Annotated in this window: 47 protein-coding genes and 1 pseudogene (1 of these 48 running past the window's edge); 38 read left to right on the top strand and 10 right to left on the bottom strand. The window is 70.7% G+C overall.

The window, feature by feature from the left end; translation table 11 throughout:
• On the top strand, positions 1–671 hold the 3' portion of the coding sequence (locus ABZ656_RS11365) for a hypothetical protein (protein WP_360266747.1). The gene continues 223 nt to the left of window position 1, outside the view; the window shows 671 of its 894 coding nt (coding positions 224–894); its start codon lies off the left edge, out of view; the stop codon is at positions 669–671.
• A 131-nt stretch (positions 672–802) separates the two neighbouring features.
• On the opposite strand, the gene ABZ656_RS11360 is transcribed toward ABZ656_RS11365, so the two are convergent.
• Both ABZ656_RS11360 and ABZ656_RS11355 read right to left on the bottom strand, forming a co-directional pair.
• Positions 803–3,352, bottom strand: coding sequence for a polynucleotide kinase-phosphatase (locus tag ABZ656_RS11360; RefSeq protein ID WP_101401224.1), 2,550 nt, complete (start codon positions 3,350–3,352; stop codon positions 803–805).
• Positions 3,349–4,827, bottom strand: coding sequence for a 3' terminal RNA ribose 2'-O-methyltransferase Hen1 (locus tag ABZ656_RS11355; RefSeq protein ID WP_101401223.1), 1,479 nt, complete (start codon positions 4,825–4,827; stop codon positions 3,349–3,351). The genes ABZ656_RS11360 and ABZ656_RS11355 overlap by 4 nt, the downstream gene beginning before the upstream one ends.
• A 231-nt stretch (positions 4,828–5,058) precedes the next feature.
• Between ABZ656_RS11355 and ABZ656_RS11350 the strand changes: the two genes are divergently transcribed.
• On the top strand, positions 5,059–5,982 hold the full coding sequence (locus ABZ656_RS11350) for an LLM class F420-dependent oxidoreductase (protein ID WP_360266742.1): 924 nt from the start codon (positions 5,059–5,061) through the stop codon (positions 5,980–5,982).
• Between the two features lie 187 nt (positions 5,983–6,169).
• On the opposite strand, the gene ABZ656_RS11345 is transcribed toward ABZ656_RS11350, so the two are convergent.
• The 4 genes from ABZ656_RS11345 to ABZ656_RS11330 all read right to left on the bottom strand — a co-directional run bounded on the left by ABZ656_RS11345 (position 6,170) and on the right by ABZ656_RS11330 (position 8,875).
• A complete protein-coding gene (locus tag ABZ656_RS11345) occupies positions 6,170–6,646 on the bottom strand; it encodes a DUF6099 family protein (RefSeq protein WP_101401221.1) in 477 nt (158 codons plus the stop codon).
• Positions 6,647–6,838: 192 nt separating this feature from the next.
• The gene (locus ABZ656_RS11340; RefSeq protein ID WP_075030563.1) at positions 6,839–7,177 is read right to left on the bottom strand and encodes a nucleotide pyrophosphohydrolase; all 339 of its coding nucleotides are present in this window, start codon (positions 7,175–7,177) and stop codon (positions 6,839–6,841) included.
• Positions 7,174–8,331 (bottom strand): ATP-binding protein, encoded by a 1,158-nt coding sequence (locus ABZ656_RS11335; protein ID WP_360266737.1) that lies wholly within the window; start codon positions 8,329–8,331, stop codon positions 7,174–7,176. The genes ABZ656_RS11340 and ABZ656_RS11335 overlap by 4 nt, the downstream gene beginning before the upstream one ends.
• A gap of 154 nt (positions 8,332–8,485) precedes the next feature.
• Positions 8,486–8,875, bottom strand: a complete 390-nt coding sequence (locus tag ABZ656_RS11330) for a cell division protein SepF (protein WP_101401219.1) — start codon at positions 8,873–8,875, stop codon at positions 8,486–8,488.
• A gap of 193 nt (positions 8,876–9,068) precedes the next feature.
• Between ABZ656_RS11330 and ABZ656_RS11325 the strand changes: the two genes are divergently transcribed.
• From ABZ656_RS11325 to ABZ656_RS11300, 6 genes are all read left to right on the top strand, one after another.
• Positions 9,069–13,157 (top strand): bifunctional nitrate reductase/sulfite reductase flavoprotein subunit alpha, encoded by a 4,089-nt coding sequence (locus ABZ656_RS11325; protein WP_360266734.1) that lies wholly within the window; start codon positions 9,069–9,071, stop codon positions 13,155–13,157.
• A gap of 126 nt (positions 13,158–13,283) precedes the next feature.
• Positions 13,284–13,703, top strand: coding sequence for a TOBE domain-containing protein (locus ABZ656_RS11320; protein ID WP_360266731.1), 420 nt, complete (start codon positions 13,284–13,286; stop codon positions 13,701–13,703).
• Positions 13,704–13,881: 178 nt separating this feature from the next.
• A complete protein-coding gene (locus ABZ656_RS11315; RefSeq protein ID WP_360266728.1) occupies positions 13,882–15,597 on the top strand; it encodes a hypothetical protein in 1,716 nt (571 codons plus the stop codon).
• Between the two features lie 186 nt (positions 15,598–15,783).
• Positions 15,784–17,994: an MMPL family transporter gene (locus ABZ656_RS11310; protein WP_180362109.1), complete on the top strand. Its 2,211-nt coding sequence runs from the start codon at positions 15,784–15,786 to the stop codon at positions 17,992–17,994.
• 109 nt (positions 17,995–18,103) lie between these two features.
• Positions 18,104–18,865, top strand: coding sequence for a histidine kinase (locus tag ABZ656_RS11305; protein ID WP_360266724.1), 762 nt, complete (start codon positions 18,104–18,106; stop codon positions 18,863–18,865).
• 358 nt (positions 18,866–19,223) lie between these two features.
• Complete coding sequence (locus tag ABZ656_RS11300) at positions 19,224–19,658, top strand: hypothetical protein (protein WP_360266721.1); 435 nt, start codon at positions 19,224–19,226, stop codon at positions 19,656–19,658.
• Positions 19,659–19,668: 10 nt separating this feature from the next.
• Here the strand turns inward: ABZ656_RS11300 and ABZ656_RS11295 are convergent, their stop codons facing one another.
• Positions 19,669–21,135 (bottom strand): WGR domain-containing protein, encoded by a 1,467-nt coding sequence (locus tag ABZ656_RS11295; protein WP_360266718.1) that lies wholly within the window; start codon positions 21,133–21,135, stop codon positions 19,669–19,671.
• Between the two features lie 264 nt (positions 21,136–21,399).
• Here ABZ656_RS11295 and ABZ656_RS11290 point away from each other — a divergent pair, with 264 nt between their 5' ends.
• The 4 genes from ABZ656_RS11290 to ABZ656_RS11275 all read left to right on the top strand — a co-directional run bounded on the left by ABZ656_RS11290 (position 21,400) and on the right by ABZ656_RS11275 (position 23,361).
• Entirely contained in the window at positions 21,400–21,582 is a 183-nt protein-coding gene (locus ABZ656_RS11290; protein ID WP_360266715.1) for a hypothetical protein, read from the top strand.
• Positions 21,583–21,774: 192 nt separating this feature from the next.
• Positions 21,775–22,137 carry a metalloregulator ArsR/SmtB family transcription factor gene (locus ABZ656_RS11285; protein ID WP_101401211.1) on the top strand — a complete coding sequence of 121 codons (363 nt, stop codon included), beginning with the start codon at positions 21,775–21,777 and terminating at the stop codon, positions 22,135–22,137.
• Entirely contained in the window at positions 22,121–22,696 is a 576-nt protein-coding gene (locus ABZ656_RS11280) for an SRPBCC family protein (RefSeq protein WP_360266711.1), read from the top strand. The genes ABZ656_RS11285 and ABZ656_RS11280 overlap by 17 nt, the downstream gene beginning before the upstream one ends.
• Positions 22,696–23,361 (top strand): dihydrofolate reductase family protein, encoded by a 666-nt coding sequence (locus ABZ656_RS11275; RefSeq protein ID WP_101401210.1) that lies wholly within the window; start codon positions 22,696–22,698, stop codon positions 23,359–23,361. The genes ABZ656_RS11280 and ABZ656_RS11275 overlap by 1 nt, the downstream gene beginning before the upstream one ends.
• A gap of 33 nt (positions 23,362–23,394) precedes the next feature.
• Here the strand turns inward: ABZ656_RS11275 and ABZ656_RS11270 are convergent, their stop codons facing one another.
• Positions 23,395–23,538 carry a hypothetical protein gene (locus ABZ656_RS11270; RefSeq protein WP_180362107.1) on the bottom strand — a complete coding sequence of 48 codons (144 nt, stop codon included), beginning with the start codon at positions 23,536–23,538 and terminating at the stop codon, positions 23,395–23,397.
• Between the two features lie 18 nt (positions 23,539–23,556).
• On the bottom strand, positions 23,557–23,712 hold the full coding sequence (locus tag ABZ656_RS11265; protein WP_180362106.1) for a hypothetical protein: 156 nt from the start codon (positions 23,710–23,712) through the stop codon (positions 23,557–23,559).
• A gap of 153 nt (positions 23,713–23,865) precedes the next feature.
• Here ABZ656_RS11265 and ABZ656_RS11260 point away from each other — a divergent pair, with 153 nt between their 5' ends.
• From ABZ656_RS11260 to ABZ656_RS11140, 25 genes and pseudogenes are all read left to right on the top strand, one after another.
• On the top strand, positions 23,866–25,056 hold the full coding sequence (locus tag ABZ656_RS11260) for a Gfo/Idh/MocA family oxidoreductase (protein WP_360266707.1): 1,191 nt from the start codon (positions 23,866–23,868) through the stop codon (positions 25,054–25,056).
• A gap of 299 nt (positions 25,057–25,355) precedes the next feature.
• A pseudogene (locus tag ABZ656_RS11255) lies at positions 25,356–25,803 on the top strand (nitroreductase family deazaflavin-dependent oxidoreductase).
• Between the two features lie 851 nt (positions 25,804–26,654).
• On the top strand, positions 26,655–26,882 hold the full coding sequence (locus ABZ656_RS11250) for a helix-turn-helix domain-containing protein (protein ID WP_360266704.1): 228 nt from the start codon (positions 26,655–26,657) through the stop codon (positions 26,880–26,882).
• Positions 26,883–27,027: 145 nt separating this feature from the next.
• Entirely contained in the window at positions 27,028–27,405 is a 378-nt protein-coding gene (locus tag ABZ656_RS11245) for a Scr1 family TA system antitoxin-like transcriptional regulator (protein ID WP_360266701.1), read from the top strand.
• A 1,207-nt stretch (positions 27,406–28,612) separates the two neighbouring features.
• Positions 28,613–30,091 carry a sugar transferase gene (locus tag ABZ656_RS11240; protein WP_101401206.1) on the top strand — a complete coding sequence of 493 codons (1,479 nt, stop codon included), beginning with the start codon at positions 28,613–28,615 and terminating at the stop codon, positions 30,089–30,091.
• 73 nt (positions 30,092–30,164) lie between these two features.
• Complete coding sequence (locus ABZ656_RS11235) at positions 30,165–31,481, top strand: nucleotide sugar dehydrogenase (RefSeq protein ID WP_360266697.1); 1,317 nt, start codon at positions 30,165–30,167, stop codon at positions 31,479–31,481.
• The gene (locus ABZ656_RS11230) at positions 31,471–32,736 is read left to right on the top strand and encodes a glycosyltransferase family 4 protein (RefSeq protein ID WP_360266694.1); all 1,266 of its coding nucleotides are present in this window, start codon (positions 31,471–31,473) and stop codon (positions 32,734–32,736) included. Before ABZ656_RS11235 ends, ABZ656_RS11230 begins: the two co-directional genes overlap by 11 nt.
• Positions 32,733–34,103, top strand: a complete 1,371-nt coding sequence (locus ABZ656_RS11225; RefSeq protein ID WP_360266691.1) for a Wzz/FepE/Etk N-terminal domain-containing protein — start codon at positions 32,733–32,735, stop codon at positions 34,101–34,103. The genes ABZ656_RS11230 and ABZ656_RS11225 overlap by 4 nt, the downstream gene beginning before the upstream one ends.
• Complete coding sequence (locus ABZ656_RS11220; protein WP_101401202.1) at positions 34,100–35,620, top strand: Wzz/FepE/Etk N-terminal domain-containing protein; 1,521 nt, start codon at positions 34,100–34,102, stop codon at positions 35,618–35,620. Before ABZ656_RS11225 ends, ABZ656_RS11220 begins: the two co-directional genes overlap by 4 nt.
• A gap of 3 nt (positions 35,621–35,623) precedes the next feature.
• Positions 35,624–37,558: an asparagine synthase (glutamine-hydrolyzing) gene (asnB, locus tag ABZ656_RS11215; RefSeq protein ID WP_101401201.1), complete on the top strand. Its 1,935-nt coding sequence runs from the start codon at positions 35,624–35,626 to the stop codon at positions 37,556–37,558.
• A 17-nt stretch (positions 37,559–37,575) separates the two neighbouring features.
• Entirely contained in the window at positions 37,576–39,768 is a 2,193-nt protein-coding gene (locus tag ABZ656_RS11210; RefSeq protein ID WP_360266687.1) for a bi-domain-containing oxidoreductase, read from the top strand.
• Entirely contained in the window at positions 39,765–41,723 is a 1,959-nt protein-coding gene (locus ABZ656_RS11205) for an alginate lyase family protein (RefSeq protein WP_360266684.1), read from the top strand. Before ABZ656_RS11210 ends, ABZ656_RS11205 begins: the two co-directional genes overlap by 4 nt.
• An 8-nt stretch (positions 41,724–41,731) precedes the next feature.
• On the top strand, positions 41,732–43,279 hold the full coding sequence (locus ABZ656_RS11200) for a right-handed parallel beta-helix repeat-containing protein (RefSeq protein ID WP_101401198.1): 1,548 nt from the start codon (positions 41,732–41,734) through the stop codon (positions 43,277–43,279).
• A 1-nt stretch (position 43,280) separates the two neighbouring features.
• Positions 43,281–44,585, top strand: a complete 1,305-nt coding sequence (locus ABZ656_RS11195; protein ID WP_360266681.1) for an O-antigen ligase domain-containing protein — start codon at positions 43,281–43,283, stop codon at positions 44,583–44,585.
• Between the two features lie 2 nt (positions 44,586–44,587).
• A complete protein-coding gene (locus ABZ656_RS11190) occupies positions 44,588–45,829 on the top strand; it encodes a glycosyltransferase (RefSeq protein ID WP_101401196.1) in 1,242 nt (413 codons plus the stop codon).
• Positions 45,826–47,100: a class I SAM-dependent methyltransferase gene (locus ABZ656_RS11185; RefSeq protein ID WP_360266676.1), complete on the top strand. Its 1,275-nt coding sequence runs from the start codon at positions 45,826–45,828 to the stop codon at positions 47,098–47,100. The genes ABZ656_RS11190 and ABZ656_RS11185 overlap by 4 nt, the downstream gene beginning before the upstream one ends.
• The gene (locus tag ABZ656_RS11180) at positions 47,097–47,891 is read left to right on the top strand and encodes a glucose-1-phosphate cytidylyltransferase (RefSeq protein WP_101401194.1); all 795 of its coding nucleotides are present in this window, start codon (positions 47,097–47,099) and stop codon (positions 47,889–47,891) included. The genes ABZ656_RS11185 and ABZ656_RS11180 overlap by 4 nt, the downstream gene beginning before the upstream one ends.
• Positions 47,888–48,535: a PIG-L deacetylase family protein gene (locus ABZ656_RS11175; RefSeq protein WP_101401193.1), complete on the top strand. Its 648-nt coding sequence runs from the start codon at positions 47,888–47,890 to the stop codon at positions 48,533–48,535. Before ABZ656_RS11180 ends, ABZ656_RS11175 begins: the two co-directional genes overlap by 4 nt.
• 3 nt (positions 48,536–48,538) lie before the next feature.
• Positions 48,539–49,564, top strand: a complete 1,026-nt coding sequence (locus tag ABZ656_RS11170; RefSeq protein ID WP_101401192.1) for an SDR family oxidoreductase — start codon at positions 48,539–48,541, stop codon at positions 49,562–49,564.
• Entirely contained in the window at positions 49,552–50,835 is a 1,284-nt protein-coding gene (locus tag ABZ656_RS11165; RefSeq protein WP_360266671.1) for a DUF4910 domain-containing protein, read from the top strand. The genes ABZ656_RS11170 and ABZ656_RS11165 overlap by 13 nt, the downstream gene beginning before the upstream one ends.
• Positions 50,832–52,127, top strand: coding sequence for a hypothetical protein (locus ABZ656_RS11160; protein ID WP_360266668.1), 1,296 nt, complete (start codon positions 50,832–50,834; stop codon positions 52,125–52,127). Before ABZ656_RS11165 ends, ABZ656_RS11160 begins: the two co-directional genes overlap by 4 nt.
• Entirely contained in the window at positions 52,124–53,071 is a 948-nt protein-coding gene (locus ABZ656_RS11155; RefSeq protein WP_101401190.1) for a glycosyltransferase family 2 protein, read from the top strand. The genes ABZ656_RS11160 and ABZ656_RS11155 overlap by 4 nt, the downstream gene beginning before the upstream one ends.
• Positions 53,068–54,315: a polysaccharide pyruvyl transferase family protein gene (locus ABZ656_RS11150; protein ID WP_360266664.1), complete on the top strand. Its 1,248-nt coding sequence runs from the start codon at positions 53,068–53,070 to the stop codon at positions 54,313–54,315. The genes ABZ656_RS11155 and ABZ656_RS11150 overlap by 4 nt, the downstream gene beginning before the upstream one ends.
• Entirely contained in the window at positions 54,312–54,863 is a 552-nt protein-coding gene (gene rfbC, locus ABZ656_RS11145) for a dTDP-4-dehydrorhamnose 3,5-epimerase (protein ID WP_360266661.1), read from the top strand. The genes ABZ656_RS11150 and rfbC overlap by 4 nt, the downstream gene beginning before the upstream one ends.
• Before the next feature lie 7 nt (positions 54,864–54,870).
• Positions 54,871–56,205, top strand: a complete 1,335-nt coding sequence (locus ABZ656_RS11140) for a glutamate-1-semialdehyde 2,1-aminomutase (RefSeq protein WP_360266658.1) — start codon at positions 54,871–54,873, stop codon at positions 56,203–56,205.
• 7 nt (positions 56,206–56,212) lie between these two features.
• Here the strand turns inward: ABZ656_RS11140 and ABZ656_RS11135 are convergent, their stop codons facing one another.
• Positions 56,213–56,893: a phosphatase PAP2 family protein gene (locus tag ABZ656_RS11135; RefSeq protein ID WP_101401187.1), complete on the bottom strand. Its 681-nt coding sequence runs from the start codon at positions 56,891–56,893 to the stop codon at positions 56,213–56,215.
• 38 nt (positions 56,894–56,931) lie between these two features.
• Between ABZ656_RS11135 and ABZ656_RS11130 the strand changes: the two genes are divergently transcribed.
• Positions 56,932–57,336, top strand: a complete 405-nt coding sequence (locus ABZ656_RS11130; protein ID WP_360266771.1) for a hypothetical protein — start codon at positions 56,932–56,934, stop codon at positions 57,334–57,336.
• Positions 57,337–57,671 lie beyond the last annotated feature (335 nt).

Raw genomic sequence — 57,671 nt, 5'->3', positions numbered from 1 at the left:
TGGACCGCTTCCTCTTCGCTCCAAAGGACGTGGTGGTCGTGGTCGGGCAGGACGGGTTGGTGGCAAACGTGGCCAAGTACCTGACCGGTCAGCCGGTGGTGGGGATCGACACCGACCCCGGACGAAACCCGGGGGTGCTCGTGCGGCACCGGCCGCGCGACGCGGGCGCGCTGCTCGCCTCGGCGCGCGGCGGCCGGGCCGACGAGCTGACCATGGTCGAGGCGGTCGCGGACGACACGCAGCGGCTCCTCGCACTCAACGAGATCTATCTCGGAACAGCGAGCCATCAGACGGCCCGCTATCGGCTGGGGCTCGACGAGTACGAGGGTGCCGTCGAGCCCCAGGCCTCCTCCGGGGTCCTGATCGGCACCGGGACCGGCGCCAGCGGCTGGCTCCGTTCGGTCTGGCAGGAGCGGGGCGGTGAGCTGCCGCTGCCCGGGCCCGCGGAGGAACGCCTGCTCTGGTTCGTCCGCGAGGCCTGGCCGTCGCCGGCCACCGGCACGTCCCTCGTCTCCGGCACCCTCACCGCCTCCGCCCGCCTCTCCCTCACCGTCGAGTCCGACCGCCTCATCGCGTTCGGGGACGGCATGGAGGGCGATGCGGTGGAATTGGTGTGGGGGCAGACGGTACGGGTGGGGGTGGCGGGGGTGAGGTTGCGTCTGGTGGGCTGAATCCTTCAGGGGCGCGGGGAACTGCGCGACCAGCCCCCACCCATCCGCAGCCGAAGAAGGCACCCGGGGGTGCGGGGGCGAAGCCCCCGGGTTCGGGATGGGACGGGTAGGGGCGGCGGGGGCGAAGAACGCTACAGACGTGGGTCCACCGGTTCGGACTCCAGCGCCAGCACCCCGAACACCGCCTCATGCACCCGCCACAAGGGCTCCCCCTCCGCCAGCCGGTCCAACGCCTCCAACCCGAGCGCGTACTCCCGAAGCGCAAGCGACCGCTTGTGGTTCAGGAACCGCCCCCGCAGCCGGGCGAGGTTCTCAGGACGCGTGTACTCCGGACCGTAGATGATCCGCAGATACTCGCGGCCCCGGCACTTGATGCCGGGCTGGACAAGACGTCCCTGCCCGCCCCGCACCACCGCACCGACCGGCTTGACGACCATGCCCTCACCCCCACGCCCGGTCATCTCCAGCCACCAGTCCACCCCGCCCCGTACGGACTCCGTGTCCCCGGTGTCCACGAACAACCGCCGAGTCGTCTGCAGCAGCCCGCTCCCGTCGTGCTCGACCAGCCGGTCGATGAGCGAGAGCTGCTCGTCGTGCGGCACCGCTGCGAGACTGCGGCCCTGGACGGCAAGGATCTGGAAGGGAGCCAGCCGCACCCCCTCCAGCCCGTCCGTCGGCCAGCAGTAGCGCCGGTACGCCTCGGTGAACGCGGCCGCGTCGGCGGCCCGCTCCCGCTGCCTGCCGAGCAGCTCCCGGACGTCGACCCCACGCTCCGCGGCCCCTTCGAGCGCGGCCAGCGCCCCCGGGAACGCGGCCCCGGCCGCGGCACCGACCGCCGCGTACTGGCTGCGCAGCAACCCGGACGCCTTGAGCGACCACGGCATCAACTCGGCGTCGAGCAGCAGCCAGTCCGTGCCCAGTTCCTCCCACAGACCGGCCGCCGTCACGGCTTCCCGCAGTCGCCCGAGGATCTCCTCGGTGACGGCGGAGTCGTCGAAGAAGGGCCGGCCGGTACGGGTGTACAGCGCCCCCGTGGGCCCCTCCGCGACGCCGAACCGCTCCCGCGCCACCCCCGCGTCCCGGCAGACCAGCGCCACCGCCCGCGACCCCATGTGCTTCTCCTCGCACACGACGCGGGCGACGCCGTCCTCCTTGTACTGGGCGAAGGCCTCGGTGGGGTGTTCGAGGTAGCCCTCCACCTGGGAGGTAGCCGTGGGCGCCATCGTCGGAGGGAGGTAGGGCAGCAGGCGCGGGTCGACCGCGAACCGGCTCATGACCTCGAGGGCCGCCGCCGCGTTCTCCTCGCGCACCGCCACCCGCCCGGCGTACCGCGTCTCGACGGCCCGCCGTCCGTGCACGTCGGCGAGGTCCAGCGGACGGCCCTCGTGGCCGCCGGGCGCCTCGGAGACCAGCGGCTTCGCCGGCTCGTACCAGACCCGTTCGGCCGGCACGTCGACGAGCTCGCGCTCCGGCCAGCGCAGCGCGGTGAGCTTGCCGCCGAACACCGCACCGGTGTCGAGGCAGATGGTGTTGTTCAGCCAGGTGGCCGTGGGGACCGGGGTGTGACCGTAGACGACGGCTGCCCGGCCCCGGTAGTCCTCCGCCCAGGGGTAGCGCACCGGCAGGCCGAACTCGTCCGTCTCCCCGGTCGTGTCGCCGTACAGCGCGTGCGAGCGCACCCGGCCCGACGTACGGCCGTGGTACTTCTCGGGCAGTCCGGCGTGGCAGACGACCAGCCGTCCGCCGTCCAGGACGTAGTGACTGACCAGCCCGTCGACGAACTCCCGCACCCGCGCGCTGAATTCCTCGCTCTCGCCGTCCAGCTGCTCGATGGTCTCGGCCAGCCCGTGGGAGTGCTGGACCTTGCGGCCCTTGAGGTAACGGCCGAGCTTGTTCTCGTGGTTGCCCGGCACGCACAGCGCGTCGCCTGCCGCGACCATGGACATCACGCGGCGCAGAACTCCGGGGGTGTCCGGGCCGCGGTCGACGAGGTCGCCGACGAAGACGGCCGTACGGCCCTCCGGGTGCGCGCCGTCGGCGTAACCGAGCTTGCCGAGCAGGGTCTCCAGTTCCGAGGCGCAGCCGTGGATGTCACCGATGATGTCGAAGGGGCCGGTGAGGTGGGTCAGGTCGTTGAACCGCTTCTCCGTCCGCACCTCGGCGCTCTCGATCTCCGCCACACCCCGCAGGACGTGCACCTTGCGGAATCCCTCGCGCTCCAAGTGCCGCAGGGACCGGCGGAGTTCGCGGATGTGGCGCTGGATGACACGGCGCGGCATGTCGGCACGGTCGGTGCGGGAGGCGTTGCGTTCGGCGCACACCTCCTCCGGCACGTCGAGCACGATCGCGATGGGCAGCACGTCGTGCTTCTTGGCGAGTTCGATCAGCTGGCGGCGGCTCTCCTGCTGGACGTTCGTGGCGTCCACGACGGTGCGCCGGCCCGCCGCGAGCCGCTTGCCCGCGATGTAGTGGAGGACGTCGAAGGCGTCGCCGCTGGCGCTCTGGTCGTTCTCGTCGTCGGCGACCAGGCCGCGGCAGAAGTCGCTGGAGATGACCTCGGTCGGTTTGAAGTGCCGGTGGGCGAAGGTGGACTTGCCGGAGCCGGACGCGCCGATCAGGACGACGAGGGAGAGGTCGGTGACGGGCAGGGTGCGCCCCTGGGTGGTGTCGTTGCCGGTCATGCGGCCTTCTCCTCCTTCGTGGTGGTCGGGGTGGCGGTGGCGAGGGTGAAGACGGCCATCTGGGTCGGCGGACCGACCTCCGGGTCGTCGGGGCCGACGGGCGTGAACTCCACCTCGTATCCGTGCCGCGCGGCCACCTGGTGGGCCCAGGTCCGGAACTCCTCCCGGGTCCACTCGAACCGGTGGTCGCCATGGCGGGAGTGTCCGGCCGGGAGGGTCTCCCAGCGGACGTTGTACTCGACGTTCGGCGTCGTCACCAGGACCGTACGCGGCCGGGCAGAGCCGAAGACGGCGTACTCCAGGGCGGGCAGCCGGGGCAGGTCGAGGTGCTCGACGACCTCGCTGAGCACGGCGGCGTCGTACCCCTTGAGACGCTTGTCGGTGTACGCGAGTGAGCCCTGCATGAGCCGCACTCGGGCGGCCTGCCGCTCGCCCATCCGGTCCAGCTTGAGCCGCCGCGAGGCGATGGTGAGCGCGCGCATCGACACATCGACACCGACGATCTCGGTGAACCGCACGTCCTTGAGCAGCGCCTGCACCAACTGACCCTGACCGCAGCCGAGGTCGAGCACGCGGGCCGCGCCGGACGTGTGCAGCGCGGCGAGGATCGCGTCCCGGCGCTGCACGGCGAGCGGGATCGGCTTCTCCTCCGTGTCCGCCCCTTCGTCGACCGCGTTGTCGATCTCCTCGACCTCGGCGTCGTCGGCCTCGGCGAGCCGTACGAGCTCCAGCCGCTCCATCGCCTCCCGCGTCAGCGACCAGCGGCGCGAGAGGTACCGGCCGGCGATCAGCTTCTGCTCGGGGTGGTCCGGCAGCCAGCCCTCGCCCGCCCGCAGCAGCTTGTCGACCTCGTCGGACGACACCCAGTAGTGCTTGGCGTCGTCGAGCACCGGAAGCAGCACGTAGAGGTGGCGCAGGGCTTCGGCGAGCGTCAGGCCCGATGCCTCCAGTTCCAGGCGTACATAGCGGGAGTCGCCCCACTCGGGGAACTTCGCGTCCAGCGCCACGGCCCCGACCGCCACCGTCCACCCGAGCGGCTCGAACAGCTTGCGTACGAGGTCGGCGCCGCCCCTGGCGGGAAGCGCGGGTACCTCGATCCGGAGTGGCAGCGGCCGGGCGGGCAGGTCCGGCTTCGCGGCGCACTGGCCCTTCATCGCGCTGGAGAAGACCGCGCTCAGCGCCACGGCGAGCAGGGACGAGGCGGCGTACGGGCGGTCGTTGACGTACTGCGCGAGCGCGGCGTCGGGTGCGCCGCCGCGGCCCTTGCCCTTGCCGCGCCGGACCAGCGCCACCGCGTCGACCTCCAGCAACAGCGCGGCCGTGCACCGCTCGGCGGACGCCTCGGGGTAGAGGACGTGCGCCGTGCCGTAGGAGGTCGAGAACACCTGCGCCTTGTCGGGATGCTTGTGCAGCAGGAAGCCGAGGTCGGTGGCGGGGCGCTCTGGGGTACCGGTGGTACTGATCGTCAGGAACACTGGAATCTGCCTCGAAACGTCTTCTGAGCTGTGAATACCTCACATGCGCCGAGCGCCGGTGAACCACAGCGGGGGGAGAGCGCGCCGGGGGATCACTGCTCCCGGCCTGTCGTCGGCGCGCCCGCCCCAACGTATAGCGAACGCCCCTGGGGGACCCGAGAATTTTCCCGCCGAGCTCCGTGGCAGCGGTTCCGGCTGGGTCGGCTGATGTGACCGGTGCATGATGGATGCATGGATCTTCGAGTCTTCACAGAACCGCAGCAGGGAGCGACCTACGAGACGCTGCTCCGCGTCGCCAAGGCCGCCGAAGACCTCAACTACGGAGCCTTCTTCCGTTCTGACCATTACCTGCACATGGGATCCGTCGACGGGCTCCCCGGGCCCACCGACGCCTGGATCACGCTGGCCGGCCTCGCCCGCGAGACGAACCGGATCCGCCTCGGCACGCTCATGACGGCCGGTACCTTCCGCCTCCCCGGCGTCCTCGCCATCCAGGTCGCGCAGGTCGACCAGATGTCGGGCGGGCGGGTGGAACTCGGTCTGGGCTCCGGCTGGTACGAGGCCGAGCACGAGGCGTACGGGATTCCGTTCCCCAAGGAGAAGTTCGGGCGGCTGGAGGAACAACTCGCCGTCATCACGGGCCTGTGGGAGACGCCCGTGGGTGAACGGTTCACCTATGAGGGGAAGTACTACCAGCTCAAGGACTCCCCCGCGCTTCCCAAGCCCGCGCAGCCCAAGGTGCCGGTCCTGATCGGCGGGCACGGTGCCAAGCGGACGCCCGAGCTGACGGCGCGGTACGCCGACGAGTTCAACATTCCTTTCGCCTCCCTCGGGGACACGGAGCAGCAGTTCCAGCGGGTGCGGGCGGCGGCCGAGCGGGCCGGGCGCAAGGGGGACGACCTTGTGTACTCGAACGCGCTCGTCGCCTGTGTCGGCAGGAACGACGCCGAGGTGAAGCGGCGTGCGGACGCCATCGGTCGGGACGTCGACGAGCTCAAGGCGAACGGGCTCGCGGGCTCCCCGACGGAGGTCGTCGAGAGGATCGCCCAGTATCAGGCCGTCGGGTCGCAGCGCATGTACATGCAGATGCTGGACCTCGATGACCTGGACCACCTGGAGTTGATCGCCGCGGAGGTCATGCCGCAGCTCGGCTGAGGTCGCGTTCCTCTGGCCCCGGCGGGCGAAATCCGTCGCCCCCTTGTGCGGCGCGGGTTCGTGGCAGTGACGCGGGTAGGTGGTGATCGTCGGGCTCGGGCGGAGCCGGGCGCCCGGCTCATGGCGGCGCCCCACCTGGGGGCTCCGCCCCGTCAGGGGCGCGGGGAACTGCGCGCCCGGCCCCCGCCTACCCCGTCGCCCACCCCCGCTCCACCACCCCCTGATCCCGCGCCGCCAGCCGTCTCAGCATCTCCAGGACCCGGTCCCGGGACTCGTCCGCCGCGTCGATCGCCTCCATGCACTGCCAGTACGTCCCCTGTTCGTCCGCCGCGCAGGCGATACCGACGAGAGCGATACCGACCTCGCCAAGAAGACCCCCGAGGCACAACAGGGACTCTCGCGCATCACCCAACTCGGTGAGCTGAGCGGCGCGTAAGTCGGCCATGTCGAGCGGCGGCGCGTTCAGCACACCGCAGCCGCGGCCCGCCAGCTCCGTCAGTCCAAGCGCCTCGCCCCGGAGTTCCGGCGGCCCCGAGACGGCGAAGCGACTCCCTATGGCCTGGGCCAGGGCCTGCGCCTGCCACGCCTCCGCGATCACTTCGACCGTGTCCCCGCTCCCCGCGAGGGCACGCCTGCTCGCCCCGATGAGCCGCACCGCGTCCATGCGCTGCCCCCCGTCTGTCCCGACGCGCTCATCGCACGTCCGCCCGAACTCCCCTGTCCACTACCCAGAGTGAGAGCCTGCGAGACGAAAAGCCAGAGGAAGACCGAAATCTGTGGACACGAAGTTGAAAGTGGACAACTCAACGACCCCGGAGAGTGACAATCGGACTCGCCACTTCCCCGGCCCCGCCCTCTACGCCCCCTCGCCCACCGGAAACCTCCGCTCATTCCGGTCGATCTTCGCGTCGAGCGCCGCCAGCGCGTCGATGCCGAGCACCTCGCACAGCTGGAGCAGATACGCCAGCACGTCCGCCACCTCGTCCGTGACGCGGTGCGCGGTGTCCGCGTCGTCCATGACCCGCGCCGACTCCTCGGGCGTCAGCCACTGGAAGATCTCGACCAGTTCGGACGCCTCCACGCTGAGCGCGGCGACCAGGTTCTTCGGCGTGTGGTACTGCTGCCAGTTCCGCGCGGCCGCGAACTCGGCCAGCCTGCGCTGCAACTTCGCCACGTCCAGTTCACTTTCACTCACGGCGTCAGGTCTACCACCGTGACCCCCGGCACCTCGCGCACCCGGACGACATCGCCCACCGCACCCACCAGCCGGATGTGCCCCCGCTCGCACATCCGCGCCGCCAGCCGCACCAACTCCCCGGCCTGGCGCACGTCCAGCCCCCGGTCGAGGCCGTCGGCCAGCACCGTCAGCGTCTGCAGCGCGGCCGGGACCTCCCCCGCCGGGTCGACCTCCAGCACGCCGGGCCCGGTGAGCAGTACCAGGGCCAGTGCCAGATACCTCAACTCGCCGTCCCCGAGCAGCCCCAGGTGCGTACGGACGCCGTCCCCGCGGTCGAGGAGCGCGCGCACCGTGCCGTCGCCGAGCGGCTCGGCCAGGACGTCCGTGACGGGGCCCGCGCAGCCGGCCCGTACCGCCGTGACCAGGTGCGCGTAGCGGTGGCCGCACTCCGATCGGGTACGCCACAGCACCTCGGCGAGGTTGTCGCAGCCCCGCAGCAGCCGTCCCGCGCCGAGCGGCGCGGCGGCGCGCATCCGTCGGGGGCTCGGGTCGCAGGCGTACACGGACCGCAGGGCGACCACCATCTGCTCGGCCGCGGCGAGGACCCGCCGTTCGCCGTCCGTCCGGCCGGCCACGCGCAGTGGCAGCAGCGCGGTGCCGAGGCGGTCGTCGGGAAGGGGGCCCCGGGTCACCGCCGACGAGCCCGCCGTGTGCCAGGCCGCCTGGACGACCCGGCGGCCCGGGTCTCGTAGCGCGGTCTCCAGGAGGGTCAGGCCGCCCGCGGTCAACCGCTCGCCGACGATGCGCAGTTCGGGCTCGGCCTGTACGGCGACATCGAGCCGTACGGGCCCTTCTGGGCCGTCGACCGTGCAGCCGATGCGGAAGCCGCGCCGTCGCTGGGCGTCGGGCCGGGCGCGTTCGGGGACGCAGGAGGCCGGGTCGGGGAACACTTCGCCCAGCGCGGCGCCGCCGCCGAGCCGCGCCAGTGCCTCGTACGCCCGCAGGGCACCGGTCTTACCGCTGCCGCTGGGCCCGGTGAAGAGAGTGAGGGGGCCGAGCGGGAACCGGGCGCGCCGGTGTGCCGCGAAGGCGGCGAGCCTGAGTTCGGTGGCGCCGGGCCGGTCGGGGTGCGCCTCGGCCTGGGCGGGGGCCACCAGAGATGACACGGTCATATGTGGACGGTAAGCGCCCCCTGCCGGGCGAACCGCAGGCGAACCGTTACGGCGTGATGACCTTCCTACGATCGGGGGACCGAAGCGCGCCCGCGCGCGGGGCCCGGTCCTGGCCGCCCCTGGTCAGATCCCGGGAACCCCCGCCCTCCCTTGATCAGATCCCAGGAACCCCCGCCCCTTCCATCAGCCCTCGCACCTCGGTCCCGCGCGGTGTCAGCAGGAACACGTTGCGGTCGACCCGGTGCATGCCGCTCGCCAGACCGAAGACCACCCCCGTGCTGAAGTCCAGCACCCGCTTGGCGACCTCGGTCTCCGCGCTGGTCAGGTCGAGCAGGACCGGGATGCCCGACATCAGCGTCTCGGCGACGTCGCGGGCGTCCGCGAACACATTGACCCGCAGGACCACGAAGCGGCGCCGCGCCTCGGTCACGGCCTCGGGTATCGACCGGTGATCCACCGCCGAGGGCCAGGCGTCCCGGCCCCGCAGCGGAACGACCTGGGCGAGCCCTTCCCACTGCTCGTCGGTGACGTCGTGGCTGTTCACTGGCCCACCCCGTCCTGGCTCGCACTCATTGTCTGCACCGGCCAATTCTTACGCATGGTCACCCGTTCGGCCCAACAGCGACACGGTCCGCGACACCCTCACATCGCCCGCCGGCCGGTTGTGCAGCGGGCGTAACCCTCCAAGATCAGACCATGTGACATCCGCGTAACGGGCAATTCGTACTGTCGTCGGCATGACCACGACCCCCCGCCCGGAGCAGGTCCGGACCGTCTGCTCGTACTGCGGTGTGGGCTGCGGCATGGTCCTCGACATCGGCCGGGGACCGGACGGACGGCGTACGGTCCTGAAGGCGTCCGGGGACAAGGAGCACCCCGCAAACTCCGGCCGGCTGTGCACCAAGGGCGCGACCACGGCCGACATGCTCGCCGCGCCCGGCCGGCTGACCACCGCGCTCGTGCGGGAGGACCGCGGCGAGGAGCCGCGGCCCGTCCCCGTCGACACGGCCCTCGCCGAGACCGCCCGGCGCCTGCGCGCGATCATCGACGAGCACGGCCCGGACGCCGTCGCCTTCTACGTCTCCGGGCAGATGACGCTCGAAGCGCAGTACCTCGCCAACAAGCTGGCCAAGGGCTTCGTACGGACGAACCAGATCGAGTCGAACTCACGGCTGTGCATGGCGAGCGCGGGCACCGGCTACAAGCTGTCGCTGGGCGCCGACGGACCGCCGGGGTCGTACGACGATCTCGACCGCGCGGACGTGTTCCTCGTCATCGGGTCCAACATGGCCGACTGCCATCCGATCCTCTTCCTGCGGCTCATGGAGCGTGTGAAGGCCGGGGCCAAGCTGATCGTCGTCGATCCGCGGCGTACCGCGACGGCGGCGAAGGCCGATCTGTTTCTGCAGATCAGGCCCGGGACCGACCTCGCGCTGCTCAACGGTCTGCTGCACCTGCTGCACGAAGGCGGCTACACGGACCCGGACTTCATCGCCCGGCACACCGAGGGCTGGGAGTCGATGCCCGCGTTCCTCGCCGACTATCCGCCCGCGGCCGTCGCCGAGATCACCGGCATCCCGGAGGACGACATCCGGGCGGCGGCGCGGCTGATCGGTGAGGCCGGGGAGTGGACGAGCTGCTGGACCATGGGGCTCAACCAGTCCACGCACGGCACCTGGAACACCAACGCGCTCGTCAATCTCCATCTCGCCACGGGCACCATCTGCAGGCCCGGCAGCGGGCCCTTCTCCCTCACCGGGCAGCCCAACGCCATGGGCGGGCGCGAGATGGGGTACATGGGTCCGGGGCTGCCCGGACAGCGCTCGGTGCTGGTGGACGAGGAGCGTGCCTTCGTCGAGGAGTTGTGGGGGCTGCCGGTCGGGAGCATCCGGAAGGACGGGGTGGGGCAGGGCACCGTCGAGATGTTCCGGAAGATGGCCGAGGGGGACATCAAGGCCTGCTGGATCATCTGCACCAACCCCGTCGCCTCGGTCGCCAACCGCCGGACCGTCATCGAAGGGCTCGAAGCCGCCGAGTTCGTCGTCACCCAGGACGTCTTCGCCGAGACCGAGACCAACGCGTACGCCGATGTCGTACTGCCCGGCGCGCTGTGGACGGAGGCCGAGGGCGTCCTGGTCAACAGCGAGCGGACGCTGACCCTGGCACGGTCCGTAGTCGACCCGCCCGGGGAGGCGCGGGCGGACTGGCGGATCATCGCGGCCGTCGCCCGCGCCATGGGGTACGAGAAGGAGTTCTCGTACGACAGTGCCGAGCAGATCTTCGAGGAGATCAAGGAGGCGTGGAACCCGAAGACGGGGTGGGATCTGCGGGGTGCCTCCTACGAGCGGCTGCGGGGCGGGCCCGTGCAGTGGCCCGTCGCGCGGGAGGACGGGCCCGCGCGGAATCCGATCCGGTACGTGGAGAAGGGGGGCGACGGTGACCTGTCGTTCCCCACCGCGAGCGGGCGGGCCGTCTTCTACGCGCGGCCCCATCTGGCGCCCGCCGAGATGCCCGACGACGACTTTCCGTTCGTGCTCAACACCGGGCGCCTGCAGCACCAGTGGCACACGCTGACCAAGACGGGGAAGGTGGCGAAGCTCAACAAGCTCAATCCGGGGCCGTTCGTGGAGCTGCATCCGCAGGACGCGGCCGCGCTCGGGGTCGTGGAGGGTGACTCGGTGGAGGTCGCCTCCCGGCGGGGGCGGGCGGTGTTGCCGGCGGTGGTGACGGACCGGGTGCGGGTGGGGTGCGTGTTCGCGCCCTTTCACTGGAACGACCTGTTCGGGGAGTACCTGAGCATCAACGCGGTGACCAGTGACGCGGTGGATCCGGTGTCGTTCCAGCCGGAGTTCAAGGTGTGTGCGGTGTCGCTGGCGCGCGTTGCCGCCCGAAGCGGTCTTCCGAAGACGCCGGACGGGCCGAGGGCGCCCGACCGAGTCGAAACGGCGCCCGGAGGCTTCGGCACGTCACCCGGAAGCGTCGGCGCGTCACCCGGAGGCTTCGGCCTGGAGCTCGCTCCCCCGCCCGTGCTCTCCTCCGTCGAGCGCCAGTATCTCAGCGGCTTTCTCGCCGGGCTCTCCTCCGGGCTCCCGGGCGTGCCCGTCCTCCCCCCGGACGCCCCCTTCGACCCCGAGCACGCCCTCTGGGTGAACGGCGTGCTCGCCGGGATGTACTCGCGCTCCGCGCCCCCGACGGCTCCGGCGCCGGAGTCCGCCGGCCGTGAGGTGGTGGTGCTGTGGGCCTCGCAGACCGGGAACGCGGAGGAGTTCGCGACGGCCACCGCCGAGCGGCTGGCCGCCACCGGGCACCGGGCGCGACTGGTCGGCATGGACGAGGCGGACGTCGGCGCGCTCGCCCGCAGCGCCGATCTGCTCTTCATCACCAGCACCTTCGGGGACGGTGACGCGCCCGACAACGGGTCCGGACTGTGGGACACCCTGTCCGGGCAGGAGGCCCCGCGGCTGGACGGCGTGCGTTATGCCGTGCTGGCCTTCGGCGACTCCTCGTACGACGACTTCTGCGGGCACGGGCGCCGGCTGGACGCGCGCCTGGACGAGTTGGGCGCCGTACGCCTGGCTCCCCGTACGGACTGCGAACCGGACTACGAGCCGAACGCGGGCGCCTGGCTGGAGCTGGTCCTCACCGCGCTCGGCGGGCGGTCCGAGACGCCTGAGGCGCCCCGGCCCGCCAAGCCCGCCAAGCCCGCGCCGGCCGCCGCCACCGCCCGCCTCACCGGCAACCGGCTGCTCAGCCTGCCCGGCGCCGGCAAGGAAGTGCGCCGGTTCACCTTCGACACCCGGGACAGCGAGAGGCCGCTGCCGTACGAGGCGGGGGACGCGCTCGGCGTACGGCCCGTCAACTCGCCCGGTCTGGTTGCCGAATGGCTGGAGACGATCGGGGTCGACGACTCGACGGCCGTCGAAGTGACAGGTTTTGGTGAGGTCTCCTTCGGCGAGGCCCTGCTTCGGCATTTCGACATCACGCGGATCACGCCGGACCTGCTGCGCTTCGTCGGCGAACGGACACGTGACGGCCGCGAGTTGAGGAAGCTGCTGCGTCCGGACAACAAGGGAGAGCTGGCACGCTGGTCCTGGGGACGGCAGGCCGTGGACGTGGTGGCCGAGCATCCGGTGCGCGCGTCGGCGGCGGAGTGGGCCGAGGTGTTCAAGCGGTTGCAGCCCCGCCTGTACTCGATCTCGTCGAGTCCGCTCGTCGACCCGTACCTCGTCTCACTGACCGTCTCGGTGGTGCGGTACGAGAATCCGGGCGGCCGGCCGAGGGGCGGGGTGTGTTCGCCCTTCCTCGCCGATGCCGAGCCGGACGCGGAGGTCCCGGTCTTCGTGCAGCGGTCGCCGCACTTCAGGCCCCCGGCGGACGCGACGACACCCATGGTGATGGTGGGGCCCGGTACCGGAGTCGCGCCGTTCGTCGGCTTCCTGGAGGAGCGCCGGGCGCTCGGCCATCGGGCGCCGAACTGGCTGTTCTTCGGCGAACAGCACCGCGCCACCGACTTCTACTACGAGGACGAGCTGACCGGACTGCTCGACGACGGCTCGCTCACCCGGCTCGACACGGCGTTCTCGCGCGACCAGCGCGCCAAGGTCTACGTCCAGGACCGGATGCGTGAGCACGGGCCCGAGCTGTGGCACTGGCTCCAGGACGGCGCCCGCTTCTATGTGTGCGGAGACGCCTCGCGGATGGCCAAGGACGTCGACCGGGCACTGCGGGACATCGCCGTCTCGCACGGCGGTCTGGGCGAGGCCGAGGCCATCGCGTACGTCAAACAGCTGGCGGCGGAGAAGCGGTACGTACGGGACGTGTACTGAGTCACGGGAGACACGGGGTGTGGTGAGCCCACCGAGGGTCGCGAGCCGCACATAATTGGCGAAACTCAACTATTCCCACCGCACCGACATCCGTTGTCCCTCCGCACCGCACATTGAGGCGTACCCATGAGCCTGAGCATCCGCAACCAGCTCCCCGGAACCGTCACCTCCGTCACCCCGGGCGAGGTGATGGCGACGGTCAAGGTCCGTCTCGACGGTGGCCAGGACCTCACCGCGGCCATCACCGCGGAGGCGGTCGAGGACCTGGGTCTCGCCGCGGGGTCCACGGTCCGCGCCCTGGTCAAGTCGACGGAGGTGTCCCTGGCCACCGGGCCGGTCGACGGGGTGAGCATCCGCAACCAGTTCCCCGGCACGGTGACGGAGGTCTCCACGGGCGGGGCCATGGCCCGCGTCAAGGTCGAGGTCCCGGGCGGCGAGCTGACCTCCGCGATCACCAAGGACGCGGTGACGGAGCTGGGCCTGGCGGCCGGATCGACGGTCGTGGCGCTCATCAAGTCCACCGAGGTGTCCCTCTCCAACGCCTGAGACACCTCCGTATGCCCCGCCAAAGCATGAGACGCCCTTATATGAGACGCTCCCATACGACACGCACCCACATCGGCCGTAAACACTCTTCTTACCGCCCTCATACCGGACTCTTCACGTCCGGCATCACGGCCTTCATCTGCGGGAATTACCGTCCAATCCCGTGTACTTGGCAGAAATGAGGCCGTCGACCACCGGCCAGAAGGCCCTCACGAAGGCGTCGCCCGACGAGACGCCCGCGCAGTGGCACCGCGTCCTGACCCTGCTCGCCGACGTCAGCCTCTTCATCGGTACGCGCCCGATGTGGACGGCGGCCGCGAGCCACCGGCTCGCCGTCGCGGCGGTGATCTCGGTCTGCTACGCCTCGATCCTGGTGACGGGCGTCCTGACGCTGACCGTGCGCCGGAGTCGCTCGTTGGCCCGCCTCGACCTGGTGGTCCTGGTGACGGCCGTCATGCTCGCGGTGTGCGGGTTCGCCATCTACCACGGCGGCGGTGACGAGTCCGTCCTCACCGCGCAGGCCGCCCGCGAGTTCGTCGCCGGGCACCAGGTCTACGACCAGCCGTGGCCCTGGCTCTTCGGGCAGCACGGGGTCGCTCTCACCCCGACGATGACCGGCGGGTACGACTACACGTACGGCTATCCGCCGCTGCCCCTGCTGCTCACCGCACCGCTTCTGTGGGTCGGGCACGGGGCCGCCCCCGCGGTCCTGACCGCCACGGGTGCCCTGATCGTGGCCACGATCGTGATGTGGCGGATGCTGCCCACGCAGTGGCGGTCGGCGGCCACGCTGGTCTGCCTCGGGCTCGGCCTGCTGCCCGCGTACGCCCGGCTCGGCTATCCGGCGATCGTCGCCTGCGCCTTCCTCATCCCGGTGGTGGTGGGCTGGCCGCGGATGGGCTACGGCGGGTGGAGCGACTGGGCGCGGGCGGCGTGCCTGGGCGCGGCCTGCGCCTCGCAGCAGCTGCCGTGGTTCCTCACGCCGTTCCTGCTGGCCGGGGTCTACGCCCTGCGCCGCGGAGATCTCGGAGCGCGTGCGGCGGCGGCCGCCGTGGGCCGGATCGCGGGGGTGGCCGCCCTGACCTGGCTGCTGATCAACGCTTACTTCATCGTGAGCGAGCCACGCAGCTGGCTCTCCGGGATCGCGCTCCCGCTCACCCAGAAGGCGAACCTGCACGGCCAGGGCCTGGTCGGCATCTCGCTGTACTTCACCGACGGCAGCGACCGGCTGTCCTGGTACTCGCACGCGAGCATGCTGCTGGCCGCGGGGCTGCTCGGGCTCTTCGTGCTGTTCGTGCGGCGGCTGGGGCCGGCCGCGGTGGTCCTGCCGTGGTGCGCGTTCTTCCTGGCGACACGTTCGCAGGACGGCTACTACCTGATGATGACGCCGCTCTGGCTGGCCGCTGCCGTGACCGCGCCGCCGTCGGCCTTCGCCACGGCGTGGCAGCCCCGGCCCGCCTTCCTGCGCGGCCCGCACCGGCAGCGGGCGCGCGTCGCCGCGGGTGTGCTGCTGATCGCCCCCGCCCTGGTCGCGTCGACCCTGGCGGTGACGGGCTCACCGCCCCTGAAGATGCGGCTGGTCGGCGAGAGCCGGACCACCACCGCCAAGGCCGTGACCGCTCTCACCGTCCGCGTCACCAACCTCGGCGACGCGGCCCTCACCCCGCACTTCACCCTGACCACGGGCCAGGGGATGGGCCGCTACTGGTCCATCAAGTCCGGCCCCGCCACGCTCGGCCGGCACTCCTCGGCCAGCTACGAGCTCCTGCCGCCCTCCGGCAGGTTCACCCTCCCCCGCGCCGGAGTACGCATCCGGCTGCGGGCCGTCTCGGCCACGCCGATGACGCTGTCCAGCACGGATCTGCACCTGAAGGCCCCGGCAAGCACCCGTTAGGCCCCCTGGCGTACGCCGCCGGTCGCGGTTCTCCGCGGCCGGCGGTAGACGTCAGGAGGATGATCCGGAAGCGGCGTACTGCGTTCTCAGTAGTCGGAAATGTCGGCACGTGCACGACGACGGGAGGGGTCTGCCACGGGCAACCTGATGGGGTTCCCGAGATCGGACGAGTGGAGACCTCAGCCCGTGGCTACTTTCCTCTATCGACTGGGCCGTACGGCCTTCCGGCGGCGTTGGTACGTCGCCTTGATCTGGGTGGCGGTGCTCGGCGCTGTCGGCTTCGGTGCGGCCAAGGCTCCCGCCGCTCCTGATCCGAACAACTCCATGCCGGGGATCGAGTCCCAGAAGGCGTTCGACCTCATGGAGCAGCGCTTCCCCGGGGCGAAGGCCGACGGGGCGAACGCCCGGATCGTCTTCGTGGCCCCCGACGGACAGAAGATCACCGCCGCGGAGAACAAGAAGACCATCGACAAGCTGGTGGACGAGGCGGCCGACGGCTCGCAGGTCGCGAGCGCGGTCAGCCCGTTCCGGGCGAACGCGGTGAGCAAGGACGCCACGACGGCGTACGCCACCGTCACCTACAAGGTGAAGGCCGACGACCTCACCGACGCCAGCAAGAACACCCTGAAGGACGCGATAGCGCAGGCCAAGCACGCGGGCCTGACGGTCGAGGTCGGCGGCACGGCGCTGGCGACCACACCCTCGGCGGGCGGAGCGGCCGAGGGGATCGGTATCGCCATCGCCGCACTGGTCCTGCTGATCACCTTCGGTTCGCTGACCGCCGCCGGACTGCCGCTGCTCACCGCGATCATCGGTGTCGGCGTGTCGATGGCCGCGATCATGGCCCTGTCCAGCGCGTTCGGCCTCTCCTCGACCACGGGCACGCTCGCCACCATGCTCGGCCTCGCCTGCGGCATCGACTACGCCGTCTTCATCGTCTCCCGCTACCGCGAGGAACGCGCCAAGGGCCACACCCCGCAGGAAGCCGCGGGCCTCGCCACCGGAACCGCAGGATCCGCCGTCGTCTTCGCCGGCCTCACCGTCGTCATCGCCCTCGCCGGCCTGTCCGTCGTCGGCATCCCCATGCTCACCAAGATGGGCCTCGCCGCCGCCGGAGCCGTCATCGTCGGCGTCTTCATCGCGCTGACACTGGTCCCGGCCCTCCTCGGCTTCTGGCCCAACGCCGTCCTCTCCCGCCGCTCCCGCAAGACCGGAGAGATCAAGGAAGGCGGCGAGAACAACGGCGGCAGCCGCTGGGCACGCTTCGTCCTGCGCCGCCCCCTCCCGGTACTCCTGCTGTCGGTCGTGGGCCTGGGAACACTCGCCGTACCCGTCATGGACCTCCAGCTGGGCATGCCCGGAGACGAGGCCAAGCCCACCTCGACGACCGAGCGCCGCGCCTACGACGACCTCGCCAAGGGCTTCGGCCCCGGCTTCAACGGCCCCCTGACCATCGTCGTGGACGCCAAGGCCGCCGCGAACCCCAAGACCGCGGTCGCGACCATCGAGAAGAAGATCAAGGCCACCGACGGAGTCGTGTCCGTCTCCCCCGCACGCTTCAACACCGCGGGAGACACCGCGGTCTTCTCCGCCGTCCCTTCCACCGCGCCCACGGACAAGAAGACCCAGGACCTCGTCAAGACCATCCGGAACGAGCGCCCCGCCACCGAGGCCTCGACCCGCGCCGAATTCGAGATCACCGGCACCACCGCCCTGAACATCGACATGGCGGAGAAGACCCAGAACGCCCTGATCCCCTACCTGATCGTGGTCGTCGGCCTGGCCATCCTGCTCCTGATGGTGGTCTTCCGCTCGATCCTGGTCCCGATCAAAGCGGCCGTCGGCTTCCTCCTCTCGGTACTCGCCGCCCTCGGCTCCGTCGTCGCGGTCTTCCAGTGGGGCTGGCTGGCCTCACTCCTCGGGGTCGAGACCACCGGTCCGATCATGAGCATGATGCCGATCTTCCTGGTGGGCATCGTCTTCGGCCTCGCAATGGACTACGAGGTGTTCCTCGTCGCCCGGATGCGGGAGGCATACGTCCACGGCGACAGCCCCAGCCGCGCCATCCAGAACGGCTTCCGCCACAGCGCCCGCGTCGTCGTCGCCGCCGCCCTGATCATGATGGCCGTGTTCTCCGGATTCATCGGCGCCGGCGAGTCAATGATCAAAATGATCGGCTTCGGCCTCGCGATCGCCGTCATGTTCGACGCGTTCGTCGTCCGCATGGCCTTCGTACCGGCAGTCCTGGCCCTCCTCGGCAAGGCCGCCTGGTGGATGCCCCGCTGGCTGGACCGGACCCTGCCCAAGGTCGACGTGGAAGGCGAGGCGCTCACCCACCAGTCCGCCATCGCCCCGGCACACGACGACCCGGCCGCACGGGAACCGACCCGCGTCTGACAATCCCGCACACCGGAGGGCCGCCCGTGCCGAGCACGGACGGCCCTCCGGGCCGTTCGTCGGCGACGTCACCCACCAGGGCCGCCGCACCCGACAGGAAACCCTCCCGATGATCACCAAGTGGCAGCGGTTCGCCAAGGACCATCCCCCGCGCCGTCAACGCGATGGTCATCCTGGCGGTCTTCGCGCTCTCCGTGGTGGGCAGCGAATGGAGCAGTTCGAAGCCCTCCGGCGAGCGGATCGAGTGGTGGCCGGCCGTCCTCCTGGAGGGTGTCGCCTGCGCCGCCCTCTGGTGGCGTCGCAGCCACCCCCGTACCGTCGTCGCGGTGACCGCCTCCTGCGTCAACACCGGCACCGTGGCGGGCTATCCGATCAGACCGCTGCTGCTCGGACCGGTGATGATCGCGCTGTACCGGCTGGCCATCCGAACCAGCCGGGCGACCGCGCGCATCGGCCTCTTCGGAGTCTCGGCGCTGGTGGTGCCCACGGCCGTCCTCGCCGACCACTACGACCACCCGTTGTTCTTCCGCACGGTCGAACCCGTCTTCTGGCTGCTGGTGCCGGTCGCCTGGGGCACCACGGCCCGGCTGCGCGGCGCCTACCTGGAAGCCGTCCACGCGCGCGCCGAACACGCCGAGCGCACCCGCGACGAACAGGCGCGGCACCGGGTCGCCGAGGAGCGCATGTGCGCATCGCGCGCGAGCTGCACGATGTCGTCGCCCACCACCTCGCGCTGGCCGACGCCCTGGCCGGGGCCGCCGCGCACCTCGCCCGCAGCCGCCCCGACCAGACGCGGCGGATCCTGGGCGACCTCGCCGACACCACCTCCTCGGCGCTACGTGAACTCAAGTCCGTTCGGTGGCGACGGTGAAACCGCCCTCCGGTCGCCGGTACGGACGGTTCCAGGGGCGTGTCGGGATCGTCGGCCTGGCGCAACAGGCCGACGCTGCCGCTTCACCCCTGAGAACCCGGCCCTGGTACCGCAGGCACCCCCACGCCCCCTGATGCCCCGTTTAAGTAAGCGATCTACGTAGTTCCACGGACGGCTTCAGAGCGTGTGGCCGGAAAAATCACGACCTGAGCACCGGGCGGCGCACGCTGCCCAGGGACAGGGCGGAGACGGCATGGGCGGGGCACAAGAGACGGACACGAGCTTGACCCTCTGGAGAACGCTGGTCCTTGTCGGCGTGAACGGGCTGTCCATGGCCCGGCGGAGGCAGTCGTAGAAGATGTCGACCTGGAATGGAATCGGAACCAAGTACCTCGGGTACGGCTATCGGAACCGCGACGGCAGTCACCACGCCACCCAGTGGGCGGTCCTGTTCGACATGCCTGTCATACCGCTGCGCCGCCACCGCCTGACCGTCGGCAGCACGGTGTTCAAGGCCACCGGCAACGGCAGCAGATCGGTCACCCAGTACACCGTGCACGAGGAGACCCCCCTCGACGGCCGCGAGATAGCCCGCACCTACCTGATCTGGTGGCTCCTGGGCCCACTGCTCGCGGGCGGACCGGCAGCCCTCCTGCTCTGGTCGGTGAGCGACAAGCAGGACGGCGGCTTCGGCTTCTGGGCGTTCGTCCTGGGCATCTCCGCCGCCTGGGTCATCGGCGTACTGGCGGCCATGAGCACCTACAACCGCCGCCGCCGCGGTCTCCCGAAATGACGCCCGCCCTTCACACCAGACGCCTGATCTCTCCACGCACCCGGTAGAAGCCACCCGATGAGGAGTGCAGCGCGTCCACCACATAGCGGGCGCCGGGCTGGCGTATCGCACGCGGGAACTGGACGTTCCAACTCGGCTCGTAGCCCTCGGAGACCACGTGCACACGCACTCGGCCTCCCTCCTGAGTGCACTGCACGACGACCCCGCTCCCCGGTGCGGGGACGGCGCTGACCGTGGCCACGGACGCGGCGGTGGTCAGCGGTGCGTACGTCGGCAGGGCGGCCGCCAGTTTGATGTCCGCGGCGACCGGGACGGTGCCCGACTGGGCGGCGTTGATCGCGGCCTCGCTCGCGTCGATGCAGGCGAGCGAGCCGTCCGTGGAGACGATGTACAGCCTTTCGTCGTGGTACTGCATGGACAGCGCCGAGCCGCCGCCCGTGCCGAGCTTCCACAGCCGGGTGCCGTCGGCGGTGAAGCAGTAGACGGAGGAGGCGGAGTCGCCGGCGAAGACGTACCGCCCGCCGGGGGACGTGGCACACGAGTACACCGCGGCGTCGCACGTGTAGGAGGCCTCGATCCGCCCGTCGGACTTGGCGAGCCGCTGGACGACCCGTCGTCCCGTCCCTGCGTAGACCGCGTTCTCCTCCTGCCATCCGAAGAGCACATTGCCGTTGGTCGCGGTGTGCCAGAGCTGGCTGGTGCCGTCCGCCGCGTAGGCCGTCACACCGCGGCTGTGCCCGTGGTACACGGCGTGGTCGTCGGCCCGCACCATCCACGCGTTGTCCCCGGACGAGTTGCGCGACCACTGGAGCTCGTCCTCGTGGTCGATGACCGTCAGACCGCCGTTGCGGTCGGAGACGTTCAGCACGCCCGCGTGGATGTCCAGCCAGAAGATGTCCACTTCGGCCGCTATCTCGTAGGCCGCGAACGGCACCTTCGAGGAGAGGTCGTACACCCGGCCGTCGTCACAGCCCGCGTAGATCCAGAAGTCGTCCGCCACCAGGCACTTCACACCGTCCGGCAGGGAGTAGTGAGCCAACACCTCACCGTCGTGGCTCAGGTTGTAGACGCTGCCGTGCTGGTTGCCGACCCAGCAGCGGTCCTCGTCGACATGGATGCCGAACGCCGAGGCGCCCGTACGGAACCGCCACAGCACCGGGGCGGTCGCCCGCGCCGTGGACGGGGCCGACGTCACCTGACGGTGCGTCACGGGCCGGGCCGCGCGCTGCCCTTGAACGGCGGGTGCGTACCCCTTTCGCACCTTCTCCGCTATCTTCTTCGCCGCCGCCGCGTTCGCCTTCTCCACGGTCGGGAACGCGGAGGTCTGACGCTGCCCGTCCACACCGATCCGTCCGTACCGCACGGAGACGGTGGCCCCCTCGACCGTCACCTCGTAGAACTTGTGGGCACCGCCGCTTTCCTGGGACAGCTCCAGATACGTCGTGTTCCCCGACTGTCGTGCCTGCGCAGCGGACACAGCACACCCCTCCCCAAAGGCCCGGTCGGCCGGTTCGGCCGTCTTCCAGTGACTCCAAACTAGTGGTCACCACTGACAACGCCGGGGTGGGACCGCGTACAGATCACATGAGGCAGCACAGACCATGAAACTGACCTTCGACAACGAGTGCCGGGCGAAGGTGACGGACGATCCGCTGTACATCACCCCCCCGTTACCTTTTTCGTGGCTCCGCAATGGGGCCTCCGGCCTTCGGGTCCGGCATGACTTCCCCCCTTGTTGTTCATGATCCGGGGGGACCTGGTCACCCTGCCGGTGACCTACGACGTGGAGGACCGCGAGCCGACCGCCCTCGCCCGGCTCCGCGCGGTCGACGAAGCCCTGCGCGACCAGCGCGAGGACCGGCACCGGGGCCGATGTCCTGCTCTCACCCGTGGATTCGAGGGGCCAACGCCAGAGGCCCCCTGACCGGCAGGCGCCGGATCAGTGGCATGGAGAGGCGGCAGGAGTCACGGGCGTAGGGAGAATCTTCAGGCACCCGGCCGTTGCGAGGTCTTCCGCCGGCCTGACAGTTCCAGCCCGTCATTCGTCACACAGCCCCTCCTGTGATGCGGCCGGGCGACACGTTGACACATTCCGATATAGGCATACGATGGCGCCATGGCACGAGCGGCGACGACCTCGGACGCGTTCAACGCGATCGCCGAACCGCAGCGGCGGGAGATCCTGGTACTGCTGCGGGGCGGCGAGCGGCCGGTGACCGACCTGGCGCGGGACCTGGGGATGACCCAGCCGCAGGCGTCCAAGCACCTGCGGGTCCTGCGGGAGGTCGGGCTGGTGCGAGTCCGCGGGGCGGGCAGGCAGCGGCTGTACGGCCTGGACGCCCGCGGGCTGCGGCCGGTCCACGAGTGGGTGGGCGGCTTCGAGCGGTTCTGGAGCGAGAGCTTCGACCGGCTGGACGAGTACGTGCAGGAGTTGAAGCAGGCAAGGCAGGAGGGACCACACGATGGCGACGACCAGTAGTAGCGGCGGCGAGGCTGCGCACACGACCGCGGACCGCGAGATCGTGATCTCCCGGGTGATCGGCGCCCCGCGGGAGCTGGTGTTCGAGGCGTTCACGCGGGTTGGGCACCTGTCGCGGTGGTGGGGACCGGAGGGCTTCACCACCACGGCGCGGTCCTTCGAGTTCCGCGTCGGCGGGGCGTGGGACTTCGTGATGCACGGGCCGGACGGGACCGACTACCAGGAGTGGATCACCTGGCGGGAGATCGTCCCGCCGGAGCGGATCGCCCTGCTGCACGGCGAGTCCCGCGACGACCCGAACGCCTTCGAGTCGGTCCTGACCTTCGAGCCGGCCGGCGAGCAGACCCGGATCGTGATGCGCACGGTGTTCCCCACCAAGGAACTCCGCGACGAAGCCGTGGAGAAGTACCACGCGATCGAGGGCGGCGAGCAGACGCTGCGCAACCTGGCGGCCTACGTCGCGGAGGTCGCCCGGGAGCGGTCCACGGGCCGCGGGCCGGCGACCGCCGGCGAGACCATGACCGAGCAGGAGACCGGGCAGGAAGGGACGGTGCGCTGATGGCCGGGAAGGTGTTCTTCAGTGTGACGATGTCACTGGACGGCTTCATGGCGCCGGAGGCCGTGCCCGTCGAGGACGTCTTCTCGCCCGAAGGCCAGAACGACCCGAGGGTCCAGCGCTGGATGACGAAGTGGTCGGAGCTGCAGGCGTGGCTGTTCCCGCAGCGGTGGTTCCGGGAGAACCTCAAGCTCGGCGAGGGCGGCGAGGAAGGACTCGACAACGACATCGCACGGGCGACGTACGAGCGCACCGGCGCGAGCGTCATGGGCAAGCGCATGTTCGACGGCGGCGAGCTGGCATGGCCGGAGGAGGCGCCTTTCCACACCCCGGTGTTCGTCGTCACCCACACCAAGCGTGACCCGTGGGAGCGGCCGGGCGGCACCACCTTCCACTTCGTCAACGACGGCATCGAGAGCGCGCTGCTCCAAGCCCGCGAGGCCGCCGGCGACCGCGACGTGCGCATCGCCGGGGGCGCCGAGACGATCCAGGAGTACCTGGACAGCGGCCTGATCGACGAGTTCTCGATTACGCTCGCGCCCGTGCTGTTCGGCACCGGTATCCGCCTGTTCGACCGCGTGGACCCCGCCCGCCTCGCGCTGAACCAGACCCGCACGGACGCATCGTCCCGGGTGACCCACCTGACCTACACCACCGTGAAACGGTAATGAACTTGAATACGTGATGTCGGCTCGGTTGGGTCAGCTGTCCATGGCCAGGCCGGTGCCCGCGAGGCAGCCGTCGATGAGGTGCGGACGGTGCTGGGTCTTCTTGAGGCTGCGTTTCACTGCGGTGGCGAGCTGGTCGAGGTTCGTGGCGGCGAGGTTGCCGATGGTCCGTTTCACCAGTGACCAGATACCTTCCTATGGGTTGAGGTCGGGTGCGTAGGCGGGAAAGCGGAAGACGGTCAGCCACTCCTCGTTCGACCGGACACCTTCCTCGCCCTGCTCCCGCCACTGCCGACGCCGGCGTTCCACCGACCGCTCACCCACCCTGGCGAACGCGTTACCCGTGGGCATGGCCACCGTGACCGCCACGGTGGCTGCTAAGGCCACGACCACGGAACGGGCAACCCTCTTCGCCTTTGAGACCCACAAGTTCTCCGAACCGATCGACATGTAGCTGAACGTGACGCTTGGACCGTGTCCTCCATGGCTATTGACCGTTCTGAGGTGAGAGAGCAGGCGGTCGCGAACACCGGGGTGCACATGACGTCCACTTCCCCTCGCGAAGGGCTGATTCGTGTCGGTGTCGTAGGTCTGAGCGCAAGCGGCGGTTGGGCGGCCACCGCCCATGTGCCGGCGCTGGCCGGGCTCGACGGATACGAGTTGCGGGCGCTGAGCGCCAGCACCGCCGAATCGGCGCGTGCCGCCGGCGAGAAGTACGCGGTGCCGCTGACCTTCGACAGCGCAGAGGAGCTGGCCCGCAGTGAGGAAGTCGACCTCGTGGTGGTGACCGTGAAGGTTCCGCACCACCTGGAGCTCATCCGACCCGCGCTGGAAGCGGGGAAGATGGTGTTCAGCGAGTGGCCGCTCGGTGCCGACCTCGCGCAGGCCGAGGAGCTGGCCGACCTCGCGCATCGCAGGGGTGTGCTCACAGGAGTCGGCCTGCAGGCCCGGTCGGCTCCGCCGCTTCGGTATCTGCGGGACCTGGTCGCCGACGGCTACGTAGGGCGAATGCTGTCGACCAGCATGCTCGGGTCGGGCTGGATCGGGGGCGCAACTTACGATGACAACTATGCGTACGTGCTGGACGTCACGAGCGGCGCCACGCTGCCGTCGATTCCCTTCGGGCACTCGGCCGACGCGCTGACCATGGTGCTCGGGGAGTTCCGCGAGGTGTCGGCTCTCATCGAGAACCTGCGCCTGGAGGTCGTCCACATCACGAGCGGGGTAGTCGCAGCCAAGACCGCAGAGGACCAGATCGCCGTCACCGGTGTGCTGGAGTCGGGGGCCGTGGCCGCGATGCACTTCCGCGGTGGGACGTCCCGCGCCACCGCGTTTCATTGGGAGATCAACGGCACGGACGGAGATGTCGTCGTCAAGGCCGACCAGGCTCAGTGGTGGTACGGGGGGCTGCGGCTGTACGGCGCCAGGGGCAGCGACGACGCCCCGATCGAACTTCCGATTCCCGCCCGTTATCAACGGTCGCTGACACAATGGACCGAGCGAACCACCGAGCCCGCCTGCAACGTCGCCCACGAGTACGCGCTCCTGCGCGACCAGATCACCGGGAACCTTGCACCGGACGAGGACGGCGTTCCCGACTTCCGACACGCCGTCCGGCGGCACGGCACGCTGGAGCGGATCAGAGAAGCGGCACGCACCGGACGGAAGGTCGCACTCGCAGGCCAAGGCACGTAGGCCCGAAGCGAGAAAGGTCCTGAGGTCGACCGTTTCGCCCCCGGCGAGGACGTGGTAGGCCGTGGCAGCTGAGGGGCGATTGCCCTGGTTCTTGCCCGAGGTGATGACAGGCTTCTGGGCGATCCACGAAGTCGGCCCCGGAGACCGATGGGTCCTCGGAGCGATGGCTCAGGCGAGAAGCCGGACCCAACCGCGGTCCGTGCATCCACCTGCAAGGTCACCCCTGCCCGGAATGTCCGATGCGCGCACCGGCGCTGGAGCATGGTGCGAGACATTCCTACGACGAGGGGACGGATGCCATGCCCCTCGAGGGCGAGTACGAACCCAGCACGACGCAGTGGGTGCGCGAGCAAGTGGAGATGTACGAAAGCTCCGGCGGCACCAAGGGGACGACACTGTGGGACACAGGGTCGGCCCGTGGTGGTGACCACCCGGGGCGCCAAGAGCGGCAAGATCCGCAAGGCGCCGGTGATGCGCGTCGAGTACGACGGGCGCTATGCGGTGGTCGGCTCGCTGGGCGGATCCCCCAAGCATCCGCTGTGGTACTTCAACGTCAAGGCCGATCCGCACGTCGAGCTCCAGGACGGCCCCGTGAAGCAGGACATGATGGCCCATGAGGCCACCTGCAAGGAGAGGACGGAGTGGTGGCAGCGCGCGGTCGCCGTCCTTCCGAGGTACGCCGACGTGCAGAACAAGACCTCGCGGGAGTTCCCGGTGTTCGTTCTGGAACCTGTCGTCGGGCAGTGATCCCGGGTCGTCTCGGGCCATCGGAGGACACTCAACGATGACGAACGTTGACGGCCGTCATCAGCTCAGGGCAGGTCAGCGCATTGATCAAATAGGGGCCGCCGGTGTCTGGCAGCCCCCTCATCCCCTCGGCTACCGAGTGCCCCTCAACACGGCTTGCCGCCCATCGAGGCTCCACCGACCGCGTGGGCAGGAAAGCTTCGAGCTGGCTCGCCGGCTTCTGCCGGGCGGCCGACATACGGGCGTGCCCGATTCTCGCCTGCGGCTTCATACGGGGCGCGACACGGCCGCGAACGCCCACCCTGCTTCCACGCGTGGCCAGGGCCTCGGCTTGCAGGCACCGGTACTTCGAGTTCCTCTCACAGAGCGGACACGAGGAAGAAGAGGGGGTGCGGTATTTCGTGGCGACCTCTTCCCGCCCCGGGTGCGCCAGCTCGGCCGGCGGGCGCGTCACAGTTCGGGCAGTCGCGACGTTCTACCGCCGACGCGGTCTGACCGGGCGTCAAATCCATGGCGGCTGCACCTCCGAAGCGACTTGCACAGCGTGCCGGTTTCGAGAGGTCCTCTGCGAGCGGCGACCCACGTTTCGACTCTGATGCCGCAGCAGAGCGGCAATCGAACGTCACGGCGGAATTCCGCTCAGCCGGCGCGGCTACGGTTCTCGGCGCCCACTGCGCCGGCGCTTCACATCTTCGTCGAGGAGCGGGGCCGGACCGCCGTGGACGCACGTGGCCACCTGGACGGATGTGCCAGGACGCGCTCTGCTCCCGGCCGTGGTTTCGTTCCTTGCGGAACTCCCTGCCCGTCCGAGCGTGGGACACGAAAACAACGGGAGAGACGCGGATCGAGCGTTGGCCAGCGGTCTCGGCTGGCATGAGTCGAAGTGTTCGCGCTTCGAGAGCGGCGCGCGTCCGCCCTCGTGGCGCGACCTTCGTGCGTGGGCTGTTGCTTGCGGTGCCGAGAGCGCGGCCGAGGATCTCGTCTCGACAGCCCGCGGCATCGAGGGCATGTACGTCGAGTGGCGCCGGATGGAGCGCACCGGCCTGAAGCAGGCTCAGGAGTCCGTCCGCCCCCTGTGAGAACGCACCCAGCGCTTCCGCGTTTACTCCCCGTGGCTCACTCCCGGCCCCGTGCAGACGGCCTCATACATCACCGCACTGCTCACCTCAATTCGCGACCGTCGCGGCCTCATTGATGACGTGGCGGCGGCCGTCAAAGGTGCGTGTGGAGAAGCAGCAGATCGTGTATGGCAACCACACGCTCGCGATCCTGCTGGAAGAAGGAGCACTCCGAAAGCGCATAGGCGGAACGGACAAGATGGCCGGCCAACTCGGCCATCCGCTCGGCGCTATGGCGCTGCCTTCGGTGAGCATCGGCATCATTCCTGAGGACGCCGACCGTTCAAGCCTCTGGCCCGTCGAAGGCTTCTTCCTGTACGACGACCACACGGTCCACGTCGAACTCGTCTCGGCCCACCTCGCCGTCACGCAGAAGCACGAACTTGCCATGTATGCACGGACGTTCACGGATCTGGCCGAACTAGCCGTCTACGGCCCGGCGGCACACGAACTCATCATGGCAGCCATCGAATCCCTGGGGTGAATGCCGGGCAAGTTGACACCTCCCTGCCCGAGATCGTCGGGCACCTCAACCGTCTGCTCGGTGAGGATCCGGGGCGGACGAGGACGAGGACGTACGGGAGCTGTTCCGCAAGGGATACCGGCTCCTCGACTTGCAGAGCCGTCCGACCGCGGAGACACCGCCGTTCGGCGCCTTCGTCTACCTCCGGGATGCCGCAGACGTCACGCGAAGGCTTCTGTGGATCTACACGCAATGCCACGGGCCCGGTGCCCCGTGAGTGTCCGGGAGGACCAGATGGTCCGGGAGCTGTCCCACTACATCTACGAGCACCCTGCCGAGCAGATGGCGCTGATACCCATCTACGCCGCCGCCCGCGACCACGCACAGCGCGGGACCTGCGTCCGCAGCCGGCGCCGCCCCATCGTGACGACAGGCGCGGTCGTCGTCGATGAGCGCAATCGAGTCCCGTCCTTGCGGCACGAAGGTACTTTCACACTCGCCGAAGCGGAGCCGGAGGATCAGGACGACTCGCTCGGAGGGGCGGCCCTGCGTCTGTTGACCGGTCGTGCGCCTCGTTGTCCCGGTCGATCGCCCCGCCCACCTCGGGCACCCACAGCGGCACGCCGTGGTGCACGAACAGCGGGAAGCTGCTGCCGAACCGGGCGCCGTGGAGGGCCCGCTGCAGCTCGCCGATCACTACCGCGCAGAAGCCGCGCCCGGGGGCCGGGCGAGACGCCGGAGCGCACGGTGGCGTCAAGGCACCCGTAGGCGGTCACCAATCGGTGAATCCAGCCTCACAACTCGAGCACAAATTACATACATCCCTCTCTTCATACTGGCCCCGATGGTCTAGATTGACCATGCTTCAGCCGTTCGGACACGAGGCGACCAATAATGATCTATAGGTCCGGCGCCACCGAAAGCCAGCAGTCGCGTCCCCGGCGCCAGACGTGGGGGTGATCAATTCTTGGAGCCCGAGCGGGGGCCTTGGGTGCGGGGAGCGCCCGAGGTTGCGACGGGTCCGGTGCGCCTCGAGAGTCCGGCAGGACATACGAGCCTGCTGCCGCCAGGGTGGGTTGTTCAAGCAGCTCTGAAATAGCCGGGATGTCATGCGGGGGGCGGGGGCCTCCCTCGGGGAGGAACAGCGCGGCGCGGGGGGCGGGGGCCTCCCGGGGCGAGGAACAGTGTTGGGCGAACACGTCGAGTCACTGGGGACCTGGGGGGTTCTGTGCCGCAAGGGGGACTAGTCGGCCCGTTTCCGTCGGCGCGCGAGCGTCTGGCGAACGGCGCAATCAGACAGCCCGCGATCGAATGGGAGCAGCGCTACCGCCGTGCCGTGATCACCAGCGATACCGTGGCCACCGCCTTCGTGGTGGCGGCGATCGGCAACTTCTTCGGGGCCCGGGACGCGGCCAACTGGCACGAGAAGTGGGGGATTCTCGCATTCGGCACCGAGCTGCTGGTGCTGGGGACGCTCGCGGTGAGCCGGTCGTGGGCTCCGGCCGTGCTCGGCCAGGGCGCCGAGGAATTCCGTCGGCTCGGACGCTCATTGTTCACGGCGACCGTCGTACTGGCGCTCGGCGGGATCGCCCTCACCTCGCGCAACATCAAGCTCTGGATCTTCGTCGCGATCCCCGCGATCGCGCTCGTCACCATGACCGCGCGGTATCTGCTCCGCCTTTGGCTGCACAAACAGCGCAAGGAAGGACGGTGCCTGAGACCGGTGCTCGCTGCCGGGAGCCCGGCCACCGTGCGCGACCTGATCACCCGAACCCGCAAGTTCCCGCACCTCGGCTGGCGGGTGGATGCGGTGTGCACGACGGACGGTCTCGGGTTCGACGGTGACCAACTGGACGGAGTGCGGGTCGTCGGCCGACTGGCGGACGTCGCGGGCCACGTCCACCGCGACGGCTACCGTGTCGTCGCGATCACACCGGACCCGCACTGGTCACCGGACCGGCTGCAGCGGCTGGCCTGGAACCTCGAAGGCAGCGACGCCGAGATGGTCGTGGCCCCCGTGCTGATGGAGGTGGCCGGCCCGCGGCTGCACATCGACGCGGTGCTCGGGATCCCGCTGCTGCGGGTCAGCATGCCGACCTTCACCGGGGGCCGCCGGGCGATCAAAGGGGTCGTCGACCGGATGGGCGCAGCGATCCTGCTGATGCTGTTCGCTCCGCTGATGGTGTTCGTCGGGCTGCTCGTGCTGGTGGACAGTCGGGGTGGGGCGTTCTACCGCCAGCGCAGGGTCGGCAAGGACGGCCGCGAGTTCACCATTCTCAAGTTCCGCACCATGGTCGCCGGGGCTGACGGGGCACGTGCCGAGCTGGCCGACCGCAACGAAGGCGCCGGCCTGCTGTTCAAGCTCCGCCGGGATCCGCGGGTGACCCGGGTGGGAGCAGTGCTGCGCCGGTACTCGATCGACGAGCTCCCGCAGCTTTTCAACGTGCTCACCGGATCGATGTCGCTCGTCGGTCCGCGGCCTCCGTTGCCGGAGGAGTCCGCTGCGTACGGCCCGGACATCCGGCGGCGTCTGCTGGTCAAGCCCGGACTCACCGGCCTGTGGCAGATCAGCGGACGCAGCGACCTGTCGTGGGAGGAGGCGGTTCGGCTGGACCTGCGGTACGTGGAGGACTGGTCGCTCGCCCTGGACACAGTGATCTTGTGGAAGACGCTGCGTGCGGTGCTCTATGGGCAGGGGGCCTACTGATGCGCAGGTGTCGCCGTCCGGCCGACGCGCGGACCGCAGGCCGGGAAGGCCTGCTCGGGGGGAGGAACGGGTCATGAGAATCAGCGTTTTCGGGCTCGGTTACGTGGGCTGCGTGTCGGCCGCGTGCCTGGCCAGCATGGGTCACGAGGTCATCGGGGTGGACGTCAACCAGGTGAAGGTCGACCTGGTCAACGACGGCAAGGCCCCGGTGGTCGAGGAACGTATCGGCGAGCTCATCGCCGAGGTCGTGCGGACCGGAGCACTACGCGCTACCGCCGACGTCCGCGAGGCGATCATGGGCAGCGAGGTGTCGCTGGTCTGCGTGGGCACGCCGTCGGAGCCCAACGGCAGCCTGTGCACCACGTACTTGGAGCGGGTCACCGAGCAGATCGGCGCCGCGCTGGCCGAGCGGGGTGGGCGGCACACCGTCGTGTTCCGCAGCACCATGCTCCCGGGCACCTGCCTGAACCTGCTGGTACCGATCCTGGAGAAGTACGTCGGCGGCACGGCCGGGGTGGACATCGGGGTCGCGGTCAACCCGGAGTTCCTGCGCGAGGGCACGAGCGTGCGGGACTTCTTCGACCCGCCCAAGACCGTCATCGGCGAGCTCGATGCGGCAAGCGGCGATGCGGTGATGGCGCTGTACGACGGCTTGCCCGGCGAGGTGTTCCGGGTGCCGGTCCCGACGGCCGAGGCGATCAAATACGCGGACAACGCGTTCCATGGACTCAAGATCGGCTTCGCGAACGAGCTGGGCGCCGTGTGTCAGGCGCTCGGGGTGGACTCGCACCAGGTGATGGACGTGTTCCTGGCCGACCGCAAGCTGAACATCAGCCCCGCCTACCTGCGGCCCGGCTTCGCCTTCGGCGGCTCCTGCCTGCCCAAGGACCTGCGCAGCCTGGTCCACGCGGCGCAGCGGGCCGACGTCTCGGTGCCCATCCTCTCCCACGTGCTGGCCTCCAACTCCGACCATCTGCAACGCGCGGTGGACCTGGTCGAGCGCACCGGCAAGCGCCGGGTGGGCCTGTTCGGGCTGTCCTTCAAACCCGGCACCGACGACCTCCGGGAGAGCCCGCTCGTCGAGCTGGCGGAGAGGCTCTTCGGCAAGGGCTACGACCTCAAGATCTACGACGCCAATGTGAGCCTCTCCCGGCTGCTCGGCGCGAACCGCGAGTACATCGAGAGCCGGCTGCCGCATCTCGCGCAACTGCTCGCGGACTCCGTCGACGAGGTGCTCGACCACGCCGAGGTGTGTCTGGTCGGGACCAGGGATCCGGCCGTGCTGGCGGCGCTGCCCCACGCGGGCGGACCGGCGATCGTCGACCTCATCCACCTTCCCGACGCCGAGGCGCGCCGGGCCGAACCGGGGTACATGGGCCTTGCCTGGTAACGCGAGCAGCGGCGACGGGCAGGGCCGGCGCGCGCTGATTCTGGTGGAGAACCTGTCGGTGCCGTTCGACCGGCGGGTGTGGCAGGAGTGCACGACGCTGCGCGACGCGGGCTGGGAGGTGCACGTCATCTGTCCCCGGGGGGAGAAGCGGGACACGGAGCCGGAGGCCGTGATCGACGGGGTGCGGATCCACCGCTACCCGTTGCGCGCGGCCACCGGAGGGCCGGCCGGCTACCTGCGGGAGTACGGATCGGCGTTGTGGCACACGGTCCGGCTGGCCCGCAAGGTCGGCCCGGTCGACGTGGTCCACGCCTGCAACCCGCCCGACCTGTTGTTCCTGCCGGCGCTGTGGATGAAGCGGCGCGGTGCGCGGTTCGTCTTCGACCAGCACGACCTGGTACCCGAGCTGTACCTCTCCCGGTTCGACCGCGGCGAAGACCTGCTCTACCGCGCCGTGTGCGCGCTGGAGAGGCGGACCTACCGGGCCGCGGACATCGTGCTCGCCACGAACGAGAGCTATCGGGACGTAGCGCTGGGTCGTGGCGGCAGGCGGCCGGAGGACGTCTTCGTGGTGCGCAGCGCGCCCGCGACCGACCGGTTCCAACCGGTGCCGCCGGAGCCGGAGTTGAAGCGCGGCAAGCCTCATCTGCTGTGCTACCTCGGCGTCATGGGTCCTCAGGACGGCGTCGACTACGCCTTGCGGGCCCTCGCGAAGCTGCGCGACGAGCTCGGGCGGACCGACTGGCACGCGGTCTTCGTCGGCGGCGGCGATGCCTTCGACGCGATGGTGGAGCTGTCCCGGCGGCTCGGTCTCTCCGAGCAGGTGCAGTTCACCGGGCGCATCCCGGACGCCGACCTGGTGCGCTACCTGTGCACCGCGGACGTGTGCCTTTCCCCCGACCCGCGCAATCCGCTCAACGACGTGTCGACCATGAACAAGGTCCTGGAGTACATGGCGATGGGACGGCCGATCGTCTCGTTCGACCTCCGGGAGGCGCGCGTCTCCGCCGGTGACGCCGCCCTCTACGCGCCCGACGACGACGAGGCCCAGTTCGCCAAGCTCATCGCGCTGCTCCTCGACGATCCGGAGAAGCGGGCCCGGATGGGCAGGATCGGCCAGGAGCGGATCAGCGGCCCGCTCTCCTGGCGGAACTCGCAAGCGTCGCTGCTCGCCGCCTATGCCGCCGCCTGCCGGGACCATGCCCCGGTGTCGGCACGTGGGCCGGTCCGTACGGGGAAGAGGCCGCACCATTGAGTGATGACACGATCCGCCTGGTCACGATCGGACGGATTCTCCGTCGGCGGTGGCGGCTTCTCGCCGTACTCGCCGTAGTGGGTGCGCTCTTCGGCTACGGCACCTCGGTGCTGCTGTTGCCGCCGCGCTACACGGCAGAGGCGTCGGTGCTGCTGCCGGGTCAGTGGGAAGAGCGCGAACTGCTGACCCAGGTGGACATCGCGACCAGTTCGACGGTGGTCGAACGCGTGGCCGCCACGCTCGGCTGGAAGGGCGTCAGCGGCGCCGACCTGCGGGATCAGGTGAGCGCCAAGGCCGACGACGGGAACATCATCAAGATCTCGGGTACGGCCGACACCCCGGAGCGCGCGCAACGGCTCTCCGATCAGGTGGCCCAGCAGTTCGTCACCTTCGCCGTACGCATCGCGGGCGGCAGCACCGACCCCGAGGCCGATACGGCGACAGAGGCGCTGCGGAAGCAGGTGGCGGAGACCAACCGCCGTATCACCGACCTGGCCAAAGCGGCCGATCCGGGGCAGACCGTGGAGGGTGTGCAGGCCCGCACCGAGCTTGAGGGTCTGCGCACCGGGCTGCAGGACGCCATGAAGAAGCTGGAGGAGGCCAACCCCGCGACAACCAAGGCCAGCATGGTCGTCATGGGGCCGGCGCCCCGGCCGACCGGCGCGGCAGCCCCGACGAGGACACAGCTCATCGCCGCCGGGGCGCTGCTGTTCTTCCTGCTCGCGGTCGTCGGCCATCTCGCCGCCGCACGCGTGAGCCGCCGGCTGCGCACCGAACCGGAGATCGCCGCGGCGCTCGGCTCGCCGTTCCTCGGCACCGTCGACGTGCCCGGTGAACGGCGCGGGCACCGCCCCGAAGGCCGTGGCTCACGGGCCCGGCTGCGCCGGCTTCTCGGCATCGACACCCGATGGGACATACCGACCCCGCAGCGGTCCGGCGACGAGGCCGAGAGGCGGATCCGCTACCGGCGGGTGTGCGCCCGCCTCCGGGACCAACTGCCTGCCCCCCGGCGGCTGCTGGTCGTCGTACCGGAAGGCGACGAGGTCGCCCGGCTGGCCGCCGGGCAGCTCGCCGCCGAGGCCACCAGTGATCCGCTGCTGCGGGTGGTGGAGGTCTCGGTGGACCGGCCGATCGTGCCCGACCGCGACACCGAGTCCGGTGCCCTGGCCGTCCTCAGCGCGGGGAGCTGGACCGCCAGGGAACTCGCCGGCATCGCCGAGGCGTGTGCGGACGGCGGGCACGAGCTCGTCGGCGTCGTCGTCGCCGGCACGGTCCGCCCCCGCCCGGCGCGGACTGCCGACCGCCCTTCTGACGAGGCCACCCTGGCGCTCGCGGTTCACGGCCACGCGACAGGAGACTCAGCGTGACGACGAGCACGACTTCGGAGTCGTCGGCCGCCACTCCGCTCCTCGACCTGCAGGCGCTGGTGGTCGCGGTGCGCAGACGCCGCCGCCTGTGGGGCGCCATGGCGCTGCTCGGACTGCTGATCGGCGCGGCCGTGGCGGTCCTGCTGCCGCCGGCACCGGCCGCCGTGACCAAGGTGCTGGTCGCGCATCAGGAGGACCAGCCCAACGACACCGGAACGCTGATCCGCACCGACGCCCAGCTGCTGGTGACGTCGCGGATTGCCGGCCAGGCCCTCCGGATCCTCAAGTCCCCGGAAAAACCAGAGGACTTCATGCGGGACTACCGGGGCACCGGACTGACCAACAACGTCCTCCAGATCGATGTGACAGGCAAGACCGACGCGGAAGCGGTGGCCCGGGCCAAGGCACTGGCCGAAGCGTTCGTCGCGGACCACGCCAAGCGCATACAGGGCATCGCCGACGCCAACGCCCAGGGCCTGCTCGACCAGCGTAACCGCATGCAGGCGGAGCTCGCCGACGTGAACAAGGAGATCGGCGGCCGGTCGCCCGACACCGACCCCAAGGACGCGGCGAACATCGAGTCGCTCTTCGCGCGGCGGGCCGAACTCACCTCGCAGATCTCCGACTTCGGCCAACGCGCCGAGGAGGCGCGCGTCGGCGCGCCCCAGCTCGTCGCCGGCACACAGATCGTGGACGCTCCGCGCGCTGTGCGGCACTCCCTGCCCAAGGCTGTCGTCACCAACGGAGTGATCGGACTTGTCCTCGGGCTCTTCCTCGGGCTCGCGCTGGCCGCGGTCGGCGTGGTGGTGGCGGACCGCCCCGTGCTGCGCCGGGACATCGCAGGGAACCTCGGCGCCTCGGTCATCGCGGAGCTGCCCCGCCGTTCCGGCAGGCTGTGGCAGCGCCGGCGGACCCGGGTGGCACGCGAACGGCTCACCACGACGCTGGCCCGCACCGCGCGCGGCTCCGCGGAACCGCTGTCGCTGCTGGAACTGGGCTGCGCGCGCAGCACGACCGTGATCGCCCTGGGCCTCGCCCGGGCGCTGGCGGAGGACGGGCCGGTGGTCGTCGTCGACGGTCTCCCCGGCCCGCAGCTCGCCCGCCGCCGCCCGAAGCCAGGAGACCCCACGGTGGTCGGCGGTGAACACGCCGCGGCCGTGTCGCCCCAGGACCAGCGGATCGGCGTCGGCTCGGTGGCGCCCGGCACGGCGTGGACCGACCTCCAGTACCTCGGAACCCAGACCGTGCTCGTCGTGCGTGCCGGGCACGGCAGCGCCGCCTGGCTGCACACCGTGGCGCGGCAGCTCGCGGACCAGCGCATTCCGGTGATCGGTGTGGTGCTGATCGACCCCGATCCGCGGGACCGGACCGACGGCACGCTGTGGGACGGACTGCACACCGCGCTGCGTGGCCGGAGCGAGCGGCCGGTCCTGCAGAACGGCACGGGCCGACGGCGCGCGGACCGGCAGCCGATACGGGCCGCACGGGTCCCGGACGACGACCAGGAGGTGAGGTAGGACATGTGTGGCATCGCAGGCACTTACCGATGGCCGGACGGAAAGGCCGTGACCGACCGGCTCACCGACACCCTCGCCCACCGCGGCCCGGACGGCGCGGGCCGCTACGGTCACCCCGTCGGTGACGGCGAAGTACAGCTCGGGCACCGCCGGCTGGCCATCATCGACCTCTCCGAGACCGGCGCCCAGCCGATGGTCTCGGACGGCCTCGCCCTGACGTACAACGGCGAGCTGTACAACGCGCCCGAGCTGCGCGCCGAGCTGGCGGCCACCGGGGTGCGCTTCCGCGGTACTTCCGACACCGAGGTAGTACTTGAGGCCTGGCGGCGCTGGGGCACGGACTGCCTGTCCCGGCTGCGCGGCATGTTCGCGTTCGGCATCTTCGACGAACGCACCGGTGACCTGGTGCTCGCCCGCGACCAGCTCGGCATCAAGCCGCTGTTCCTGCTCCGGCGCGGCAGGGGCCTGATGTTCGCCTCCGAGCTCAAGGCGCTCGCCGCCGCGACCGGCGGGTCGCTGGAGGTGGACCAAGCGGCGCTGGTGGCCTCACTGCTGTACTACTGGGTGCCGGACTCGCGCTGCGCGTTCCGCGAAGCGGAGAAGCTGCCCCCGGGGAGCTGGCTGCGGTGCCGGCCCGACGGCCGGGTGGAGCGCGGCCGGTTCTGGAACCTGAAGGACGTCGCCGCCGAGGGCCGGGACCGGGCCCTGGCCGGTGAGCGGCCGGACCTGGCCGCCGTCGTCGAGGAGTCGACCCGGCACCACCTGCTCTCCGACGTACCCGTGGCGACCTTCCTCTCCGGCGGCCTCGACTCCAGCTACCTGACCGCGCTGGCGGCCCGCCACCAACCCGGGATCTCCGCCTACACGATCGGCTTCCGCGCCGAGGACGCCAGGTTCGAGGCGATGCCGGACGACCTGCGCTACGCCCGGCAGGTCGCCGAGCAGTTCGGCGTCGACCTGCACGAGATCGAGATCGCCCCGAACGTGCTCGACCTGCTGCCGCAGATGACGTACAGCCTGGACGAGCCGATCGGCGACCCCGCCGCGATCAACACGTACCTGATCTGCACGGCCGCACGGGAGGCCGGGGTCAAGGTGATGCTCTCGGGGATGGGGGCCGACGAGCTGTTCGCGGGGTACCGCAAGCACCTGGCCAACCTGCTCGCGCTGCGCTACCAGCGCGTCCCGCGGTCACTGCGCCGCGGGGTGTCCGGAGTGGTGGACCGGCTGCCGGTCGCCACGGCCCGCCGGGGGTACCGGTCGGTGCGCTTCGCGAAGCGGTTCCTCTCCTTTGCCGATCTGCCGGAGGAGACCGCGTTCCGGCGCAGCTACACCATGTACGACCAGGACGAGCTGCTCGCCCTTCTCGATCCCGACCTGGCCGGGACCGTCGACGACGTGCTGACCGAACACGCGGACGTCTACCAGGACAACGACCTCGACGACTTCGTCAACCGCATGTGCCTGACCGACGCCCGGATGTTCCTGCCGGGCCTGAACCTCGCTTACACGGACCGGTCGAGCATGGCCGCGTCGACCGAGGTACGGGTGCCGTATGTGGACGTCGAGGTGGTCAAGGCGGCGTTCGCCGTGCCCGGTGATCGCAAGATCGTCGGACGACAGGGCAAGGCCGTCCTCAAGGAGGCGGCCACCTCGGTCCTGCCCCGGGAGATCGTCTACCGGCCCAAGGGCCTGTTCAGCGCCCCGCTGCGCGCCTGGATGAGCCGGGACCTGGCACCGCTGGTGCGCGAGGTGGTGAACGACGGCCTGCTCGTCAGTTCCGGGTTCCTGCGCCGCGACGCGCTGGCACGCATGGTCGCCGAGGACGCCGCCGGGCAGCGGGACTTCTCCAAACATCTGTGGCACGTACTGACCCTCGAGTACTGGTATCGCGACGCGACCTCCGGGTCCGGCCAGAGCACTCGGTTGACGGCTTAGGAATCAGGAGTTCTCGGGTGAAGCAGGTCGTACAGAACTACAAGAGCGGCGAGCTGGCGGTGCTCGACGTTCCGGCGCCGGGGTGCAAGCCGGGCGGTGTGCTGGTCCGCAGCGCCTTCTCACTGATCTCCACCGGGACCGAGCTCATGAAGGTCTCCGAGGCCGGCATGTCGATGCTGGGCAAGGCCCGCTCCCGGCCGGACCAGGTGGCCAAGGTCATGCAGAGCGTGGCCACCAACGGGGTGCCCGCCACCTACCGCAAGGTGATGGGCAAGCTGGACTCCTACACGCCGCTGGGCTACTCGCTGTGCGGGGTGGTCGAGCAGGTCGGTGCCGGGATCGAGGACGTGAAGGCCGGAGACCTCGTGGCCTGCGCCGGCAACGAGCACGCGCTGCACGCCGAGCTGAACTGGGTGCCGAAGAACCTCTACGCCCCGGTCCCCGACGGCCTCGCTCCGCGGCACGCGGCCTTCGGCACCGTCGGGTCGATCGCGATGCAGGGCGTCCGCCAGGGCGAACCGCAGCTCGGCGAGGTGGCGCTGGTCATCGGCCTCGGGCTGATCGGGCAGCTGGTGGTGCAGCTGCTCGCCTCCGCGGGAGTCCGCGTGGTCGGAGCCGACCCCGACCCGGTGCGTTGCGAACTCGCCGAGCGCATGGGCGCCGCGGCCTGCGGCGATCCCGCGTCCGCGGCCGTGGAAGCCGCCGTCGCCGAACTCACCGGCGGTCACGGCGTGGACCAGGTGTACCTGGCCGCCGGCGGCAGCAGCAACCAGCCCGTCGAGCTGGCCGCCCACCTCTGCCGGGACCGCGGCCGGGTCGTCGACATCGGCAAGTGCCGCCTGGACCTGCCGTGGAACGCGTACTACGAGAAAGAGCTCGACGTCCGGTTCTCGCGCAGTTACGGCCCCGGGCGCTACGACCCGGAGTACGAGTTGGAGGGGCGGGACTACCCGATCGGCCACGTGCGCTGGACCGAGCGCCGCAACCTGGCGTGCTTCCTCGATCTCCTCGCCCGCGGCAGCGTCGACGTGGAGCCCTTGGTCTCCCACGTCGCCGACTTCGACGACGCCGTTGACACGTACCGGCGGCTGAAGGACGGCGACCTCAAGGCCGTGGCCGTGCTGTTCCGGTACCCCGAACCCGAGGCGGAGGCGGAGGAGGCGGGGACCCCGGCGATCGTCGTGCCCGCGGTGAAGCGATCCGGCGGCGGAGCATCCACCCCGGCCCGGGCCGACAGGACGCCGGTGCGCCTCGCGTTCGTCGGCGCGGGAAACTACGCGACGTCGATGCTGCTGCCGCACCTGGCACAGCGTGAGGGCGTCAAGCTGTCGGCAGTCGTCACCACCACGGCGCTGTCTGCGGCCAACGCGCAGCGGAAGTTCGGCTTCGCCGAGGCGACCACCGATCTCGACGCCGTGCTCGGCGACAAGTCCATCGACGCGGTGTTCGTGGTCACCCGGCACAGCTCGCACGCCGAACTGACCCGCAGAGCACTGCTGGCAGGCAAGACCGTGTTCGTGGAGAAGCCCCTGGCCCTCACCGAGGACGAGCTGGCCGGCGTACTCGCGGCGGTGGAGGAGTCCGGCAACGACCGGCTGCAGGTGGGCTTCAACCGCCGGTTCGCGCCGCTGCTGCAGGAGAGCAGGAAGCGGTTCGGTGCCCGGACCGGTCCGGCGAGCCTCCGCTACCTGGTCAACGCGGGCCGGCTGCAGCACGGCAGCTGGTACCTGCGACAGGGCACCGAGGGCTCGCGGTTCGCCGGCGAGGGCGGACACTTCATCGACACGGCGAGCTGGCTGCTGGAGGCCGACCCGATATCGGTGTACGCGACAGCCGCGCCCGGCAACGAGGACCTGCAGGTCCTCCTGCGCTACCCGGACGGGTCCACCGCCACCATCAGCTACGTCACCACGGGCGCACCCGGCTTCCCCAAGGAGACGCTGGACCTGGTCGCGGACGGCAAGGTGCTGCGGCTCGACGACTTCGTCCGTGCCTCGGTCTACGGCCGTAAGAAATGGGTCAGTTCGCGGCTGCCCAAGGCCCGGGACAAGGGCCAGTCCGCCGAGCTGGCCGCGTTCGTCAAGGCCGTGCGGACCGGTGGGCCGATGCCGGTGCCGCTGGAGTCGTTGGTCGCCACCACCTCGGCCACCCTCGCCGTGCAGACCGGCCTGGCCGGCGGTGTGCCGGTGGCGTTGGCGGTAACGCGATGACCATGAGCGCGGGCTGGTACCTGCGGCGGCTGTCCCGGATGGGACCGCGGGAGGTCGCGGGCCGGGCGGGTGACGCCGTGCGCAGGCGGCGGTGGCGGTCGGCGCGGCCGGACTGCCCGAGCGTGACCGGCGCCCGGTTCACCGCGGTCCTGCCCGCGGGAACGGTCGCCGCGGTGCCACCAGACGCCGCGAAACGGCTCGTCGCCGAGGCGGACCGGCTGATGTACGGGCACGCCGAGTTCTTCGGGGTGGTCCGCGACGACCTGGACGACCCGGACTGGTGGTGCGACCCGAAGACCGGGCGCCGGGCTCCGTGGGGCTACGCCTTCGACGTGCCGTACCGGAACGAGGACGTGGTCGGGGACATCAAACAGATCTGGGAGCTGTCCCGGCATCAGTACCTCACCGTGCTCGCCGCCGCCTACGCGGTCACCGGGGACGAGCGGTACGCCGAGCGCGTCGCCGAGCATCTGCGGTCGTGGTGGGCGGCCAACCCACCGCTGCGCGGTGTGCACTGGATCAGCGGCATCGAGCTGGGCATCCGGCTGCTGTCCTGGGTGTGGATCCGGCGGCTGCTCGACGGCTGGCCGGGCGCGACCGGGCTGTTCGAGGGCAACCCGGTGGCGCTGAACCAGATCTGGCACCACCAGCGCTGGCTGGCCGCCTTCCCCAGCCGGGGGTCCTCGGCGAACAACCACGTCATCGCCGAGACCGCCGGGCAGTTCGCCGCGGCCTGCGCGTTCGACTGGTTCCCCTCCTCGGCGCGTTGGCGAGCCGGCGCGCTGCGGTCGCTGGAGCGGCAGCTGCACAGCAACACCTTCGACTCCGGCCTCAACCGTGAGCTGGCCACCGAGTACCACGGACTTGTGCTGGAGCTCGGGCTGGCCGCGGTGGCCGAGGCAGATGCCGCCGACGTGCCGGTCCCCGAGTCGATCCGGCTGGTACTGCTGCGGATGACGGACGCGCTCGCGGCCGTCGTGGACAACCGGCTGCGGCCGCCGCGTCAGGGGGACGCGGACGACGGACACGGTCTGGTGGTGGACGGCGCGGGCACCGACCGCTGGGCCTCGCTGCTGGCCACCGGCGACGCCGTGTTCGGCCGGCTCGCCTGGTGGCCGGCGGTGACCGGCGCCGATGTGCGTACCCCGCTGCTGGCCGCGCTCATCCGGCCGTACCCGGAAAGCGGAACCGCATCGGCCGTGACCCGCCCGACAAGCCGCCCGACCCACTTCGCCGACGCGGGGCTCACCGTCCTGCGCGGTCCGGGGGAGATCTGGGCCCGCTGCGACGGAGGTCCGCACGGCTTCCTGTCCATCGCCGCGCACGCCCACGCGGACGCGCTGTCCGTGGAGGTCCGGCACGACGGGGTCGACGTGCTCGCCGACCCGGGGACGTACTGCTACCACGGGCAGCCCGAGTGGCGGCAGTACTTCCGGTCCACGCTCGGCCACAACACCCTCCAACTGGACGGCGGTGACCAGTCCGTCTCCGGCGGCCCGTTCCTGTGGACCCGGCATGCCCGCAGCCGTGTCCTGGTCGCGGACGCGTCCGGCGAGGGGGTGGCCCGCTGGTGTGCCGAGCACGACGGCTACCAGGGCTCCGTGCACCGCCGCCGGGTGGAGCTGACGGCCGCGAGCCAGGAGCTGCGGGTCGTCGACGAGGTGCGCGGCCCGCGCCGGGCCGTGCGCCTGGCGTTCCACCTCGGCCCTGCCGTCGCCGCGGACCTGGTGGGGCACCGGGCAGTGCTCACCTGGATCCGGGACGGTGAGGGGCGTTCCGCCGTGCTGGACCTGCCCGGGCAGTTGTCCTGGCAGGCGCACCGCGGCGAGACCGAACCGCCGCTGGGCTGGTACTCCGCGGGATTCGGACGCAAGGAACCCACCACCACGCTGGTCGGCACCGGCTTCGCCGACGGCACGGACGGGTTCACCACCGTGCTCAGGTTCCACGGCTAGGGGGGCGCGTGGGGATCAAGAGGCGGCACTGGGCGTTGGCGGCGGCACCGCTGGCGCTGGCCCTGCTGACGGCGACCGGCTGTGAGAGCACGTCGGGAGCCGAGGCGGACCCGAAGGCCGCGCCATCCGCATCTGCATCCGCCGCGTCCGCGGCCCGATCCGTGGCCCGGGTGTGCGCCCACCCCGCGGCCGGGCCGGCGAAGGCGCCGGCAGGCGCGGTGACCGTCGACCCCGCGGTGGTCGGTGACCTGGCCGCGAAGACCAAGAGCAGCCCCCCGAACACCACGTTCTGGCTTCGACCTGGCAGGCACAGGCTCGACCCGGACCGCTACGCCCAGGTCATCCCCAAGAAGGGGGACCACTATCTGGGTGCGCCGGGCGCGGTGCTCGACGGCCGGAAGAAGAACCAGTACGCGTTCGCCGGTACCGCCCGCGAAGTCACCATCCGCTATCTGACCGTGCAGGGTTTCGTCGCGCCGCAGGACGAGGGCGTCGTCAACCACGACTCGGCCGACGGGTGGGTGATCGAACACACGACGATCCGGGACAACTCCGGCGCCGGGCTGATGGCCGGTGCCCGCCAGCAGATCCGCGCCAACTGCCTGCGCGACAACGGCCAGTACGGCATGAACGCGTACAAGGGCAACGGCCGCATCACCGGCCTGGTCGTCGAGGGCAACGAGATCGTGGGCAACAACACCGGCGACTGGGAGCGGCGGCGGAAGGGCTGTGGCTGCACCGGAGGCATCAAGTTCTGGGCCGTCAACGGCGCCGACGTGAGCGGCAACTGGGTGCACGACAACCGCGGACCCGGGCTGTGGGCGGACACCGACAACAACGACTTCCGCATCGAGAACAACGTGATCGAGGCCAACGACGGTGCCGCACTGATCTACGAGACCAGCTACAACGCGGTCATCCGGGACAACACGATCCGGCGGAACAACTGGGTCGAGGGCCGCAAGGCGGCCGACAGCGGCGACAACTTCCCGTACGCGACCGTCTACCTGTCCGAGTCCGGGGGCGAACCACGGGTCCCGGCCCGCACCGACAAGATCGAGATCTACCGGAACGTGCTGGAGGACAACTGGAACGGGATCACCCTCTGGGAGAACGCCGACCGGTTCTGCAACAGCCCGGCCAACACCTCGTCCGGTGACTGCACCCTGCTGGTGAAGAAGACCGCCAGCTGCGCGAAGCCGGCCATCGCCAAGGCACCCCTCTACTCCGACTGCCGGTGGAAGACCCAGCGGGTCGACATCCACGGCAACCGCTTCGTGCTCGACGAGTCCGTCGTCAAGTGCACGGAGAAGTGCGACCGCATGGCGGTGCTGTCCAACTACGGCACCTATCCGGACTGGTCGCCGTACCAGGGCGAGGGCGTGGCCGACGCGATCACCGAGAAGCAGCACAACCGCTGGCACGACAACACCTACGTCGGGCCATGGAAGTTCGTCGCCCAGGACCAGAGCCGGGTGCTCGACTTCGGGCAGTGGCAGGCGACGCCGTACCTGCAGGACAAGGGCAGCACCCTCGACCTACAGGCCGGTGGTTGAGATGGGCGGCGACCTGACGCGCGGTGGCCTGCCGGGCGGACCGGACACGGCGGGAACGCGGCCCGGCGCCGAAGCGCGCCCGGCCGGCACACCGAGGATCGTCGGGATCGTCTGGGGGCTGCTGGTCCTCAACACGCTCGGCTCCGCCGGCGCCAAGACCATCGTCCCGCTGCCCCGCTCCCTCATCCAGATGGTCACCATGGGCTCGCTGGTCGCCGCGTTCACGCTGGCGCTCGCGGTCAACCAACGGCTGCGCATCCGGCCCAGCGCCTACGTGCTCCTGCTCACCCTGCTGCTGGTGTCGAGCGTGATCTCCAGCGCGAGCCTGGAGTCCGGGCTCGGCGCGTTGTTCCGCTGCTTCCGGCTGGCTCTCTTCATCGGCACACTGTGGCTGCTCAGCCGCTGGTGGGACGGCAGCCTGACGTTCGTCCGCCACCACATCCGGATGTACTTCGCGGTGCTCGCATCGGTGGCCGCCGGCCTGGTCGTCTCACCGGGCGCGGCCCTGCCCGGCCTCTACGGCGGACGCCTCGTCGGCGCGCTGTGGCCGCTCACCCCGCCGCAGATCGGGCAGTACGCGGCGGTGATCATCGGGCTCACCGTGCTGCTCGTCCTGGGCCGCCGGACCGACAGGGTCAGCGCCGTGGCGGTCATCGTGCCGTCCTTCGTGCTGCTCGCGCTGACCCATACCCGGACGGCCACGCTCGGCCTGTTCATCGGACTGGCCCTGGCGATCTGCTCGCTCATCCTGACCAGCGCCGCGGCCCGCCGGTTCTTCACCTGGGCGGTGCTGTGCGCCGTGGTGGCCGCGGTCGGGTTCGCCTCCGCGCTGCAGTCGTGGTTCCTGCGCGGACAGAGCCAGGAGAACTTCTCCAGTCTCACCGGCCGGGCCAAGGTCTGGAACGCCCTGCTGGCCGCGCCCCGGTCGACCTTGGAGCAGGTGTTCGGCGTGGGCCTGGGCGACAAGTCGTTCGGCGGGCTGCCGATCGACAACAGCTGGCTGGCCGTCTACAACGAGCAGGGTCTGATCGGCGTCACCCTCGTCGCGGCGATCATCATCGTGCTGGGCGCCGTCGCGCTGCTGCGGCCACCGTCGCTGCAAAGGGCCTGCGCGATCTTCCTGATCAGCTACTGCGCCATCGCGTCGTACACCGAGGCCGGTCTCGGCGACGCCTCGCCGTATCTGCTTCATCTGGCCCTGGCCGCCGCGCTGCTGGCGGCACCCGCCGAGGCCGCTGCCCTCCCGATGCCCGAAGTCCCTCGACGACACATCCCGCGCTGGGCCCGTAGATCGGAGGTGACCTGAGCATGCACGTACTCGTGGTGCACAACCGCTACGCCTCGGCGCAGCCGAGCGGGGAGAACAAGGTCGTCGACCAGGAGGTGGCGCTGCTGCGCGGGGCCGGCCACCAGGTCGAGGTGTTCGAGCGGCGCAGCGACGACATCGCCGCCCGGTCCCTGCTGGGCAAGGTCGCGGTACCGCTGCTGGTGCCGTGGAACCCGGCGGTCCGCGCGGAGCTCGCCGCCCGGCTTCGCACCGAGCGGCCGGACGTGGTGCACGTCCACAACGTCTTCCCGCTCCTGTCGCCGGCGGTGCTGGCCGCCTGTGCCGACGCCGGCGTGCCCGCCGTCGCCACACTGCACAACTACACCCAGATCTGCCCGCCCGGCACGCTGCAGCGGGACGGCCGGCCGTGCACCGAGTGCGTCGGGTCCGCGCCGCTGCCCGCCGTCCGGCACGGCTGCTACCGGAACTCCCGGCTGGCGACGGTACCGCTCGCGGTCGGCATGTCGGTCAACCGACGACGGTGGTGGTCCGGCGTGGAGCGGTTCTTCTGCATCTCCGCGGCGCAGCGCGACGTCCTGGTGCGGGCCGGCATGCCGGCCGAGCGACTGGCGGTGAAGCACAACTTCGTGCCCGAACCGGGCGCCTGCCGAGCGGGCGCAGGCGAGCATCTGCTCTATCTCGGCCGGCTCGCGGAGGCCAAGGGCGTGCGGCTGCTCATGGCCGCGTGGGACGAACTCGCCGCCGACGGCGGAGTGGGCGTCCCGCTCGTGATCGCCGGTACGGGGCCGCTGGAGCCGGAGGTGACCGCCTGGGCGGCGGGCCGGGACGACGTCCGGTACGTCGGCCTCTACGACACGGCGGAGTGCCGGGAGGCCATCGCGCGGTCGGTCGCCGTGGTGGCTCCCTCGACGTGGCTGGAGGCGTTCGGCCTGGTGGTCGTGGAGGCGATGGCGGCCGGGGTACCGGTCGTCGCCGCCGGTCACGGCGCCTTCGTCGAACTCGTCGAGGACGGGGTGACCGGGCTGCTGCACCTGCCGGGCGAGTCCGCATCGCTCGCGTCCTGCCTGCGCCGGATCACGGCCGAGTCGGCCCGCAACCGGGAGATGGGCCAGGCGGCCCGGCGCCGTTACGAGCAGGACTTCAGCCCGGCCGTCGGGCTGGAGCGCCTGGTGGAGGAGTACCGCACCGCGATCGCGGGTCGGTCAGCACTGGCTCGCGGCGGGGACACACGCGCGAGCAGGGGGGATGGGGACAGTAGATGACACGATGCCGACTCTGCGGCTCGGAAGCGATGACGAGCGTCGTCGACCTTGGGGCGACGCCACCATGTGAGAGCTTTCTCGCCGCGGACCAACTGGACCAGCCGGAGCCGGCGTACCCGCTGCACCTGCGGGTCTGCACCGACTGCTGGCTCGCGCAGATCCCGCCGCTGATCACGCCGGAGGAGACGTTCAAGGAGTACGCGTACTTCTCCTCGTTCTCTACCTCCTGGGTGGAGCACGCGCGCACGTTCGTCGCCGACGCCGTACAGCGGCTGGGTCTCGGCTCCGACGCCTTCGTGGTCGAGGTCGCGAGCAACGACGGGTACCTGCTGAGGCACGTGGTCGACCGCGGGATCCGCTGCCTCGGCATCGAGCCGTCGGTGAACGTCGGCGCCGCGGCACGGGACGCGGGTGTGCCCACGCTCACGGAGTTCCTGTCCCCGGACACGGGCTCGGCCGTCCGCGCCGAGCACGGCCCGGCGGACCTGGTCGTGGCCAACAACGTGTACGCGCACATCCCCGACGTGGTCGGGTTCACCCGTGGGCTGCGCGCCCTGGTCGCCGACGACGGCTGGGTCTCCATCGAGGTGCAGCACCTGCTGACCCTGATCGAGGAGAACCAGTACGACACGATCTACCACGAGCACTTCCAGTACTACACGGTCGCGTCCGCGACCCGAGCCCTGGCGAGCGGCGGACTCGCGCTCGTGGACGTCGAGTTGCTGCCCACGCACGGCGGCTCCATCCGGCTGTGGGCCCGGCCGACCGAGGTGGCCGGCGAGCCGACCAATGGGGTATCCCCTGCTCGAGCGGAGCCGAGAGCTTGGGGAAGGGTGGCCGACGTGCTGGCCCGGGAGAAGGCCGCCGGGCTGCAGGAGCTGTCCGGGTACACCGAGTTCTCCGCCCGGGTGGCCAAGGTGCGCCGGGACCTGCTGCGGTTCCTCATCGACGCGGCCGAGCGCGGCGAGACGGTCGTCGGCTACGGCGCCCCGGGCAAGGGCAACACCCTGCTCAACCACTGCGGCATCCGGCCCGACCTGCTCGCGTACACGGTCGACCGCAACCCCTACAAGCACGGCAGGTTCACCCCGGGCACCCGTATCCCGATCCTGCCGCCCGAGCAGATAGCCGCCGACAAGCCGGACTACGTCCTCGTCCTCCCATGGAACCTGCGGGCCGAGCTGGTCGAGCAGCTGTCCTTCGTGCACGACTGGGGCGGCCGACTGGTCTTTCCGATCCCGGAACTGAGCATTGTCGAGGTCAAGTCATGAAGGTCGTTCTGTTCTGCGGCGGTTACGGGATGCGCATGCGCAACGGAGCCTCCGACGACGTGCCCAAGCCGATGGCGATGGTCGGGCCGCGACCGCTGATCTGGCACGTCATGCGCTACTACGCGCACTTCGGGCACACGGAGTTCATCCTGTGTCTCGGGTACGGGGCTCACCACATCAAGAACTTCTTCCTCAACTACGAGGAGACGGCGTCCAACGACTTCGTGCTGCGGGCCGGTCGGACCGAGCTGCTGTCCACCGACATCGCGGACTGGACGATCACCTTCGCGCAGACCGGCATCGAGTCGCCGATCGGGGAGCGGCTGCGCCGGGTGCGGCACCATCTGGACGGCGACGAGATGTTCCTCGCCAACTACGCCGATGTGCTCACCGATGCCCCGCTGCCGGAGATGATCGACCGGTTCGCCCGGCGCGACGCCGGTGCGTCGATGATGGTGGTGCCGCCGCAGTCCTCGTTCCACTGCGTGGAGCTGGGCGAGGACGGCCTGGTGGGGGGCATCACCGCGGTGAGCGAACTGCCGCTGTGGGAGAACGGCGGCTACTTCGTGCTCCGCCAGGAGGTCTTCGACCACATACCGGAGAACGGGGACCTGGTCGCCGACGGATGTGCCCAACTGGCCAAGCGGGGGCGGCTGGTGGCGCACCAGCACCGTGGCTTCTGGAAGCCGACCGACACCGTGAAGGAGCGGGCCGCGCTCGACGACGCCTACGTCCGGGGCGACCGCCCGTGGGCCGTGTGGGAACGGGACCGCGCCGGAGCCAGAGCGTGATCCGGCTCGGGGCCGGGCCTGTGGACCGGATCGTCGCGGTGGGCGCGCACTGCGACGACATCGCCATCGGCGCCGGCGGCACACTGCTGACGCTGTGTCAGGCGCGGCCGGGCATCCGTGTCGACGCGCTGGTGCTCTCCGGCGGCGGCAGCGAGCGGGAGCAGGAGGAGCAGGCCGCGCTCGCCGCCTTCTGCCCGGGCGCCGATCTGAGGCTGACCGTGCACAAGCTGCCGGACGGCCGGCTGCCCGCGCACTGGGAGGAGGCAAAGGCCGCGGTCGAGGAACTGCGCGAGCGCACCGAGCCGGATCTCGTGCTGGCCCCGCGCACGGATGACGCGCACCAGGACCACCGCGGCCTGGCGCAGCTGATACCCACCGCGTTCCGCGACCACCTCGTGCTCGGCTACGAGATCGTCAAGTGGGACGGCGACCTCGGCCGCATGGCGGCGTACCAGCCGATGTCGCCGGAGATCGCCGAACAGAAGGTGCGGCTGCTGCAGGAGCACTACGCCTCGCAGCGGCACCGGCCCTGGTACGACCGGGAGGCCTTCCTCGGCCTCGCGCGGATCCGCGGCATCGAATGCCACGAGCGATACGCCGAGGCGTTCGCCGTCACCAAACTCACGCTCGATCTGGGGGACTGAACCTTGCGCGTACTGCTGACCGGACACCAGGGCTACCTGGGGACCGTCATGGCCCCGGTCCTGGCGGCCGCCGGGCACGAGGTCGTCGGCCTCGACGCCGGCCTGTTCGCCGACTGCGTCCTCGGCCCGGCGCCCGCGGACCCGCCGGGGCCGCGGGTGGACCTGCGCGACGTCACGGCCGAGCACGTGGCCGGGGTGGATGCCGTGATCCACCTGGCCGCGCTGTCCAACGACCCGCTGGGATCGCTGGCGCCGGAGCTCACCTACGACATCAACCACCACGCGTCCGTGCGGCTGGCCAGGCTGGCTCGCGACGCCGGAGTGCGGCGCTTCCTGTACGCGTCGACCTGCTCCGTCTACGGCGCCTCCGGCGGCGACGACCTCGTGACCGAGGACGCCCCGCTGCGCCCGGTGACGCCGTACGCGGAGTCGAAGGTGCGGGTCGAGGACGACCTGCACGCGCTGGCCGACGGCGACTTCACCCCGGTGTTCATGCGCAACGCCACCGCCTTCGGCTACTCGCCCCGGCTGCGCGCCGACATCGTGCTGAACAACCTGGTGGGCCACGCGCTCCTGTCCGGCGAGGTGCTTGTGCTCTCCGACGGCACCCCCTGGCGCCCGCTGGTGCACGCGGCCGACATCGCACGGGCCTTCACGGCCGCGCTGACCGCGCCGCGCGAGGCGGTGCACGACCGGGCGTTCAACATCGGCAGCGAGATCAACAACGTCACGGTCGCCGAGATCGCCGATCAGGTCGCCGAGGCGGTGGCCGGCGCGAAGGTGGTGATCACCGGGGAGAACGGTGCCGATCCGCGGTCCTACCGGGTGGACTTCTCCCGGTTCCGCGCCGCGCTGCCCGGCTTCGACTGCGAGTGGACGGTGAAGCAGGGCGCACTCGAACTCGCCGACGCCTACCGGAAGTTCGACCTGACCCGGGAGGACTTCGAGCAGCGCTTCACCCGCCTCGCCGTGCTGCGCGCGGCGTCCGACGCCGGCACCGTCGACGACACCCTGCGGTGGCGCCGATGACCGACGCGGGCGAGGAAATGTACGGCCTGGTGGAGCGGCTGTATCCGCTCTGCCGGAGCATCACCGGCGACGGGGTGCGCGCCACCCTGGACATCGTCGGCGAGTACCTTCCGCTCCAGATGCACGAGGTGCCGACCGGGACGCAGGTGCTCGACTGGACGGTGCCCCAGGAGTGGAACATCCGGGACGCGTACATCGCCGACACCACCGGCCGGCGGGTCGTCGACTTCGCCGCGTCCAGCCTGCACGTGCTCGGCTACAGCGTGCCGGTGTCGGCGACCATGCCGCTGGACGAACTGCGTGAACACCTGCACACCCTGCCTGACCAACCGAGTTGGGTGCCGTACCGCACCAGCTACTACAAGCCGGACTGGGGGTTCTGCCTGGCCCAGGAGACCCTGGACGCGCTGCCGGACGGCGAGTACGAGGTACGGATCGACTCCACGCTCGCCGACGGCCACCTCACCTACGCCGAGCACGTGGTCCCCGGACAGGTGGCCGACGAGGTGATCGTCTCCTGCCACACCTGTCACCCGTCGCTGGCCAACGACAACCTGGCCGGCATCGGCGTGGCGACGTTCCTGGCCCGCGCGCTGGCACAGGAGACGCCGTACTACACCTACCGGTTCATCTACGCGCCCGGCACCATCGGGGCGATCACCTGGCTGGCCCGCAACGCGGAGCGGATCGAACGGGTCAAGCACGGCCTCGTGCTGGCCTGCGCCGGAGACCCGGGACAGGTGACGTACAAGCAGAGCAGACGCGGCGACGCGGAGATCGACCGGGTGATGCGGCACGTTCTGGCCGCATCCGAACGCCCGCACCGCGTCAACGAGTTCACCCCGTACGGCTACGACGAGCGGCAGTACTGCTCGCCCGGGTTCAATCTGGGCGTGGGCTCGCTCACCCGGACCCCGTACGCGGGCTACCCCGAGTACCACACGTCGGCGGACAACCTGGACTTCGTCTCCCCGACGGCGATGGCGGACACCCTCGCCCTCTGCCGCGAGGCGTTCGCCGTCCTCGACCGCAACCGGCGGTACCTCAACCTCAGCCCCTACGGCGAACCACAGCTGGGTCGGCGCGGGTTGTACGACGCGCTCGGCGGCCGCAGCGACACCAAGCAGGCCCAGATGGCCATGCTCTGGGTGCTCAACCTCTCCGACGGCGAGCACACTCTGCTGGACGTCGCCGAGCGGTCCGGGCTCCCGTTCGACACCGTCGCCGCAGCCGCCGGCGCTCTGCACGGCGCCGGGCTGATCAAGACATGACGCCGATGGCCACCGAGGGGGAGAAGACGACACCGGCCGGATCCGCCAAGCGGGCCCTCCTCGGCAGGCTGTCCTGGGGACTGGCCGACCAGGCGGCCTCCAGCATCAGCAACTTCGCGGTGGGTATCTACGTGGCCCGCTCGCTGGGGGTGACCGCGTTCGGCGTGTTCAGCCTCGCCTGGGTGACCTACGGCGTGGTGCTCAACGTCTCCCGCGGTCTGGCCACCGACCCGCTCGTCGTGCGCTTCAGCGGTGTGCCGGACGCGTCCTGGCGCGGGGCCGTGGCCCGGTCGACGGGTACCGCCCTCGGCGTCGGTGGAGCCCTCGGCGCGGTGTGTCTGATGGCCGGGCTCGGTCTCGGCGGCCGCATGGGGCCCGCGTTCGCCGCCCTTGGCGTCATGTTGCCGGGGCTGCTGCTCCAGGACGCCTGGCGCTTCTCGTTCTTCGCCAACGGCGCCGGACGGAAGGCGTTCGTCAACGACCTCGTGTGGGGCATCGCGCTCGTACCGGCCATGGTGGTGGCGGCCCGTGTGGGCAACGTGGCCGCTTTCGTGCTCGCCTGGGGCGCCTCCGCCACGGTCGCGGCGGGGTACGGCTACATCCAGTCCGGCATCCGGCCCCGGATGAGCGAGGCACGCGCCTGGCTTCGCGAGCAGCGCGATCTCGGCTACCGGTACCTGGTCGAGAACGTCAGCCTCAGCGGCGCCAGCCAACTGCGGGCGTACGGGCTCGGCGTGATCGTCGGGGTCAGTGCGGTGGGCGCGGTGCGGGGTGCCGAACTCCTGCTCGGCCCGTTCCTCGCCGTGCTGATGGGGCTCTCGCTGGTCACCGTTCCGGAGGCGGCACGAGTGCTGCGGCAGGCACCGCACCGGCTCGGCAGGTTCTGCCTCCTCCTCGGCGGGGGACAGGCCGCCGGCGCGCTGCTCTGGGGCACCGCGCTGCTGCTGATGCCCGACCGGCTCGGCGAGCTGGCGCTCGGCGACGTCTGGCACTCCTCCTCGCACCTCATCGTGCAGATCACCCTCAGCGTCGCGGGCGCGGGCCTCGGCACCGGCGCGGCGGCCGGGCTGCGCGCGCTCGGCGCGGCCCGGCGCAGCCTGCGTTCCCAGCTGTTCGCCTCCGTCTGCTACGTCGGCGGCGGGCTCGGCGGGGCGGCCCTCGGCGGCACGGCCGGCTCGGCCTGGGGAGTCGCCGCCGCGACCATCAGCGGCTCGGCCGTGTGGTGGCTGCAACTGCGCTCCGCCCTGCGCGAGCGCCACCGCGATCCCATCCCCGAAGTGAGGACCTCATGACCGACCGACCGAGGCTGAGCATCGGCCTGCCCGTGTACAACGGCGAGGAGTACCTGGCCGAGTCGTTCGACGCCCTGCTCGGCCAGACCTACGAGGACTTCGAACTGGTCGTCTCCGACAACGCCTCGACCGACGGGACCGAGGACATCTGCCGCAAGTACGCCGCGCAGGACTCCCGCATCCGGTACCTCCGGCTGCCCCGGAACATCGGCGCCACGCCGAACCACAACCACGTGTTCGCCGAGTCCCGCGGCGAACTGTTCAAGTGGGCCTCCCACGACGACCTCTACGGCCGCGACCTGCTGCGGCGCTGCGTGGAAGCGCTGGACGAGCGGCCGGACGTGATCCTCGCACACACCGACCAGGCGGTCATCGACGGCGACGGCCAGGTGACGGTCCCCTACGAGTACACGCTCGCCACCGACTCGCCGCACGCGCCGGAGCGCTTCCGCAGTCTGCTGTTCGAGCCGGGTGGTGACGACTTCTACGGGGTGATGCGGGCCGACATGCTGCGCCAGGTGAGACCGATGGACAGCTACCACCACGCGGACCGCACGTTCGTCGCCGAGATCACCCTGCACGGGCCCTTCCACCAGGTGCCGGAGGTGCTGTACTTCCGCCGCGACCACCCCACCCGCGCCGAGCGGGCGAACCCGTCCAAACGCTCCCGGTGCGTCAACCTGGACCCTCGCCGGGCAGGCCTGCTGCACCCGACGCCCCGGCTGCTCGCCGAGTACGTCTGGGGCTTCGCCTCGGCGATCCGGCGGGCGCCGCTGTCCCCGGCCGACCGGCGCGCGTGCTACCGCCACCTGGCCGCGTGGATGACCAGCCGGGTCCGGCCGGGCGCAGGCGAGCGGGTCGAGGACCGCGCCCCGGTCGACCCGGCCCTGCTCACGGTCTCCGTCGACGCCCTCGTCGCCGGCCGTGAGGGGAGGCAGGCATGACGTCCGCCGACGAAACTCCGGTGCGCGTCGGGGTGTTCGGCCTGCTCGGCTCCGGCAACCTCGGCAACGACGGGTCCCTCGAAGCCGTCCTCGGATACCTCCGCGCCGACCACCCGGAGGCGATCGTGGACGCCCTGTGCGGCGGGCCCGAGGCTGTGACGGCCCGGTTCGGGATCCCCGCCACGCGGCTGCACTGGAACCGCGCGGAGTACCGGACCGCGTCACGTGCGGGCGCGATCGCGGCGAAGGGGCTCGGCAAACTCGTCGACGTCTTCCGCACCGCCGCCTGGGTGCGCCGGCACGATGTGGTGATCGTGCCGGGCATGGGCGTCCTGGAGGCCACCCTTCCGCTACGGCCCTGGGGCTTCCCGTACTCGCTGTTCCTGCTCTGCGCGAGCGGCCGGCTGCTGCGCACCCGGGTGGCGCTGGTCAGCGTCGGCGCCGCGACGATCGGCAACCGGCCGACCCGGGCCCTGGTGCGCTGGTCGGGGCGACTGGCCGCGTACCGATCGTACCGGGACGCCCAGTCCCGCGACGCGATGCGGGCGATGGGTGTGGACACCGCGCGCGACGAGGTCTACCCGGACCTCGCGTTCGCCCTGCCGACGCCCCGGGCGAGCGCGCCCTCGGACCCGTCGGCCCCGCCGGGCCCTGTCTGCGTCGGCGTGATGGACTTCCACGGCGGCAACGACGATCGCGCCCGGGCGGAGGAGATATACCGGCGCTACCTCGACGGGACGACCCGGTTCGTCCGCACGCTGGTCGAGGAGGGCAGGCCGGTCCGGCTGCTCACCGGCGACGCGTGCGATGCCTCGGTGGTCGCCTCGATCCTCGGCGCGGTGGACTCACCGCTGGTCACCGCAGCCGAACCGGCCTCACTGGCCGACCTGATGAACGAGATGGCGGCCGCCGACACCGTGGTGGCGGTCCGCTACCACAACCTGATCTGCGCGCTGAAGACCGGCACACCGGTGCTCGCACTCAGCTATGCGGCGAAGAGCGACGCGCTCATGGACCGGATGGGCCTCGGCGCGTACTGCCACCCGGCACGCGAGGTCGACGCCGACCGGCTGCTCGAACAGTTCCGGGCGCTGGAGAAGCGATCGGCCGAGCTGCGGCAGACCCTGGTAGAGCGGAACCTGGCCGCCGCCCGGCAACTGGAGGACCAGTTCACCTCCTTGACCGCGGCCGTGTTCCCCGCGACCGACCACACCCACGCTCACGCTCGGCAGGAGTCTCCATGAAAGCGACCGAAGTCCCGGAGATCACCGGCGCGTACCTCTTCGAGCCGACGCCGTACGCCGACGAGCGCGGCTTCTTCTGCCGCACCTTCGACGCCGACGTGGTCCGCTCGGTGGGCCTCGACCCGGACTCCTTCGTTCAGGACAGCCTGTCCCGATCGGTCCGGGGCGTGCTGCGCGGCCTGCACCTGCGCTCCGGCGCAGGCGAGGCCAAGCTGGTGCGGTGCTCGTACGGGAGGATCTTCGACGTCGTCGTGGACCTGCGGCCGGACTCGCCGACGTACCGGAACCGGGCCTTCTTCGAGCTGTCCGGCGAGACGCAGGTGACCTTGTACATCCCGGCGGGGTGCGCGCACGGCTTCCAGACGCTGACCGAGACCGCCGACACCTCGTACCGGATCGACCGCCAGCACGATCCGGCCGAGGACGTGACGATCGCCTTCGACGACCCCGAGCTCGCCATCCCCTGGCCGCTGCCGGTCACATCGATGTCCCAACGGGACCGGGAGGCGCCGAGCCTCGCCAAGGTCCTGCAGCACAAGGAAAGTTGAGGTCGGCGTGCCCACCGAAGACACCGAAGAACTCCTCCTGCCCCGCTCACGGATGGCGAACGAGCGGCTGCACGCCATGATCCCCGGGGGCGCGCACACCTACGCCAAGGGCGACGACCAGTACCCCGAGAACCTGGCCCCGGTCATCAGCCACGGCCGCGGTGCCCATGTGTGGGACATCGACGGCAACCGCTACGTCGAGTACGGCTCCGGCCTGCGGTCGGTCAGCCTCGGCCACGCCCACCCACGCGTGATCGAGGCGGTGCGGCGGGAACTCGACCGCGGCAGCAACTTCGTCCGGCCGTCCATCGTGGAGGTCGAAGCCGCGGAACGCTTCCTGGCCACGGTGCCGACGGCCGAGATGGTGAAGTTCGCGAAGAACGGCTCCGACGCCACCACCGCCGCGGTGCGCCTCGCCCGCGCCGCCACCGGGCGCCCTCAGGTGGCCATCTGCGCCGACCATCCGTTCTTCTCCGTCGACGACTGGTACATCGGCACCACGCCGATGTCCGCCGGTGTTCCGGCGGCGACCAACGAGCTCACCGTGGCGTTCCCTTACGGGGACCTGGCCGCCACGGAGGAGCTCCTCACCCGGTACCAGGACGAGGTCGCCTGCCTGATCCTCGAACCCGCCACCCACACCGAGCCGCCGCCGGGGTACCTCGCCGGCCTGCGCGAGCTGGCCGACCGGCACGGCTGCGTACTGATCTTCGATGAGATGATCACCGGCTTCCGCTGGTCCGAGGCGGGCGCCCAGGGCCTGTACGGCGTCGTCCCCGACCTCTCCACGTTCGGCAAGGCGCTGGGCAACGGATTCGCCGTCTCCGCGCTGGCCGGGCGCCGCGATCTGATGGAGCGGGGCGGGCTGCGTCACTCCGGCGACCGGGTGTTCCTGCTGTCCACCACGCACGGTGCGGAAACACACTCCCTGGCAGCCGCGATGGCCGTGCAGACCATCTACATCGAGGAGGGCGTCACCGCGCGGCTGCACGCCCTGGGCGAGCGGCTGGCCGCCGGTCTCCGCGACGCCGCGGCCGCCATGGGCGTCGGCGACCACCTCGTCGTCCGGGGCCGGGCCAGCAACCTGGTCTTCGCCACCCTCGACGAGAACCTGCGGCCGTCGCAGCCGTACCGCACCCTGTTCCTGCGCCGACTCCTCGCGGGCGGGGTGCTGGCCCCGTCGTTCGTGGTGAGCAGCGCGCTCGACGACGCCGACATCGATCACACCGTCGACGTGGTGGCCCAGGCATGTGCGGTGTACCGGAAGGCACTGGACGCCGCTGACCCCACCCCCTGGCTGGCCGGACGACCGGTGAAGCCCGTGTTCCGCCGCCTGGCGTGACGTGACGTCAGCGACGCTCCCGCCGACCGGCGTCGGCCATCCGATCGACCAGCCGGTCAGCCGTCCGGTCGACCAGCCAGGCGGTCGCCGGTATCACCGCCAGCGCGGTGCACCAGCCGCCGAGGACGTCGGTCGGGTAGTGCGCGCCCAGGGCGACCTGCGCCCAGCCCATGACGGCGCCGGCGACCAGCGCCGCGGCGAGCACGAGTGACGTGCCGGCCGTCCTGCCGAGGCCGAGCCGACCGGTCGCGAGCAGCGCCACCACGAGGGCGAGCGCGGTGAGGAAGGCGGTGTGGCCGCTCGGGTAGGACAGGGACCCGTCATGAATGGTGCGTCCCACCAGGGACTTGAGCAGCGTCGCCGTCCCCACGGCCATGCCGACGCCGGCGACGACGAGCACCGCCGCGCGAGGACGCCGAAGCAGCAGGCAGCCCGTCACGGCGGCCACGACCAGCGTCGCCGCTCCCACGGGCTCCCCCAGGAAGTCCAGGGTCAGAGCGACGTACCGCCACGGCGGCCGCACACCGTGCACCGCCGCCGAGATCCGCGCGTCCACCACGCCGGGCTTGCTGCCGTCGGCATACAGGGCCCCGAGCGCGACGACCACCAGCGCGGCAAGGGCCGCGATCGGCCCGAGCCACCCGCGCAGCGACGGGGGCAGCACCGCGGGCGCCGACCGGCCGGTCACACGCCCACCGCGTCCGGTCGACCTGAGGTGCTTTGCTCATGCCCGCGCCGGCGACCGCGCCCCACGACGGCGGGGCGTTGTTTCCGGACGACTCCGGTGGCCGTAAGTCCGGGCACGCCACGGCCTATGTGTCCCGTCAGTACCTCGGCTCCCGCGGGCAGGCCGGAAACGGCATGGTCGCGGCCACGACCGCCCGCGCCGCGCGCATCGCGTCTCGGGCTCTGGTCGCCAGCTGCCGCCACAACCCCAGCGGAAGCCCGCACACCGTCGCAGACCATCCGGCAGATGCGATGCACCTTCCCTCTCCCGTCGGGGCCGACGCCATGTCACCCGCCGCTACGGCGATGCCGCGCCCCCGAGAACTGCCCGCTGCCGCCCGCCGACATGCCTTCTGGTGCCAACTCCCCACCAACGAGCTCCCCGTCGTCCACTTGGCACACTAACCAACAACGCGGTCGCGGCAAACCGCCGTCGGGAAGTCCGCGTGTCAACACTCCTCGAATTTTGCTTCTGGATGGTTCTCCGCATCCACCTGTTGCATCCACCGGAAACAGGTCGAACCTATGCCCATTCCCGAGAAGCCACAGGTCAGACGGCCTGTCGGACCGGCTCAAGAATGGCGACGCACTCCACATGATGCGTCATCGAAAACATGTGAAACGAAAACATGTGGAAGGAACTAGCAGGTCAGCGATCCAGCGCACCTTCGGTGCGCGCCGGGGGCGTGGTAAATCCCGTGGCGTGCGCCGGGGGTGCTTCTGTCTGCCCTGACGTGGGC

Source organism: Streptomyces sp. NPDC007095 (assembly GCF_040634475.1).
Classification (GTDB): Bacteria; Actinomycetota; Actinomycetes; order Streptomycetales; family Streptomycetaceae; genus Streptomyces.
The sequence above is the reverse complement of the archived record's forward strand: the minus strand, read 5'-3'. Positions and strand labels throughout refer to the sequence as shown.

What these genes read in the sequence shown, in the direction of transcription:
- ABZ656_RS11360 (WP_101401224.1), bottom strand. Translation starts at nt 3,352, where the DNA reads ATGACCGGCAACGACACCACCCAGGGGCGCACCCTGCCCGTCACCGAC.
- ABZ656_RS11350 (WP_360266742.1), top strand. Translation starts at nt 5,059, where the DNA reads ATGGATCTTCGAGTCTTCACAGAACCGCAGCAGGGAGCGACCTACGAG.
- ABZ656_RS11345 (WP_101401221.1), bottom strand. Translation starts at nt 6,646, where the DNA reads ATGGACGCGGTGCGGCTCATCGGGGCGAGCAGGCGTGCCCTCGCGGGG.
- ABZ656_RS11335 (WP_360266737.1), bottom strand. Translation starts at nt 8,331, where the DNA reads ATGACCGTGTCATCTCTGGTGGCCCCCGCCCAGGCCGAGGCGCACCCC.
- ABZ656_RS11325 (WP_360266734.1), top strand. Translation starts at nt 9,069, where the DNA reads ATGACCACGACCCCCCGCCCGGAGCAGGTCCGGACCGTCTGCTCGTAC.
- ABZ656_RS11320 (WP_360266731.1), top strand. Translation starts at nt 13,284, where the DNA reads ATGAGCCTGAGCATCCGCAACCAGCTCCCCGGAACCGTCACCTCCGTC.
- ABZ656_RS11315 (WP_360266728.1), top strand. Translation starts at nt 13,882, where the DNA reads ATGAGGCCGTCGACCACCGGCCAGAAGGCCCTCACGAAGGCGTCGCCC.
- ABZ656_RS11305 (WP_360266724.1), top strand. Translation starts at nt 18,104, where the DNA reads ATGATCACCAAGTGGCAGCGGTTCGCCAAGGACCATCCCCCGCGCCGT.
- ABZ656_RS11300 (WP_360266721.1), top strand. Translation starts at nt 19,224, where the DNA reads ATGTCGACCTGGAATGGAATCGGAACCAAGTACCTCGGGTACGGCTAT.
- ABZ656_RS11290 (WP_360266715.1), top strand. Translation starts at nt 21,400, where the DNA reads ATGATCCGGGGGGACCTGGTCACCCTGCCGGTGACCTACGACGTGGAG.
- ABZ656_RS11285 (WP_101401211.1), top strand. Translation starts at nt 21,775, where the DNA reads ATGGCACGAGCGGCGACGACCTCGGACGCGTTCAACGCGATCGCCGAA.
- ABZ656_RS11280 (WP_360266711.1), top strand. Translation starts at nt 22,121, where the DNA reads ATGGCGACGACCAGTAGTAGCGGCGGCGAGGCTGCGCACACGACCGCG.
- ABZ656_RS11275 (WP_101401210.1), top strand. Translation starts at nt 22,696, where the DNA reads ATGGCCGGGAAGGTGTTCTTCAGTGTGACGATGTCACTGGACGGCTTC.
- ABZ656_RS11265 (WP_180362106.1), bottom strand. Translation starts at nt 23,712, where the DNA reads ATGCCCACGGGTAACGCGTTCGCCAGGGTGGGTGAGCGGTCGGTGGAA.
- ABZ656_RS11235 (WP_360266697.1), top strand. Translation starts at nt 30,165, where the DNA reads ATGAGAATCAGCGTTTTCGGGCTCGGTTACGTGGGCTGCGTGTCGGCC.
- asnB (WP_101401201.1), top strand. Translation starts at nt 35,624, where the DNA reads ATGTGTGGCATCGCAGGCACTTACCGATGGCCGGACGGAAAGGCCGTG.
- ABZ656_RS11205 (WP_360266684.1), top strand. Translation starts at nt 39,765, where the DNA reads ATGACCATGAGCGCGGGCTGGTACCTGCGGCGGCTGTCCCGGATGGGA.
- ABZ656_RS11195 (WP_360266681.1), top strand. Translation starts at nt 43,281, where the DNA reads ATGGGCGGCGACCTGACGCGCGGTGGCCTGCCGGGCGGACCGGACACG.
- ABZ656_RS11190 (WP_101401196.1), top strand. Translation starts at nt 44,588, where the DNA reads ATGCACGTACTCGTGGTGCACAACCGCTACGCCTCGGCGCAGCCGAGC.
- ABZ656_RS11185 (WP_360266676.1), top strand. Translation starts at nt 45,826, where the DNA reads ATGACACGATGCCGACTCTGCGGCTCGGAAGCGATGACGAGCGTCGTC.
- ABZ656_RS11180 (WP_101401194.1), top strand. Translation starts at nt 47,097, where the DNA reads ATGAAGGTCGTTCTGTTCTGCGGCGGTTACGGGATGCGCATGCGCAAC.
- ABZ656_RS11160 (WP_360266668.1), top strand. Translation starts at nt 50,832, where the DNA reads ATGACGCCGATGGCCACCGAGGGGGAGAAGACGACACCGGCCGGATCC.
- ABZ656_RS11155 (WP_101401190.1), top strand. Translation starts at nt 52,124, where the DNA reads ATGACCGACCGACCGAGGCTGAGCATCGGCCTGCCCGTGTACAACGGC.
- ABZ656_RS11150 (WP_360266664.1), top strand. Translation starts at nt 53,068, where the DNA reads ATGACGTCCGCCGACGAAACTCCGGTGCGCGTCGGGGTGTTCGGCCTG.
- rfbC (WP_360266661.1), top strand. Translation starts at nt 54,312, where the DNA reads ATGAAAGCGACCGAAGTCCCGGAGATCACCGGCGCGTACCTCTTCGAG.
- ABZ656_RS11130 (WP_360266771.1), top strand. Translation starts at nt 56,932, where the DNA reads ATGCCCGCGCCGGCGACCGCGCCCCACGACGGCGGGGCGTTGTTTCCG.